At 65.8% G+C, this 56,780-nt stretch carries 51 protein-coding genes and 1 tRNA gene; 24 read left to right on the forward strand and 28 right to left on the reverse strand.

All coding sequences use genetic code 11. From position 1 onward, the window contains the following. On the forward strand, window positions 1-1,725 hold a 1,725-nt coding region (locus tag U5A52_RS26740; RefSeq protein WP_321936797.1), incomplete at its 5' end, for an ABC transporter permease subunit. Window positions 1,726-1,765: 40 nt separating this feature from the next. Next, complete coding sequence (locus U5A52_RS26745) at window positions 1,766-3,115, forward strand: nitrate/sulfonate/bicarbonate ABC transporter ATP-binding protein (RefSeq protein WP_321914778.1); 1,350 nt, start codon at window positions 1,766-1,768, stop codon at window positions 3,113-3,115. Window positions 3,116-3,198: 83 nt separating this feature from the next. On the opposite strand, the gene U5A52_RS26750 is transcribed toward U5A52_RS26745, so the two are convergent. The 3 genes from U5A52_RS26750 to U5A52_RS26760 all read right to left on the reverse strand — a co-directional run bounded on the left by U5A52_RS26750 (window position 3,199) and on the right by U5A52_RS26760 (window position 5,718). Next, window positions 3,199-3,756 carry a hypothetical protein gene (locus U5A52_RS26750; protein WP_321936871.1) on the reverse strand — a complete coding sequence of 186 codons (558 nt, stop codon included), beginning with the start codon at window positions 3,754-3,756 and terminating at the stop codon, window positions 3,199-3,201. A 5-nt stretch (window positions 3,757-3,761) separates the two neighbouring features. Next, window positions 3,762-4,274 carry a hypothetical protein gene (locus tag U5A52_RS26755; protein ID WP_321914768.1) on the reverse strand — a complete coding sequence of 171 codons (513 nt, stop codon included), beginning with the start codon at window positions 4,272-4,274 and terminating at the stop codon, window positions 3,762-3,764. Between the two features lie 352 nt (window positions 4,275-4,626). Then, a complete protein-coding gene (locus tag U5A52_RS26760; RefSeq protein WP_321914767.1) occupies window positions 4,627-5,718 on the reverse strand; it encodes a sigma-54 dependent transcriptional regulator in 1,092 nt (363 codons plus the stop codon). 464 nt (window positions 5,719-6,182) lie between these two features. Between U5A52_RS26760 and U5A52_RS26765 the strand changes: the two genes are divergently transcribed. The 4 genes from U5A52_RS26765 (at window position 6,183) to otsA (ending at window position 10,534) form a co-directional block, all read left to right on the forward strand. Next, complete coding sequence (locus U5A52_RS26765; RefSeq protein ID WP_321936798.1) at window positions 6,183-6,455, forward strand: hypothetical protein; 273 nt, start codon at window positions 6,183-6,185, stop codon at window positions 6,453-6,455. Window positions 6,456-6,761: 306 nt separating this feature from the next. Beyond that, the gene (locus tag U5A52_RS26770; protein ID WP_321914765.1) at window positions 6,762-8,147 is read left to right on the forward strand and encodes a sigma-54 dependent transcriptional regulator; all 1,386 of its coding nucleotides are present in this window, start codon (window positions 6,762-6,764) and stop codon (window positions 8,145-8,147) included. Window positions 8,148-8,628: 481 nt separating this feature from the next. Beyond that, on the forward strand, window positions 8,629-8,850 hold the full coding sequence (locus tag U5A52_RS26775) for a hypothetical protein (RefSeq protein ID WP_321914764.1): 222 nt from the start codon (window positions 8,629-8,631) through the stop codon (window positions 8,848-8,850). 223 nt (window positions 8,851-9,073) lie between these two features. Next, window positions 9,074-10,534: an alpha,alpha-trehalose-phosphate synthase (UDP-forming) gene (gene otsA, locus U5A52_RS26780; protein WP_321914763.1), complete on the forward strand. Its 1,461-nt coding sequence runs from the start codon at window positions 9,074-9,076 to the stop codon at window positions 10,532-10,534. Window positions 10,535-10,669: 135 nt separating this feature from the next. On the opposite strand, the gene U5A52_RS26785 is transcribed toward otsA, so the two are convergent. The 9 genes from U5A52_RS26785 to U5A52_RS26825 all read right to left on the reverse strand — a co-directional run bounded on the left by U5A52_RS26785 (window position 10,670) and on the right by U5A52_RS26825 (window position 16,779). Next, window positions 10,670-11,266 carry a hypothetical protein gene (locus tag U5A52_RS26785; RefSeq protein ID WP_321914762.1) on the reverse strand — a complete coding sequence of 199 codons (597 nt, stop codon included), beginning with the start codon at window positions 11,264-11,266 and terminating at the stop codon, window positions 10,670-10,672. A gap of 110 nt (window positions 11,267-11,376) precedes the next feature. Then, on the reverse strand, window positions 11,377-12,783 hold the full coding sequence (locus tag U5A52_RS26790; RefSeq protein ID WP_321936799.1) for an MFS transporter: 1,407 nt from the start codon (window positions 12,781-12,783) through the stop codon (window positions 11,377-11,379). 71 nt (window positions 12,784-12,854) lie between these two features. After that, window positions 12,855-13,358, reverse strand: a complete 504-nt coding sequence (locus U5A52_RS26795) for a YbhB/YbcL family Raf kinase inhibitor-like protein (protein ID WP_321914760.1) — start codon at window positions 13,356-13,358, stop codon at window positions 12,855-12,857. Window positions 13,359-13,539: 181 nt separating this feature from the next. Next, entirely contained in the window at window positions 13,540-13,989 is a 450-nt protein-coding gene (locus tag U5A52_RS26800) for a very short patch repair endonuclease (protein ID WP_321914759.1), read from the reverse strand. Window positions 13,990-14,039: 50 nt separating this feature from the next. After that, window positions 14,040-15,383, reverse strand: coding sequence for a DNA (cytosine-5-)-methyltransferase (gene dcm / locus U5A52_RS26805; RefSeq protein ID WP_321936800.1), 1,344 nt, complete (start codon window positions 15,381-15,383; stop codon window positions 14,040-14,042). A gap of 138 nt (window positions 15,384-15,521) precedes the next feature. Continuing rightward, window positions 15,522-15,830: a hypothetical protein gene (locus U5A52_RS26810; protein WP_415765518.1), complete on the reverse strand. Its 309-nt coding sequence runs from the start codon at window positions 15,828-15,830 to the stop codon at window positions 15,522-15,524. A gap of 84 nt (window positions 15,831-15,914) precedes the next feature. Continuing rightward, the gene (locus U5A52_RS26815) at window positions 15,915-16,187 is read right to left on the reverse strand and encodes a hypothetical protein (RefSeq protein WP_321914756.1); all 273 of its coding nucleotides are present in this window, start codon (window positions 16,185-16,187) and stop codon (window positions 15,915-15,917) included. 100 nt (window positions 16,188-16,287) lie between these two features. Continuing rightward, window positions 16,288-16,362, reverse strand: a tRNA-Arg gene (locus tag U5A52_RS26820). Window positions 16,363-16,596: 234 nt separating this feature from the next. Beyond that, window positions 16,597-16,779 (reverse strand): rubredoxin, encoded by a 183-nt coding sequence (locus tag U5A52_RS26825; protein WP_158757294.1) that lies wholly within the window; start codon window positions 16,777-16,779, stop codon window positions 16,597-16,599. 240 nt (window positions 16,780-17,019) lie between these two features. On the opposite strand from U5A52_RS26825, the gene U5A52_RS26830 reads away from it, so the two are divergent. The 4 genes from U5A52_RS26830 (at window position 17,020) to U5A52_RS26845 (ending at window position 24,204) form a co-directional block, all read left to right on the forward strand. Beyond that, complete coding sequence (locus tag U5A52_RS26830) at window positions 17,020-18,948, forward strand: ATP-binding cassette domain-containing protein (RefSeq protein ID WP_321914755.1); 1,929 nt, start codon at window positions 17,020-17,022, stop codon at window positions 18,946-18,948. Between the two features lie 302 nt (window positions 18,949-19,250). Further along, complete coding sequence (locus tag U5A52_RS26835; protein WP_321936801.1) at window positions 19,251-21,242, forward strand: DNA topoisomerase IV subunit B; 1,992 nt, start codon at window positions 19,251-19,253, stop codon at window positions 21,240-21,242. Window positions 21,243-21,320: 78 nt separating this feature from the next. Then, on the forward strand, window positions 21,321-23,636 hold the full coding sequence (parC, locus tag U5A52_RS26840; RefSeq protein ID WP_321936802.1) for a DNA topoisomerase IV subunit A: 2,316 nt from the start codon (window positions 21,321-21,323) through the stop codon (window positions 23,634-23,636). A 109-nt stretch (window positions 23,637-23,745) separates the two neighbouring features. Beyond that, complete coding sequence (locus U5A52_RS26845) at window positions 23,746-24,204, forward strand: CopD family protein (protein ID WP_201693629.1); 459 nt, start codon at window positions 23,746-23,748, stop codon at window positions 24,202-24,204. 65 nt (window positions 24,205-24,269) lie between these two features. Here U5A52_RS26845 and U5A52_RS26850 read toward each other — a convergent pair whose 3' ends face one another. Continuing rightward, window positions 24,270-25,220, reverse strand: coding sequence for a LysR family transcriptional regulator (locus U5A52_RS26850; protein ID WP_321914752.1), 951 nt, complete (start codon window positions 25,218-25,220; stop codon window positions 24,270-24,272). Window positions 25,221-25,371: 151 nt separating this feature from the next. Here U5A52_RS26850 and U5A52_RS26855 point away from each other — a divergent pair, with 151 nt between their 5' ends. The 3 genes from U5A52_RS26855 to U5A52_RS26865 are packed head-to-tail and all read left to right on the forward strand — an operon-like array spanning window position 25,372 to window position 29,042. Continuing rightward, entirely contained in the window at window positions 25,372-26,691 is a 1,320-nt protein-coding gene (locus U5A52_RS26855) for an MFS transporter (protein ID WP_321936803.1), read from the forward strand. 45 nt (window positions 26,692-26,736) lie between these two features. Beyond that, entirely contained in the window at window positions 26,737-27,996 is a 1,260-nt protein-coding gene (locus tag U5A52_RS26860; RefSeq protein WP_321936804.1) for a Zn-dependent hydrolase, read from the forward strand. Between the two features lie 23 nt (window positions 27,997-28,019). Next, complete coding sequence (locus tag U5A52_RS26865) at window positions 28,020-29,042, forward strand: histone deacetylase family protein (protein WP_321936805.1); 1,023 nt, start codon at window positions 28,020-28,022, stop codon at window positions 29,040-29,042. Between the two features lie 20 nt (window positions 29,043-29,062). Here the strand turns inward: U5A52_RS26865 and U5A52_RS26870 are convergent, their stop codons facing one another. The 7 genes from U5A52_RS26870 to U5A52_RS26900 form a co-directional block, all read right to left on the reverse strand. Beyond that, the gene (locus U5A52_RS26870) at window positions 29,063-30,280 is read right to left on the reverse strand and encodes a chromate transporter (RefSeq protein WP_321936806.1); all 1,218 of its coding nucleotides are present in this window, start codon (window positions 30,278-30,280) and stop codon (window positions 29,063-29,065) included. A gap of 112 nt (window positions 30,281-30,392) precedes the next feature. Continuing rightward, the gene (locus tag U5A52_RS26875) at window positions 30,393-32,765 is read right to left on the reverse strand and encodes an EAL domain-containing protein (RefSeq protein WP_321914747.1); all 2,373 of its coding nucleotides are present in this window, start codon (window positions 32,763-32,765) and stop codon (window positions 30,393-30,395) included. Window positions 32,766-33,079: 314 nt separating this feature from the next. Continuing rightward, window positions 33,080-33,958 carry a PhzF family phenazine biosynthesis protein gene (locus tag U5A52_RS26880; RefSeq protein WP_321936807.1) on the reverse strand — a complete coding sequence of 293 codons (879 nt, stop codon included), beginning with the start codon at window positions 33,956-33,958 and terminating at the stop codon, window positions 33,080-33,082. A 127-nt stretch (window positions 33,959-34,085) separates the two neighbouring features. Further along, window positions 34,086-34,550, reverse strand: coding sequence for a RidA family protein (locus U5A52_RS26885; RefSeq protein WP_321914745.1), 465 nt, complete (start codon window positions 34,548-34,550; stop codon window positions 34,086-34,088). A 51-nt stretch (window positions 34,551-34,601) separates the two neighbouring features. Then, a complete protein-coding gene (locus U5A52_RS26890; RefSeq protein WP_321914744.1) occupies window positions 34,602-35,810 on the reverse strand; it encodes a PLP-dependent aminotransferase family protein in 1,209 nt (402 codons plus the stop codon). A gap of 109 nt (window positions 35,811-35,919) precedes the next feature. Next, entirely contained in the window at window positions 35,920-36,825 is a 906-nt protein-coding gene (locus U5A52_RS26895; protein WP_321936808.1) for a DMT family transporter, read from the reverse strand. A 22-nt stretch (window positions 36,826-36,847) separates the two neighbouring features. Beyond that, a complete protein-coding gene (locus tag U5A52_RS26900) occupies window positions 36,848-37,537 on the reverse strand; it encodes a VOC family protein (RefSeq protein WP_321936809.1) in 690 nt (229 codons plus the stop codon). A gap of 191 nt (window positions 37,538-37,728) precedes the next feature. Between U5A52_RS26900 and U5A52_RS26905 the strand changes: the two genes are divergently transcribed. The 9 genes from U5A52_RS26905 (at window position 37,729) to U5A52_RS26945 (ending at window position 47,935) form a co-directional block, all read left to right on the forward strand. After that, window positions 37,729-39,234 carry a PLP-dependent aminotransferase family protein gene (locus U5A52_RS26905; RefSeq protein ID WP_321914740.1) on the forward strand — a complete coding sequence of 502 codons (1,506 nt, stop codon included), beginning with the start codon at window positions 37,729-37,731 and terminating at the stop codon, window positions 39,232-39,234. 124 nt (window positions 39,235-39,358) lie between these two features. Next, on the forward strand, window positions 39,359-41,272 hold the full coding sequence (htpG, locus tag U5A52_RS26910; protein WP_321914739.1) for a molecular chaperone HtpG: 1,914 nt from the start codon (window positions 39,359-39,361) through the stop codon (window positions 41,270-41,272). Window positions 41,273-41,395: 123 nt separating this feature from the next. Continuing rightward, entirely contained in the window at window positions 41,396-42,046 is a 651-nt protein-coding gene (locus tag U5A52_RS26915) for a chorismate--pyruvate lyase family protein (protein WP_321936810.1), read from the forward strand. Between the two features lie 18 nt (window positions 42,047-42,064). Further along, on the forward strand, window positions 42,065-42,559 hold the full coding sequence (locus tag U5A52_RS26920) for a DNA-deoxyinosine glycosylase (protein ID WP_321936811.1): 495 nt from the start codon (window positions 42,065-42,067) through the stop codon (window positions 42,557-42,559). Between the two features lie 113 nt (window positions 42,560-42,672). Further along, a complete protein-coding gene (locus U5A52_RS26925; protein WP_321936812.1) occupies window positions 42,673-43,293 on the forward strand; it encodes a hypothetical protein in 621 nt (206 codons plus the stop codon). Window positions 43,294-43,552: 259 nt separating this feature from the next. Further along, complete coding sequence (locus U5A52_RS26930) at window positions 43,553-44,488, forward strand: spermidine synthase (protein WP_321914735.1); 936 nt, start codon at window positions 43,553-43,555, stop codon at window positions 44,486-44,488. A 312-nt stretch (window positions 44,489-44,800) separates the two neighbouring features. Further along, on the forward strand, window positions 44,801-45,037 hold the full coding sequence (locus U5A52_RS26935; RefSeq protein WP_321914734.1) for a DUF3311 domain-containing protein: 237 nt from the start codon (window positions 44,801-44,803) through the stop codon (window positions 45,035-45,037). Next, window positions 45,034-46,584, forward strand: a complete 1,551-nt coding sequence (gene mctP / locus U5A52_RS26940) for a monocarboxylate uptake permease MctP (RefSeq protein WP_321936813.1) — start codon at window positions 45,034-45,036, stop codon at window positions 46,582-46,584. Before U5A52_RS26935 ends, mctP begins: the two co-directional genes overlap by 4 nt. A 226-nt stretch (window positions 46,585-46,810) precedes the next feature. Beyond that, window positions 46,811-47,935, forward strand: a complete 1,125-nt coding sequence (locus tag U5A52_RS26945; protein ID WP_321936875.1) for an FUSC family protein — start codon at window positions 46,811-46,813, stop codon at window positions 47,933-47,935. Between the two features lie 33 nt (window positions 47,936-47,968). On the opposite strand, the gene U5A52_RS26950 is transcribed toward U5A52_RS26945, so the two are convergent. From U5A52_RS26950 to U5A52_RS26970, 5 genes are all read right to left on the reverse strand, one after another. Then, entirely contained in the window at window positions 47,969-48,394 is a 426-nt protein-coding gene (locus U5A52_RS26950) for a VOC family protein (RefSeq protein ID WP_321936814.1), read from the reverse strand. 265 nt (window positions 48,395-48,659) lie between these two features. Further along, a complete protein-coding gene (gene tal / locus U5A52_RS26955; RefSeq protein WP_321936815.1) occupies window positions 48,660-49,619 on the reverse strand; it encodes a transaldolase in 960 nt (319 codons plus the stop codon). Between the two features lie 232 nt (window positions 49,620-49,851). Beyond that, window positions 49,852-51,078: a benzoate/H(+) symporter BenE family transporter gene (locus U5A52_RS26960; protein ID WP_321936816.1), complete on the reverse strand. Its 1,227-nt coding sequence runs from the start codon at window positions 51,076-51,078 to the stop codon at window positions 49,852-49,854. Between the two features lie 112 nt (window positions 51,079-51,190). Further along, window positions 51,191-52,363, reverse strand: a complete 1,173-nt coding sequence (locus tag U5A52_RS26965) for a VWA domain-containing protein (RefSeq protein WP_321914728.1) — start codon at window positions 52,361-52,363, stop codon at window positions 51,191-51,193. A 34-nt stretch (window positions 52,364-52,397) separates the two neighbouring features. Beyond that, a complete protein-coding gene (locus tag U5A52_RS26970; protein WP_158757322.1) occupies window positions 52,398-53,249 on the reverse strand; it encodes an AAA family ATPase in 852 nt (283 codons plus the stop codon). Between the two features lie 430 nt (window positions 53,250-53,679). On the opposite strand from U5A52_RS26970, the gene U5A52_RS26975 reads away from it, so the two are divergent. Together U5A52_RS26975 and U5A52_RS26980 are read left to right on the forward strand one after the other, a co-directional pair. Next, a complete protein-coding gene (locus U5A52_RS26975) occupies window positions 53,680-54,045 on the forward strand; it encodes a c-type cytochrome (RefSeq protein WP_321936817.1) in 366 nt (121 codons plus the stop codon). A gap of 18 nt (window positions 54,046-54,063) precedes the next feature. After that, window positions 54,064-54,459 (forward strand): cytochrome c, encoded by a 396-nt coding sequence (locus U5A52_RS26980; protein WP_321914726.1) that lies wholly within the window; start codon window positions 54,064-54,066, stop codon window positions 54,457-54,459. Between the two features lie 130 nt (window positions 54,460-54,589). On the opposite strand, the gene U5A52_RS26985 is transcribed toward U5A52_RS26980, so the two are convergent. The 3 genes from U5A52_RS26985 to rsxB form a co-directional block, all read right to left on the reverse strand. Then, window positions 54,590-55,024 (reverse strand): DUF1841 family protein, encoded by a 435-nt coding sequence (locus U5A52_RS26985; protein WP_158757325.1) that lies wholly within the window; start codon window positions 55,022-55,024, stop codon window positions 54,590-54,592. A gap of 78 nt (window positions 55,025-55,102) precedes the next feature. Then, window positions 55,103-55,747 carry an endonuclease III gene (nth, locus tag U5A52_RS26990; protein ID WP_321936818.1) on the reverse strand — a complete coding sequence of 215 codons (645 nt, stop codon included), beginning with the start codon at window positions 55,745-55,747 and terminating at the stop codon, window positions 55,103-55,105. Between the two features lie 36 nt (window positions 55,748-55,783). Then, window positions 55,784-56,629, reverse strand: coding sequence for an electron transport complex subunit RsxB (gene rsxB, locus U5A52_RS26995; protein WP_321914724.1), 846 nt, complete (start codon window positions 56,627-56,629; stop codon window positions 55,784-55,786). Window positions 56,630-56,780 lie beyond the last annotated feature (151 nt).

Below are 56,780 nucleotides of genomic sequence, written 5' to 3' on the forward strand. Positions count from 1 at the left end.
TCGGCGTGGCGCGTGCTGCCGAACCGCTGGGACTTCGTGGCGTTCCCGCTGATGATCGGCCTGATCGCGATGGCGGCCGTGGGCTTTCACGAGACGATGGCGCCCATCGCCACGCTCAAGACCCAGGTCATCTCGCTCGACCCGGCCAACCTGCCCGAGTACGCCATGCGCACCACGCTGCGCATGCTCGCGGCGATGGTCGCCTCGCTCACCTTCACGCTCGTGTACGGCACGCTCGCGGCGAAGAGCCGCCGCGCGGGCCTGCTGCTCGTGCCGATTCTCGACATCCTGCAGTCGGTGCCGGTGCTCGGATACATCTCGTTCACGGTCACGTTTTTCCTCGCGCTCTTTCCCTCGCGCGTGCTCGGCGCCGAACTCGCGGCGATCTTCGCGATCTTCACGAGCCAGGCCTGGAACATGACGTTCAGTTTCTACCAGTCGCTGCGCACGGTGCCGCGTGATCTCGATGAAGTCTCACGCGGCTTTCACCTGACCGCGTGGCAGCGTTTCTGGAAGCTCGAAGTGCCGTTCTCGATGCCGGGCCTCATCTGGAACATGATGATGTCGATGTCGGGCGGCTGGTTCTTCGTGGTGGCTTCCGAAGCGATCACGGTGGGCAACAACACGATCACGCTGCCGGGCATCGGCGCGTATCTGGCCCAGGCGATCGCGGAAAAGAACCTGCACGCGGTGGGCTGGGTGATCCTCACGATGATCGTCGTGATCCTCGCGTACGACCAGTTCCTGTTCCGCCCGCTGGTGGCGTGGGCCGACAAGTTCCGCATGGAGAACACGAGCTCGGGCGATGCGCCGGAGTCGTGGCTGCTCGACCTCATTCGCCGCACGCACCTCATTCATCAACTGCTCGTGCCGCTCGGCTGGCTCTTCGCCAAGGCCGCGCGCATGCCGATCCAGCTGCCGTCGTTTCCGAACGTGACGTTCGCCGCGCCCGTGGCGCGCGGACGCGGCGGCTTGCGCGCTCGCATTGGCGACGCCGTGTGGGCCGTGCTCGTGATCGCGCTGACCGTGTTCGTGGTGTGGCGCGTGGCGGCGTATGTGCGCACGGGCGTGACGCTCGACGACGTGTGGCACGTGGTCGGTCTCGGCTTCATCACGCTCTTTCGCGTGCTGCTGCTGATCGCCATCGCCTCGGTGATCTGGGTGCCGCTCGGCGTGCTGATCGGCTTGCGCCCCGCGCTCGCCGAGAAGGTCCAGCCGCTCGCGCAGTTTCTCGCGGCGTTCCCGGCGAACCTTCTGTTTCCGGTGTTCGTGATCGTGATCGTGCGCTTTCACCTCAATCCTGACATCTGGCTGTCACCGCTCATCGTGCTCGGCACCCAGTGGTATATCCTGTTCAACGTAGTTGCAGGGGCCAGCGCCTATCCCAACGATTACAAGGAAGCCGCGAAGAACTTCCATATCCGCGGATGGCAATGGTGGCGCCAGGCCATGCTCCCGGGCATTTTCCCGTACTACATCACGGGCGCCATCACGGCCTCGGGCGGCGCGTGGAACGCGAGTATCGTCGCGGAGTTCGTGCAGTGGGGCGACACGAAGGTCGTCGCGCACGGCCTTGGCGCCTACATCGCGCAGACGACGGCGGCCGGCGACTACCCGAAGATCATTCTCGGCATTGCCGTGATGTCGCTCTTCGTCACGCTGTTCAACCGCCTCTTGTGGCGCCCGCTGTACACGTATGCCGAGTCCCGTCTGCGGCTCGACTGATCGACGACTGATCGAACAACGAATGATCGAAGGTAACGCGATGCAAAACCCCAAGACGCTGAGCGCCGCGCACGGCGATGTGCAGACGGCTCCGAATCCGCCGCGCCTCGGCGCAGAAATTCTGAACGTGAAGGACGTGTGCCGGGGCTTCAACAAGTCCCAGGGCGAACTGCTCGTGCTCGACGACGCCAACCTTCAGCTGCGCGAGGGCGAGATCGTCGGGCTGCTAGGGCGCTCGGGCTCGGGCAAGTCCACGTTGCTGCGCATTATCGCGGGCCTGATTTCGCCGACCTCCGGCGACGTCACCTGGCGCGGCAAGCCGCTCGAAGGGCCGGCCGAAGGCGTGGCGATGGTGTTCCAGACCTTCGCGCTGTTCCCGTGGCTCACCGTGCTGCAGAACGTGGAAGCGGGCCTCGAAGCGCAGGGCGTCGGCGCGCGCGAGCGCCGTGAACGGGCGCTGGCGGCCATCGACCTGATCGGTCTGGACGGCTTTGAAAACGCCTACCCGCGTGAGCTTTCGGGCGGCATGCGTCAGCGCGTGGGTTTCGCGCGCGCGCTCGTGGTCGATCCGATGCTGATGCTCATGGACGAGCCGTTCTCCGCGCTCGACGTGCTGACGGCCGAAACGCTGCGTACCGACCTGCTCGACCTGTGGACGCAAGGCCGCTTGCCGATCAAGTCGGTGCTGATCGTCACGCACAACATCGAGGAAGCGGTGTTCATGTGCGACCGCATTCTGGTGCTGTCGTCGAATCCGGGCCGCGTGGTGGCCGAGATCAAGGTGCCGTTCAAGCATCCGCGCAACCGCCTCGACCCGGTGTTCCGCAAGCTTGTGGACGACATCTACGCGAAGATGACCGCGCGTCAGACCGGCGAAACCACGAAGAAGGGGCTCGAACTCGGCAGCTGGCTGCCGCGCGTGTCGACCAACCTGATGGCCGGTCTGATCGAAACGCTCGCGGCCGCGCCGTACCACGGCCGCGCCGACATGCCGGAAATCGCGCGCTCGCTGCATCTGGAAGTGGACGACCTGTTCCCGATCGCGGAAGTGCTGCAGAACCTCGGTTTCGCCGACGTGCGCGAAGGCGACGTGCTGCTCACGCCACCCGCGCGCGTGTTCGCGGAATTCGGCACGCAGGAGCGCAAGATGATGTTCGCCGAGCATCTGTTGCGCCATGTGCCGCTCGCGGCGCGCATCAAGAAGGTGCTCAACGAACGCCCGGGCCATCGCGCGCCGCGCGTGCGTTTCGAGCAGGAGCTGGAGGACTTTCTCTCCGACGGCGCGGCGGAAGAGACGCTCGACACCGTGATCGACTGGGGCCGCTATGGCGAGATCTTCTCGTACAACGACCAGTCGGAAATCTTCAGTCTCGAAGACGTGGAGTCCTGAGCGCTGCGCAGGTCGCGAGCATAAAAAAACGGTCGCAAGGCGAGTTAGCCCTGCGACCGTTTTTCGTTTGCGGATAAAAACGGCTATTGCAGCGTGCCCCAGCGCTCCACCGCAGGTTCGGCCGTGGCCCACTTCCAGCCCGACTGGTCCTGACACGCGCTCGCGGTGAACCACTGCTCGGGCGAGTCGCCCTTGTCGCCGTCCTGCACCGAGAACACGAAGTCCTTGCAGAGCGTGAGCGCGTTGGAGAACGCGCGCGTTACGCGCACCTGGCCGTGGCCGTTCTCCACGGGCAGCTGGTGCTTGATGCGCCAGAGGTCCATGCCGCCCACGGGCAGGCGGCCGGCGGTTTCGGCGATCAATTCCTGCTGGTCTGCGTGCATGCTCTTCATGAAGCGGCCGACGGCTTCGTCGGTGGCCGCTTGCACGGCGATGCCCACGCCGATGCCCACGGCGGGATTCGCCGTGACGATGCCAGTGGCCGCTGCCGCTGCGGCGCCGCTCGCTGCGCCAATCGACGAGCAGCCGCTCGAGACGAGTGCGATGCCCGCGCAGAGCGTGGCCAGCGCGATGAGCTTCACGGGGCGAGACGTCGGCGAATCCGTTTCCACGTGGCGTACGCGACGCGCGCGCGCGTTCATGCCGTTCATTGCAGCGCACCCCAGCGGGCGGTGGCGGGTTCGGCCGAGGCCCACTTCCAGTTGTCGCCGTCGCGGCACACCGAAGCGACGAAGAAGGCGCTCGAAGCAGCCTTGTCCTTCGTGGCCTCGTGGTCGACGGAGAAGACGATTTCCTTGCAATCGAGCGCGCCGCTGCTGATCGTGCGGCTCACCGTGACGCGGCCATGCTCGTCGTCCTCGATCGGGAACGAGTGCACGATCGACCAGGGCGCGACCGCGCCGACGTCGAGCGGGCCCGCGGCCTTCGCAATGCTGTTCTGGGTGTTGGTGTGGACGACGCGCTCGGAGTACTGCACGCCGGCCTTGGCCGCGGCCACGGCGCCCAGGCCGATGCCAGTCGCGACGGCGGCGTTGCTCGTCACTTTCGAGGCGACCGCGGCGCCGGCAATGCCTGCGCCCGTTTGCGCGCCTTCGGAGTAGAGCGAACTGCAGGCCGAGCATGCGAGGCTCGCCACCGTGGCGAGCAGCGTGAGCGACATGACGCGTCGCCAGGGGGCGCGGGAGAGCGGGGGCACACCGGCAATCGTTCCCGCGACTGCCGCTGACATGGACGGCGCAACGCGCGCCCGGGCACTTCGTTCTTGCATGATGATTCCCTGCCGCTTGCCGGATAGCGTCACGTTGCGTGCACATCCAGCATGTTTTGCTTACTTAACGTGCTGCGGATTGTGCAACAGGCGATTGTTAACCGGGATAGGTAAAGTGCAAGAAATTGCAAAAGGGCGTGCGCGGCAGACCGATCTTTGATCGGCCTGCCGCTCGGCTTGAGCCCCGGCGCGCAACGATCGTGCCGCGAGAGCGGCGCAACGCGCGAGGCGTGGGGAAGGGCAATCAGGCTTCGTTCGTGTCCGGGTCGGCGCCCGCTTCGGCTTCGCCGTCGTCGGCGCCGTAGCTGCCTAGCCGGTTGTAGAGCGTCTTGAGGCTCACGCCGAGCGTGCGTGCCGCGAGACGTTTATCGCCGCCGCAATATTTGAGCGTGCCGAGAATGATCTGCTTTTGCGCATCGGCGAGCGGCGTGCCGATCCATACGCTCATCGCATCGCCCTGGGTGACGGGCTTCTTCACGCGCGGCACCAGTTGGGGGTGCGCGATCTCAACAACCTTTTCCGCAAGGATAAACGCGCGGTACACGGCGTTCTTCAGTTCGCGCACGTTGCCGGGCCACGACCAGTTGCGCACTGTCTCGAGCGCCCGCTTGCTGAAGGTCTTTTGCGTGCCTTCCTGGTCGTTCAGTTCGGTGAGGAAATGCTGCGCGAGCAGTTCGCGGTCGCGCTCGCGTTCGCGCAGCGGCGGGGCGCGCAAGGGAAACACCGCGAGCCGGTACATCAGGTCTTCGCGCAGGCAGTTTTCCTTCACGGCTGTGATTGGGTCGCGGTTGGTGGCGGCGATGATGCGCACGTCGCCGCGAATCGCTTCGTTGCCGCCCACCGGAAAGTACTCGCCGGTTTCGAGCGCGCGCAGCAGCTTCACCTGGTGCAGCAGCGACATTTCGGTGATTTCGTCGAGGAACAGCGTGCCGCCGCGCGCGTGTTCGAAGTGACCGTCGCGCGCTTGCACGGCGCCCGTGAAGCTGCCTTTTTCGTGGCCGAACAGTTCGGCCTCGATCAGTTCGTCGGGAATCGCACCGCAGTTGACCGCGATGAACGGGCCGTCGCGGCGTTCGCTGTTCGCGTGGATCGTGCGGGCGATCAGTTCCTTGCCCGTGCCCGATTCGCCGACGATGAGCGCCGTGGCCTCGGTCACGGCCACGCGTTCGATCTGCGCGTAAAGTTCCAGCATGACCGCCGACGAGCCGTACAGCAGACCGTACGACTGCAGTCCCGCGACGCGCGTGTCGGCGTCCGGTCCGGTGTTTCCTGGGTTTGCGCGGGTTCCACTGGTTCGTTTCGTGGCGGCGGGCGAGCCCGGCTCGATTGACGCCATAGGGATGTTCGTCCTGCAAAGGTAGTGCGGGGCGTTCGCTTCTGCGCGCATCTGCATGCTTTTGCGCGCATCGGGAACAGGCCCTGCGATCCGGGGCTGGCCGTCCAGGACAGGTGCGGAACTTGCCGCTCCGACGGCCGCGAGGTTTGCATCTCCGAGATTGGCTCGGGGGTTGCCCGGCTTTTGCTCGGCTTTTGCTCGTTAACGCGTAAACATTTAACCACTGCCGCGCCTGACAGGGCAATGGACCTGCCCAGGCATCCGCGAGCGAGGCGTGGCACGCATCCTGCTCCGGAACTTGCACAAGTGCGCGTCGTCTGCGTTGTAGGGGCGGCGCATTGGCCGCGCCCCCGGCGATGCCGCTTGAGCCAACTCGGAGTCAACTCGCGCGTCTTCCGTCTTTGACGAGGCGTATCTGGGAGAGCGATATGTCGAAGAACCGCAGCGGTTTGGTAGGAACCTTGGTGACCGTCGGTGCCCTTGGCGCCATGGCGGGCATGCTGGCCTGGCGTTTCTCGCAGCGTCACCGCCTGCAACGGCAAACTTTTTATCGCGACTTGAGCCGCTGGGAAGGCGAAGGCGGCTCGCTTGCGGATAGCGTGGGCAACGACGACCAGGCTCCGGAAATGGCGATGGCCGCAGGTGCTCCGGACTCGCCGGAACACGGTATGAAGGGCCGCGTGACCCATGGCGTGAACGGCTCGAACGGTATGCCGTGGCCGTTTCCGCATAGCTAGGCGGGCGGGGCCGGCGCCATGCGAGAGCCGTGCCCGCTTGTCTCGAATGTGTCTATAATGGTCATATCAACAACAATCGAGGTTCGGGCGGCCCACGGCTGACGGTATTGTTGCTCAGTTGTAGCAAAACCGCGAATTTCAGGCTTTTGCCGTCTGGGGCGTACGTCCGACCGTTTCGTACTCCACTGCAGCGCAATCACGTGCGTCGCGACTTCCGCCGCGCCGGGCAACCCTGCCTGGCGCGCTTGCGAAGGGCGCGGCGCTCGCGCTTTGGAGCCACTCACCTACCAGGGCTGACGAGACGCGATGCCACATGTATTGATTGTCGATGACGATGCGCAAACCCGCGAGGCGCTGGCGGCCGTGGTGAGCGAAGATGGGCTCACCACCGCGCAGGCAGGCGACCTGCGCGAGGCGCGCATCCAGCTCGTGCGGCAGACGCCGGACGTGGTCTTCACCGACCTGAAGCTGCCCGACGGCAGTGGCACCGACCTTTTCGAGGATCTCGACCCGCGCTCGGGCGTGGAGTTCGTGATCATCACCGGGCACGCGAGCGTCGAGACGGCGGTCGATGCGCTCAAGTCCGGCGCGATCGACTACCTGGTCAAGCCGATCAATCTCCAGCGCGTGAAGGCGATCCTGAACCGCCTGCCGCGCGCGGGCGACCTCAAGGCGGAAATCGGCACGCTGCGCGGCGAGTTGCGCCGCATGGGGCGCTTTGGCCTGATGCTCGGCAATTCGCCGGCCATGCAGGAGGTCTACGATCAGATCAGCCGTGTGGCGGTCACGCCCGCTTCGGTCATGCTGGTGGGCGAGTCGGGCACCGGCAAGGAAGTGGCCGCGCAGACCATCCACCAGTTGAGCCTGCGCCGCAAGCACGAATTCCTCGCCGTGAACTGCGGGGCGATCTCGCCGAACCTGATCGAGTCCGAAATGTTCGGTCACGAGCGCGGATCGTTCACGGGAGCGGACCGGCAGCACAAGGGCTATTTCGAGCGCGCGAACGGCGGCACGCTGTTCCTCGACGAAATCACCGAAATGCCGATCGAGCTGCAGGTGAAGCTGCTGCGCGTGCTCGAAACCGGCATGTTCATGCGCGTGGGCACGACCAAGGAAATCGAGACCGATGTGCGCCTGATCGCGGCGACCAACCGCGACCCGGAGCAGGCCGTGGCCGAAGGCAAGCTGCGTCTGGACCTGTATCACCGCCTGAATGTGTTTCCGATCAGCCTGCCGCCGCTGCGCGAGCGGGGCAAGGACGTCGAACTGCTCGCCCAGGCGTTCCTCGACGAACTGAACGAGCGCCACGGCACGAAAAAGCAGTTTCCGGCGGCTGTGCGCGACATGCTGGCGGCCTACCCGTGGCCCGGCAACGTGCGCGAGCTGAAGAACTACGTGCAGCGCGCGCACATCATGTCGGGCAACGAAGGCGACTTCACAGCCACGGTACCGTTGCAGATCTCGCTCTCGAAGCCGATTGCGGGCACCGCGGTCACGATTCCGTTCGGCACCTCGCTTGCCGACGCCGATCGGCAACTCATTCTCGCGACGCTCGAGCAGTGCGGCGGCGTGAAGACGCGCGCGGCGGAAATTCTCGGCATCAGCCTGAAGACGCTCTATAACCGTCTTGTGGAGTACGGCAACGAAAGCGCCGGCAAGGGCGATGCGCCGGCGCGCGTAGCGGGCGCCTGAGCAGCGCTCGCGTGTGCGCCCGCGCGGGCGCGCACGCACGGTACGACGCTTGCAGTGTGAGTTTCGCGTCCATCATGAGGAGCGAAAGATGCCGAGCTGCCAATCCAGTGATGCCGTTCGCGTGAAGCCCTGGCTCGCGCATACCCCGCAGCCCGACGAACCGCCGCCGGATCAGCCCGGCGAGCCCGACGTGCCGCCCATCGGCGATCCGCCAACGCAACCGGACGAAGCGCCGCATTCGGTGCATTCGGCACATTCATTCGACCCTTCGGTCTCCTTTCGAATTGATCGCTCGCCTGGCGCGTCGCGCGCAACGCCGGCCGCTGCTCGCTCGGCCTGCCGAGGTCATCGGACGACCCCGATGGCTTTTATGTATTAGTTACAAAAGCCCGACCATTTTTACCGGCGAATTCACGCGGCGAACCCTAGACTATAAAAAAACGCCACCACCGCGTGGCCGCCTGCCGCTGGAGGCATTGACATGAGACATCCTGCCTTGCGCCGCTCCGCACGTTACACGGGCAAGCGTGGCCCGCGCGATTCGCAAGAGAAAAGCAATCCTCCGCCGTCAGTCACGCCGGACCCCGCAGGCCAGAACCGCGCGGCGCCGGGCGTGCCGCCCGATGGCGAGCACAACCAAGGCGGGGCGCGGGCGGAGGGCATCGAGTACCAGCGCGATCTCGGCTCGGAGCAGGACGCCTGATTCGCTTCGAACCGCCGCTCGCCACGCGCTGTTTGCAGGCCGGTTTCCTGGCCTGATGAATCACCGGGGTATTGCGCACTTGCGTGCTTGCCGCGCGGATTTCGCTCGTCTGGTCAGCGGCAAGAAAAGGTTTTTGCTCCAGACCCTGCCGAACCGGCACGCGTCTTGCGTACATACCTGAAGCATCGTCTTCGGACCCAACGAAACAGGAGGTAGAGCCGCAATGGGCAGACTGATCGTGGTATCGAATCGCGTTGCGCCGACCCAGGAGGGCCGTCCCGCAGCGGGCGGGCTCGCAGTCGGCGTGTTGGACGCGCTCAAGGAAACCGGTGGTGTGTGGTTCGGGTGGAGTGGCGAAACGGTCGCCGAGCCGTCCGCACCGGTCATCGAGCAGCAGGGCAGCGTCACCTACGCGACGGTGGGTCTTACCCGGCGTGATTATGACCAGTACTACAAGGGCTTCTCGAACACGACGCTCTGGCCGACGTTCCATTACCGCAACGACCTCGCGCGCTACGAGCGCCAGGAGTACGGCGGCTACCTGCGCGTGAACGTCTCGCTTGCGCGTCAGTTGCAGCCGCTCATCGAGCCCGACGACATCATCTGGGTGCACGACTATCACCTGATTCCATTCGCGCGCTGCCTGCGCGACCTCGGGGTGAAGAACCCGATCGGCTTCTTCCTGCACATTCCGCTGCCGGTGCCTGAAGTCATGCGCTCGGTGCCGCCGCACGAAGAGCTCATGAAGTTCATGTGCCACTACGACGTGGTCGGCTTCCAGACCGACGCCGACCGCCAGGCCTTCCTCGACTACATCGAGCGCGGCGGCCATGGCACGGCGAGCGATGACGGCATGGTCCACGCGTGGGACCGTTTCCTGAAGGTCGGGGCGTACCCGATCGGCATCTATCCGGATGCCATCGCCAAGGCCTCCTCGCAGTTCGCCGACCGCAAGGCTGTGCGCAGCCTGCGAGAAGCCATGCGCGGGCGCAAGCTGATCATGAGCGTGGACCGGCTCGATTATTCCAAGGGGCTCGCCGAGCGCTTCCAGGCGTTCGAGCGCCTGCTGCAGAACGGGCCGGGCTGGCATGGCCGCGTCTCGCTCCTGCAGATTGCGCCGCCGACGCGCTCCGACGTGCAGACCTACCAGACGATCCGCCGCAATCTCGAAGGCGAGGCCGGGCGCATCAACGGGCGTTTCGCGCAGCTCGACTGGACGCCGATCCAGTACCTGAACCGCAAGTACGAGCGCAACCTGCTGATGGCGCTGTTCCGCGAGGCGCAGGTGGGCTATGTGGCGCCGCTGCGCGACGGCATGAATCTCGTGGCGAAGGAGTACGTGGCTTCGCAGAATCCCGACGATCCCGGTGTGCTGGTGCTTTCGCAGTTCGCGGGCGCGGCCGAGCAGATGCCGGGCGCGCTGGTCGTGAATCCGTATGACCTGAATCAGACGGCCGAGGCGCTGGAGCGCGCGCTCTCCATGCCGCACGCCGAGCGCGTGTCGCGCTACAACGACATGATGGCGTCGCTGCGCGAGAACAATCTATCGGTTTGGCGCGATACGTTCCTCGCCGACCTACGCAGCGTCGCGACGGCGGCTTCGGTCACGGCGAGAGCGCGTAATGCCGCGCCGGCCGGGAAAGCTCCCGCGCCCGAACAGGCGCAGCGCGCAGCGCGCGCGTAGCCATGCCGAGGCGGTGTGCGCGCCGCCTTCGAGTGTCTAACGTTCTCTCGACGCAAACGCAGTCACGCGGCGGCCTTCGGGCCGCCGCGTTTTTTTACGTCCGCCTCACAGGGTCATAGACGAGGCGGCGGGCGCTCAGATCCGCTGGCCGCCTGGCGCCGCGAACGGCATCGGCGCGCGGGTCGGATCGAAGTCGGCCCAGTGGCCGTCGTGCCATTGGCCCGAGGCGCACTCGATATCGACGGCGCCACCTTCGCGCAGCAACTGCGCGGCCAGATCCTGATTCTCGTAGCACACGTGCACGGAGAGCAGGACGCCGTCGATGCGCGTTTCGCGGTGCACCCGCTCATGGTGCGCCGACATCTGCTGCGCGGTGGCTTTCGCGCCCACGCTCGCGCCGATGCGCGCCCCGAGCCAGGCGCCCACGCCGGCGGCGATCACGACCGAGGGCAGCGCAGCCGAGAACGCGCTGAAGAGCACCACGCCCACCACGGCGCCCGCCACCGCGCCCGCAGTGATATTGCGCGTGTGATGCGGCGGCACGCCGACGGCCGTGGGCGGCGCGCCTGCGGCGGAGCGCGTGTCCGGCATCGCATGGCGCGCATGCTGGCCGCGTGGATTGACGAAGAACAGGTTGACGTCTTCTTCGAGGAAGCCGCCCGCGTACAGCTTTTCAGCTGCTGCTTCGGCAGCGGGGAAGGTCGTGAACCGACCGGCGACGATCAGTGACATGGGAAGCCCCCTTTGCCTGGTTCGGCAGGTTGACTCGCCGGGCGCGGCCGCGAATATGGCTCGCCCTAGACCCATGTTAGTGCCTGCGCGCGCGCAGGGTTAGGCCGTGCTTAGCCTGGTGTCTGCGCCGCGGCGCCCGGCATCAGGCGCAGCAGGCTCACCACCGCCGCGACGGCGGCGAAGGCCGTCGCCACGTAGAGTGCGACGGTCGGTCCGTGTTGCGGCGCAATGCCAAAGATGAGCGCGACGAGCGCCGCGCCAAGCGTCTGGCCGGTGAGGCGCGCGGTGCCGAGCATGCCGCTTGCGCCGCCGCTGCGCTCGCGCGGCGCGGAGGAGAGAATCTGCCGGTTATTGGGCGACTGGAACACGCCGAACCCCACGCCGCACAAGGCCATGCGCCAGCAGATGTCGAACACCGTCGGATGCGCGCCGAGCGTGGCGAGCGAGAGCAAGCCCAGCGCGAACAGCGCGAGGCCGATGCCGCCGAGCATGCCCGCCGGATAGCGGTCGGAGAGCGCGCCCGAAAGCGGCGCGGCGCCGATGATGACGAGTGGCCACGGCGTCATGAGAAGGCCTGTGTCGACCTGCGAGAAGCCGAGGGTTTCCTGCAGCATGAACGGCAGCGCGACAAACGCGAGCATTTGCGCGCAGAACGAACAGACCGAGGTGCTGATCGACAGCGCGAACACGGGGTTGGCGAGCAGGTCGACGGGCAAGAGCGGCGCGGGCTGCGTGAGCTGGCGGCGCACGAAGAACCAGCCGATCACGATCGCGAGCGCGAACTCGACCGCAACGAGGCGATTGCTCTCGCCGTGGCCGAGGCCGTCGACGGCAAAGATCAGGAGACCGAACACGATGGCATTGAGCACGGCGCTCAAATAGTCGTAGGGCGCGGGATGCCGCTCGTTCACGGGCAGCGCGCGCAGACCCAGTGCGAGCGCAGCGATGCCGATCGGCACGTTGATCGCGAAGAGCCAGGGCCATGTCGCGATGGCGAGCACGCCCGAGGCGAGCGTCGGTCCGACCGCCGAGGCGATCGCCACGACCATGGCATTGATGGCGACACCGCGGCCCAGTTGCGCGCGCGGATAGATCATGCGCACGAGCGCGGTGTTCACACTCATGATCCCCGCGCCGCCGAAGCCTTGCACCATGCGCGCGAACGCGAGTTGGGGCAGCGTGGTCGCCAGCGCGCAGCCGAGCGACGCGATGGTGAAAAGCACCATGCCGGCCAGGTACACGCGCTTGTAGCCGATGCGGTCGCCGAGCGAGGCGAGCGGCAAGAGCGAGATGGTCACCGATAGCTGATACGCGTTGACGATCCAGATCGAACTGGCCGCGCTCGCATGAAGGTGGCGCGCGATGGTCGGCAACGCGACATTGGCGATCGCGCCGTCGAGCACGGCGAGCGTGATGCCGAGCGCGACCACGAGGATCGCATAGTAACGCTGTGGGAAGGGCAGGCCGGATTCGATGTCGGCGGAGGACGGGGCGGAGCGTTCGGAAAGCGTGGGCATCGATGGGCAAGGCGGCGCGCGACGGTCGTGCGCCGCCGGCTGGCGGTTGTTTTGTGGTGTTGTCTGTCGGCTTATTTCAGCTCGTAGAGCCCGACGTAGGTGGTCGAGTCGACCTCGTTCAAGTGCGTCATGAAGCGCGCCACCGCGTTGGTCGTTTCCGGCGTGACGGGCAGTTGCGCCGCCTTGAGCGCGTGCACGCGGAAGATGTAGCGATGGGGCTTGTCGCCGCGCGGGGGCGCCGCGCCGCCGAAGCCCACCGTGCCGTAGTCGTTGCGCATCTGCACCGCGCCCTGCGGGAGCAGGCTGCCGTCGGGCTTGCCGGCGTTGCGGGCGAGCGAGCGCACGTCGGGCGCAATGTTTACCACGACCCAGTGCCAGAAGCCGCTGCCGGTTGGCGCGTCCGGATCGTAGACGGTGAGCGCGAAGCTTTGCGTGTCGGCGGGTGGATCGTCCCACTGCAGCGCGGGCGAGACGTTGTCGCCGTCGACACCGAAGGCCCGGTCGTCGAACTCCTGCGCCTTCGGCATGAAACCGTTGCTGGGAAAGTCATCGGACCAAAGTCGGAAATCAGCCATCGGTTGTCTCCTTCACTTCGCGTTGTGGGACGGCGGCGCTTGCGCGCGTGACGCGTCATTTGTGCGCAGCCGATCGATTGAGTTTAGCACTGCAGGCTGTTCAGCCAGGGCCAGCTTTGCAGCGTGACATGCACGGCGCATCGGCGGGATATCGTCGCGCTTGAGATTAGTCGAGCCGCGATCACGAGCGCGCCTCGAACCATGCGGACGACTCGTCTTCGAGCCACGCGGCAAGCCGCTCGACGACCGCCTGCGGATCGTGCTGCGCGCCACGTAACGCGCATTCCCAGATCACCGCCACACGCCAGCCTTGCGCGGCGAGCGCGGCGAGCGCTTTGGCGTCGTTCAGACGGTTGCGTGCGATCTTCTCGCGCCAGAACTCGGGGCGCGTTTGTGGCCACTTGAAAAGCGCGCAGTTGTGGCCGTGCCAGAAGCAGCCGTGGACGAACACCACAGCGCGCCGGCGCGGCAGCACGATGTCGGGCCGGCCCGGCAGGTCGCGCACGTTCAGGCGAAAGCGAAAGCCGCGCCGGTGCAGCAGACTGCGGATCAGCTTTTCGGGCTTCGTGTTGCGCCCGCGTATGCCGGACATCATCCGGCTGCGGGTCGCGGTATCGACGACGTCCACCATCGTCTGTCGCCTCGCTGCGGTGGGCTGCGGTTGGCCGTGGCGCGCGCCGGTCAGCGGCCTCCCGCCGTGGCGCTCGCCGGGGCGGCGCGCGTGGTGCGCGCGGCCTTGTTCGTACGCGTTGTGCGTGCAACGGCGGGAACCGGCAACGCGTGTGCAGGGAGCGCCTCCGGCTGCGCGGCCAGCACCGCATCGAGATGCGGCATCATCGTGCGCGCGACTTCGCGCATCACCGGCATCACCACGCTGTTGCCGAACTGGCGGTACGCCTGGGTGTCGCTCACCGGAATGCGGAAGGTGTCGGGCAAACCCATGAGCCGCGCGCACTCGCGCGGCGTGAGGCGGCGCGGGCGCAATCCTTCGCCTTGATAGACGAGGATTTCCGAGCCGTCCTTGTGATAGCGCGCCGAAAGCGTGCGCGTGACGCTGTCGGGAAATGCGAGGCCGAAGCCGAAGCCGTTGCCGGCCGCGCGGTGCTTCTCGGCGTATTGCTGCAGATAAGCCCAGAGCCCCGGCGTGAGCGTGTACTTCGGCTGCACGCGGCGCGCGCCGTGATCGAAGAAGCGCTCGCCGTCCCAGGGCAGCAGCGGCTCGCACCCGTCGATGCGATGCAGGATCGAGGCGAGCCGCGGGCCGTCTTCCGGCAGCGCGAGCGCGTCCCACGAAAACGGCGTTGGCTCGCGAAAACCGACGATGATGATGCGCTCGCGATGCTGCGGCGTGAAATGGCGTCCATCGATCACGCGGTAGTGCACGTCATAGCCGAGTTCGTCGCGCAGCACCTGGAGGATCACGTCGAAGGTGCGGCCGCGGTCGTGCGAGACGAGGTTCTTCACGTTCTCGAGCAGAAATGCGGCGGGCCGTTTCTCGGCGATGATGCGCGCGACGTCGAAGAACAGGGTGCCCTGCGTGGTGCAGGCAAAGCCGTGCGGACGGCCAAGCGCGTTCTTCTTGCTCACCCCCGCGATCGAGAACGGCTGGCAGGGAAAGCCCGCGAGCAGGACGTCGTGATCGGGCACGTCGGCGGCGTCCACGGCCGTGATGTCGCCGATGAACGGATGGTCTTCGCCGTAGTTTTCCAGGTAGGTCTTGCGCGAAAACGGATTCCATTCGCTCGTGAAAACGCACTCGCCGCCGTGCGCTTCGAAACCCTTGCGGATGCCGCCGATGCCGGCGAACAGGTCGATGAAGCGAAAGCGCGCCGCACTGCCGCTCGCGTGAGCGCCGCTGTGCAGCAGCTCGCGCAGGGCGGCTTCGAGCATCGCGGGGCAGGGCGTTTCGCCCTTTTCCCAACGTCGCACGGTCTTCACGTCGCGGCCGACGTGTGTGGCGATTTGCTGTTGGGTGAAACGCTTGCGTGCCTGCTGGAGCAGGTCTCTCGGTTCGGCCGTGTGCACGGAGTCCTCGTTAGGGTATTTTTGCGGACATTATGACCGATGGTCGACCCGCGGCACCAGGAATTCCCGATGCGCGTGCACAGATGCGCGCCGCGCAGGCGAAAGCCTGCTCGTGCGTGCGTCGAATTCAGGGAAAAGTCAGGAGTGTTGCGGGGCGGCGTTCGCCTGCTTCGGGAGCGCCGCGGAGGCCGAGGCGACGTTCAGCTCGTGCAGGTCGAGGATCAGCAGCAGGCTGTCGATTTCGCACAGCTGCCCCTTGTTCACATGACCGGTGTCGAGCAGGCGGTGCAGCCGCTGGCGCCAGTAGTTCGCGGGGAGAATCGGCCCACCGAAGTCGCCGGCGAGCGACAAGGGCATCACGCGACGAATGTGCGTGATATCCTGGTCGATAAGGTTCGACATCATATAACCAGCGGGAAGGGGACGCGGGGTGTCCATGAAGGCCATTACGGCACTATTTTTTTCTTCTTTAGGGAAAATATCTCAGTACTTACCCTGAATTCGCCGGTTATCCGCGGTTCGCTTTGCCGTTTATTCGGCAGCCGGCGGCGTCGCGCCTTGCACCTGAGCCGCGCTTTCGAAGAAACGCCGCGTCGCTTCGAACGCGTTCAGCATCTGCTCGGGCCACGGTGTTTGCAGCATCACGGCCTGATGGTTTTCGAACGCCGCGCCCAACTGGCGCGCGAGTTCAGGCGAATTGAGATGGCGCAGCAGCACGCTCACGGCGATGGCGGTGGCCTGACTGGCTCCTGCCGTCTGCAGTTCGGAGGCAGTGAGGGCGGCGACTTGCTTGTTGATGTCCATGGAAAACCTGCTGGGGATAGAGGGGCGCGAATGCGAGAAAGAGAAGGGATGGGGCGCGCGAACCGGTTGCGGTCTTCGCGGCCCGACATGCTCGGGTAGGTGGTCCCCCTGGCAGGAATCGAACCTGCATCTAGCGCTTAGGAGGCACTTGTTCTATCCATTGAACTACAGGGAGCGCGGTCGAGCATGGCTCCGTTCGATCGCCATGTTTCCCAAGTGACCCGTCATGGCGCGGAGCGGCGCGCGAAGCGGTCCGGCCTTGCGGGCCCGAGCCATATCGCGGCGTAGGGCCAAGAGTATAGCAAACGTGTTCGGGCGCGAAAATGACGCCACTTAGCCCCAGCGCCGCATTTTGGGTCTCGCGTCGATCGCTCCCCGCGAGCCGCCGCAGCAGGGCAAGTCGTCGCGATCAGAACTCGACGACGGCGAATTCCGGCTTGCCCACGTCGCACAGCGGGCAGCGCCAGTCGTCAGGAATGTCGTCAAAGCGCGTGCCGGCGGCGATCCCCTCGTCGGGCAGACCTTCTTCTTCGTTGTAGATCCAGCCGCAAATCAGGCAGACCCAGCTCTTGTACTCGATTACTTCACTCACAGCGTGTCCTTCGTTCAGTCGATTCGATGCATCACCCGTCATGCGGCCCTTTATCTAATGCTGGGCGGAGCGGGCAACCCGCGATAGTACAGGAAAACGGATCGCGTGCCGCTGCGCTAAAGGGTCGCTGTATTCCGCGACCTGCGCGGCCCGACCTACGCGGCCCGACCTGCGCGGCCCGACCTACGCGGCCCGGTACAATGCCCGCTTCAGGTCCAACGCACGCATCGCTTTCCATCCATGTCGCTTTACACCATCACAGGCGCGCAACTGGCTTTCGGCCACGTCGCGCTGCTCGATCACGCGGACTTTTCGCTCGAAGCCGGCGAGCGCGTCGGGCTGATCGGCCGCAACGGCGCGGGCAAGTCGTCGCTGCTGACCATCGTCGCCGATCTCGCGAAGCCCGACGACGGCCTCGTCACGCGCCAGCAGGATCTCTCGACCGTCTACGTGCCGCAGGAGCCCGACTTCGACGCCGACGCCACGGTGTTCGACACCGTCGCCTCGGGCCTCGCCGACGTGCGTGCGCTGCTCGACGAATACGACACCGTCGCGCACCGGCTCGCAGACACGCCCGAAGGCGCGGAACACGACGCGCTGCTCGCGCGCATGAACACGCTGCAGTCGTCGCTCGATCACGCCGACGCCTGGAGCTGGCGCACGCGTGTATCCACGACGCTCGCGCAGATCGGCCTGGAAGGCGAAGCGCGCGTGGGCGCGCTCTCGGGCGGTATGCAAAAGCGCGTGGCGCTTGCGCGCGCGCTCGTCGTGCAGCCCGACATCCTGCTGCTCGACGAACCGACCAACCACCTCGACTTCGACGGCATCCGCTGGCTCGAAGAATTGCTCGTGGCGCAGCGCTCGAGCCTCTTGTTCATCACCCACGATCGCGCGTTTCTCGACCGCGTGGCGACACGTATCGTTGAACTCGATCGCGGCAAGCTGCTTTCGTATCCGGGCAACTTCACGCAGTACCAGGAGCGCAAGGCGCAGCAGCTCGAAGTCGAGCGCGTGGAGAACGAGAAGTTCGACAAACTGCTCGCGCAGGAAGAAGTGTGGATCCGCAAGGGCGTGGAAGCGCGCCGCACGCGCAGCGTGGGCCGCATCGCGCGCCTCGTGCAGATGCGCCATGAGCGCGAGGAACGCCGCAACGTGCAGGGCAACGTGAAGCTCGACGTCGCACAAGGCGAGAAGTCCGGCAAGATCGTCGCGGAACTCACGGATGTGACGAAGCGCTATGGCGGCCGCACGATCGTCGACAACTTCTCGTCGACGGTCATGCGCGGCGACAAGATCGGCTTCGTCGGTCCGAACGGTGCGGGCAAGACCACGCTGCTGAAGCTGATCCTCGGCGAGCTGAAGCCCGACGTTGGCACGGTGCGCGTGGGGACGAATCTGCAGGTCGCGTACTTCGACCAGATGCGCGCGCAGCTCGACATGGAAAAGAGTCTCGCCGATACGATCAGCCCCGGCAGCGACTGGGTCGAGATCAACGGCGCGAAGAAGCACGTGATGAGCTATCTGGGCGACTTCCTGTTTGCACCCGAACGCGCGCGTTCGCCCGTGAAGTCGCTTTCGGGCGGCGAGCGCAACCGTCTGCTGCTCGCGCGTTTGTTCGCGCGGCCGGCGAACGTGCTGGTGCTCGACGAACCGACCAACGATCTCGACATCCCCACGCTCGAGCTGCTCGAAGAACTGCTGACCGACTACGACGGCACCGTGCTGCTCGTGAGCCACGACCGCGCGTTCCTCGACAACGTGGTGACTTCGGTGATCGCGTCCGAGGGCGAGGGGCGCTGGCGCGAGTACGTGGGCGGCTTCACGGACTGGCAGACGCAGAGCGCACGCGCGCAGGAAATTGCCGAGGCGCGCGCGCCGAAGGAAGCGGCTGCAGCGGTGGCCGCGCCCAAGGACAGCGCGGCGGGACGCAATGCCCAGCGCAGCGTGAAGCTTTCGTTCAAGGAGCAGCGCGAACTCGAAGAACTGCCCAAGCGTATCGAGGCGCTCGAAACGGAGCAGAAGACCATCGGCGCGAAGATCGAGGACGGGTCGATCTTCGCGAAGGACGCGCAGGAGGGCGCTCGCCTCACCGAGCGCTACGCGCAGATCGACGAGGAATTGCTCGTGGCGCTGGAGCGGTGGGAAGAGTTGGAGAGCAAGCGCAAGTGAATGCGAGAGAGAGCGGCCTGATGAAGGCCGCTTTTTTTTACGGCGCATGAGGACGACGTACTCATCCGGTCGGCCAGCCAACCCTCGCGCAAATTGCCGTGCGAGCCCAAATCAGTACAATACCTCGCGAATTCGAACAACTGAGCGAACCACCTCGCCGCCGCGAGCGCATCTGCCACCGCGGCGCGCAGCCGGTTCACCTCGTTGTTTCGTATCGGTTTTTTTGAACGCTCAACGCGTTTTCCCCGCAGATGTCCACAGGACCTGTGGACAAGCGCGCGGACAACCCCCTGTGGATCACCATGTCAACGAAGAAGTCCAACGCTGGAAACACTGGCTATAGCGAAGCGTCGATCAAGGTGCTCAAGGGCCTCGAGCCCGTCCGGCAGCGGCCGGGCATGTATACGCGCACCGAGAATCCGCTGCACATCGTCCAGGAAGTCATCGACAACGCCTCGGACGAAGCGCTCGGCGGCTACGGCCGTCGCATCACCGTCACGCTGCATGCCGACCATTCCGTCTCCGTCGAGGACGACGGCCGCGGCATTCCGTTCGGCCTGCACCCCGACGAAAAAGTCCCGGTCGTCGAGATCGTCTTCACGCGACTGCACGCGGGCGGCAAATTCGACAAGGCCGCCGGCGGCGCCTATACCTTTTCGGGCGGCCTGCACGGCGTGGGCGTCTCGGTCACCAATGCGCTCTCCACGCGTCTGGACGTCACTGTCTGGCGCGACGGCAAGGTCGCCGAAATCGGCTTCTCGGACGGCAACGTCACGCGCCCGCTCACCACGCGCAACGCCGCGCGCGACGAAAAGAAAACCGGCACGCGCGTGACCGCGTGGGCCGATCCCAAGTATTTCGATTCGCCCAATCTGCCGCTCGGCGAGCTGCAACGTCTGTTGCGCTCGAAGGCCGTGCTGCTGCCGGGCGTCGAAGTCGAACTGATCGTCGAGAAGACCGGTGAGCGCCAAAGCTGGAAGTACGAAGACGGCCTGCGCGGCTACCTGCTCGAAGGCATGGGCGGCGCCGACTTGCTGATCCCGCTCTTCGAAGGCGAGCGCTACGCCGACGCGCGCACCACCGACGACACCTTCGCCGAAGGCGAGGGCGCAGCGTGGGTCGTGGCGTGGAGCGAGGAAGGCTCGCTCACGCGCGAGTCGTACGTGAACCTGATTCCGACGCCCGCGGGCGGCACGCATGAAAGCGGTCTGCGCGATGGTCTCTTTCAGGCCGTGAAGAGTTTCGTCGAGTTGCACAATCTTCAGCCCAAAGGCGTGAAGCTCCTGCCCGAAGACGTCTTTGCGCGCGTCTCGTTCGTGCTCTCGGCCAAGGTGCTCGACCCGCAGTTCCAGGGGCAGATCAAGGAGCGCCTGAACAGCCGCGACGCCGTGAAGCTCGTTTCGTCGTTCTCGCGTCCGGCTCTGGAGCTTTGGCTCAACCAGCACGTCGAGCACGGCAAGAAACTCGCCGATCTCGTCATCAAGCAGGCACAGGCGCGCACGCGCGCGGGCCAGAAGGTCGAGAAGCGCAAGAGCTCGGGCGTGGCCGTGCTGCCGGGCAAGCTCACCGACTGCGAATCGACCGATATCGCGCGCAACGAACTCTTCCTCGTTGAGGGCGATTCCGCTGGCGGCTCCGCGAAGATGGGGCGCGACAAGGAATACCAGGCCATCCTGCCGCTGCGCGGCAAGGTGCTCAACACGTGGGAGACCGAGCGCGACCGGCTCTTCGCGAACAACGAAGTGCACGATATTTCGGTGGCGATCGGCGTCGATCCGCACAGCCCCGACGAGACCGTCGATCTGTCGAACCTGCGCTACGGCAAGATCTGCATTCTTTCCGATGCCGACGTGGATGGCTCGCACATCCAGGTGCTGCTGCTCACGCTCTTCTTCAAGCATTTCCCGCAGCTGATCGAGCGCGGCCACGTGTGCGTGGCGCGCCCGCCGCTGTTCCGCGTGGATGCGCCAGCGCGTGGCAAGAAGCCTGCGCAGAAGCTCTATGCGCTCGACGAAGGCGAACTCGAAGCAATTCTCGACAAGCTGCGCAAGGACGGCGTGCGCGACACGCAATGGACCATCAGCCGCTTCAAGGGCCTTGGCGAAATGAGCGCCGAGCAGCTCTGGGACACGACGATGAATCCCGACACGCGGCGCCTCTCGCCCATCGCGCTCGGCGACCTCGACTACGAGGCTACCGTTGCGCGCATGACGATGCTGATGGGCAAGGGCGAAGCCGCCTCGCGCCGCTCGTGGCTCGAAGAGAAGGGCAACGAAGTCGAAGCGGACATCTAAGCGGATAACTGAGCAGATAACTGAGCAGATAACCAGGCACACGTCTGAACGCGTACACGATTACGGATTGATTGAAACATGGACGATCTCTTTGCTGAAGTGACGGACGCCCCGAACGGCGACACGCTCACGCTCGGCCACTACGCGGAACGCGCCTATCTCGACTACGCGGTGAGCGTGGTGAAGGGCCGCGCGCTGCCCGACGTCTGCGACGGCCAGAAGCCGGTGCAGCGGCGCATTCTCTTCGCGATGAACGAAATGGGGCTCGGCGACAACGCCAAGCCCGTGAAGTCGGCGCGCGTGGTGGGCGACGTGCTCGGTAAGTACCATCCGCACGGCGACCAGTCGGCCTACGACGCGCTCGTGCGTCTGGCGCAGGACTTCTCGATGCGCTATCCGCTCATCGACGGCCAGGGCAATTTCGGCTCGCGCGACGGCGACGGCGCGGCGGCCATGCGCTACACCGAAGCGCGCTTGACGCCCATCGCCAAGCTGCTGCTCGACGAAATCGACATGGGCACCGTCGATTTCATGCCGAACTACGACGGCTCGTTCCAGGAGCCGAAGACGCTGCCCGCGCGCCTGCCCATGCTGCTGCTCAACGGCGCGTCGGGTATCGCGGTGGGCCTCGCGACCGAAATTCCCTCGCATAATCTGCGCGAAGTCGCGTCGGCAGCCGTCGCGATGATCCGGAATCCGAAGCTCTCGCATGCGGAGATCATGGAGAAGCTGCCGGGGCCCGATTTCCCGGGCGGCGGCCAGATCATTTCGAGCGACGCCGAAATCGCGGCGGCCTATGAGTCGGGGCGCGGCAGCCTCAAGGTGCGCGCGCGCTGGAAGATCGAGGAACTTGCGCGCGGCCAGTGGCAACTGGTCGTGACCGAGCTGCCGCCGAACACCTCGGGCCAGAAGGTGCTCGAAGAGATCGAGGAGCTGACGAACCCGAAGCTCAAGCTCGGCAAGAAGACGCTCACGCCCGAGCAGTTGCAGAGCAAGCAGACCATGCTCGCGCTGCTCGACGCCGTGCGCGACGAGTCGGGCAAGGACGCGCCCGTGCGCCTCGTGTTCGAGCCGAAGACGAGCAAGATCGACCAGTCGGAGTTCGTCAATTCGCTGCTCGCGAACACGAGCCTCGAATCGAACGCGTCGCTGAACCTCGTCATGATCGGCGCCGATGGCCGTCCGCGTCAGAAGGGCATCAGCGAGATTCTGGGCGAGTGGATCGGTTTCCGCTTCGCGACGGTCACGCGCCGCACGCAACACCGCCTGACCAAGGTCGACGACCGCATCCATATCCTCGAAGGTCGGATGATCGTCTTCCTCAATATCGACGAAGTCATCCGCATCATCCGCGAGTCGGACGAGCCCAAGAGCGCGCTGATGAGCGCGTTCGGGCTGTCCGAGCGCCAGGCCGAGGACATTCTTGAAATCCGTCTGCGCCAGTTGGCGCGGCTCGAGAAGATCAAGATCGAGAAGGAACTCGCGGAACTGCGCGAAGAGAAGGCGAAGCTCGAAGAGCTGCTCGCGAACGACGCGTCGATGAAGCGGCTCATCGTGAAGGAAATCGAAAGCGATGCGAAGCAGTACGGCGACGATCGCCGCACGCTGATCCAGCAGGAAAAGCGCGCGAGCTTCGAAGCGCGCGTGGTGGACGAGCCGGTCACGGTCGTCGTCTCGCAGAAGGGCTGGGTGCGTGCGCTCAAGGGCCACGGGCTCGATACGCAAGGCTTCACGTTCAAGGCCGGCGACGGTCTGTATGCGGCGTTCCAGTGCCGCACGCCCGACACGCTCATCGCGTGGGGCAGCAATGGCCGCGTGTATTCGGTGTCGATTGCGAACCTGCCGGGCGGGCGTGGCGACGGCGTGCCGGTCACGTCGCTCATCGAACTCGAAGCGGGCACGCATCTGCTGCATTACTTCGCGGCGAATGCGGAACAGCCATTGCTGCTGGCGTCGAGCAACGGCTTCGGCTTCATCGCGAAGATCGGCGACATGGTGAGCCGCGTGAAGGCGGGCAAGGCGTTCATGACGATCGACGAGGGCTGCGTGCCGCTCGCGCCGATGCCGATGCTGCCGGGCGCGCTGCAGGTGGCGTGTCTTTCGTCGGGCGGCCGTTTGCTGGTGTTCGGCCTCGACGAGATGAAGACGCTTTCTGGCGGCGGCCGCGGCGTCACGCTCATGCAACTCGACGACAACGAGAAGCTCGTGCAGGCGCTCGCGATCAACGCGGCGGGCGTCGTGCTCGTGGGCACGGGCCGTGGCGGCAAGGCGGGCGAGGACCTGATGGTGGGGGCCGTGCTGGCTCCGCAGATCGGCAAGCGCGCACGCAAGGGCCGCGCGCCGGACTCGAAGCTCAAGGTCGTGACGGGCATGCGTCCGGTGTTGCCGCAGTAAAAGTACTGCAGTAAGCGTACATATCCGGCGCGAATCGCTGCGCGGCATGGAATAATGCCGCGCACAACGGCTCGCGCCGCATAATTACACGTTACGAGGAAATACAAGCATGGGCCACGCGATCGCAGTCGCGCTCTTTCTGCATCTGCTGGGCGTCGCCGTCTGGGTGGGCGGCATGATCTTCGCGCACTTCTGTCTGCGCCCGGCGCTCGAGGACCTCTCGCCGCAACTGCGCCTGCCGCTCATTGAATCGGTGTTCGGCCGCTTCTTCAACTGGGTGGGCGTCTCGGTCATCGTGATCCTGCTTTCCGGCGGCTTCCTGCTCATGCAACTCGGCGGCGAGCACGCCACCTGGCAACTGCATGCCATGGCGGGTCTCGGCGTGCTGATGATGCTGATCTTCGGCCACATCCGCTTCGCCGTGTTTCCGCGCATTCGCCGCGCCGTGCAGGCGCAGAAGTGGCCCGACGGTGCGCGCGCCGTGGGCACCGTGCGCCGGCTCGTTGTCATCAATCTCGTGCTAGGCATCGTGACGATCGGCGTTGCCGTGCTCGCGCGCGGGTTCTGATCCGCGCTTCATTTCCGCGCTAGTTTTCGTTCCACCCGCAACGTTCGCGGCCCGCGCCTGAGGATCTACAGGCGCTCCGCGAGCGCATGGCGCTGCATGCAGCGCTCCATCGCATCGAAGAACGCTTCTTCGGCCGCATTGCGCTTGCGCTCGCGATGCCACAGCAAGTGGATGTCGACGTCCACGAGCCCTTCCTCCGGCGGCAGCCGCCACAGGCGCTGCCGCGCCAGATCGTCCCGCACCGTATGCTCGGGCAGGCAGCCAATGCCATAGCCCGCGAAGATCAGCCGCCGCACTTCATCGAGACTCGGTGACGACGCCACGATGCGCCCCGTGAAGCCGCGCTGATCGCGAAACACCGTGAGCGGCGAGAGGCTGTCGCCGATCTGGTCGCTCGTGAAGGAGACAAAGTTCTCCGCGAGCAGATCGTCCATCGTCAGTTGCGAAAGCCCGAAGAGCCGGTGATGCCGGCCGCAGAACATCGCATAGCGCTGGCGCAGGAAGCAGCGCATGTCGAGCTTGTCGATGGGCGTGCGGCACAGGCTCAAGCCCGCGGTCGCGGTTTTCTGCAGCAGCGACGAGATGATGTCCGACGAGCGCATGACCTCGATCTGCAGGTCGACGCGCGGGTAGGCCGTGTGGAATTCGGCGAGAAATTCGTCGTACACGCGCGACTCGATGCGGCTCACCGTGAGCAGGCGGATCGAGCCGGTGATGTCGGCGGTGCGCTCGTCGAGCCCGGTTTCGAGCTGGGAAATCGTGCCGTAGATGTCGCTCGCAATGCGATAGACCTCTTCGCCCGCTTCGGTCGGCACGAACTGCGCGCCGCGCCGCTCGATGAGCTTGCGCCCGAGCGCGTCTTCGAGGCGCTTGAGCGCCTGGCTCACGGCCGGCTGGGTGACGTACAGGCGCGCGGCCGCGCGGCTCAGGCTGCGCTCCTGCATGATCGCGAGATAGGTGCGCAGCAGGTTCCAGTCGAGACGGTCGTTGAGAAAGCGGGTGGTGTCGGCGCGCATGGGCGATCTCCCGGCGCGGGGCTGCGCCACGGGTATTAGCTAAATTTATGCACTGAATAATAACGCGAAATTTGACTAATGATTTGTGGCTGGCGATAAAGCGTGCATGCAACACGAATTCATCTCAAACGCGCCTGAAGGAGACCGACGCATGCCTAACCCACAACCCGGCACCCGCCAGCCGGTGCGCGCCGCCGCCGCGGCGTTCATCGGCACGATGATCGAGTGGTACGACTTCTACATCTACGCCACGGCCGCCGCGCTCGTGTTCGGCGAGCTGTATTTCCCTTCCGAAGACCGCTTCGTGAGCACGATGGCGTCGTTCGCGACTTTCGCCGTCGGCTTTTTCGCGCGCCCGCTGGGCGGCCTGATCTTCGGCCACCTCGGCGACCGCATTGGCCGCAAGAAGGCGCTCATGACCACGCTGATGATGATGGGCGTCGCCACCGTGTGTGTCGGCCTGCTGCCTTCGTACGCGAGCGTCGGCATGCTCGCGCCCGTGCTGCTCGTGCTGCTGCGCGTGGTGCAGGGCATCGCCGTGGGCGGCGAGTGGGGCGGCGCCGTGCTGATGGCGGGCGAGCACGCGCCCGAAGGCCGCCGCACGTTCTTCGCTTCGTTTGCGCAGCTGGGTTCGCCCGCGGGGCTCATTCTCTCGCTGCTGGCGTTCCGCTCGGTCACCTCGCTCGAGAAGGCCGACTTTCTTTCGTGGGGCTGGCGTCTGCCGTTTCTCGTTTCGGCGGTGCTGCTCGTGGTCGGCATCTTGATCCGACTCGGCGTGAACGAGTCGCCCGAGTTCGAGAAGCTCAAGGATCAGCGCCGCACGCTCAAGCTGCCCGTCGCCGAAGTGTTCCGCTCGGCGTGGGGCCTCGTGCTGCTGTGCATCGGCGCGAATACCATCGGCATTGCGGGCGTGTACTTCACCAACACGTTCATGATCGCGTACACCACCCAGTACGTCGGCATCACGCGCTCGCTCATTCTCGATTGCCTGTTCGCGGTCGCGATTATCCAGTTCCTCGTGCAGCCGCTCGCCGCCTGGCTCGCGGAACGCATGGGCGGGGCGCGTTTCCTCAAGTGCGCCGCTATCGCCGCGATGTTCTCGCCATATCCGATGTTCGTGCTCGTGCAAAGCGGCAAGGTCGTGCCGATGGTGATCGGCATCGCGATCGCGGTGGTCTGCATGGCGAGCTTCTATTCGGTGATCGCGGGCTTCGTTTCGGGTGTGTTCGCAACGCGCGTGCGCTACTCCGCGATCTCGCTCTCTTACCAGGTGTGCGGCGCGATCGCGGGCGGCCTCACGCCGCTCGTCGGCACGTGGCTCGCGCATCGCTATGTGGGGCAGTGGTGGCCGCTCGCCGTGTTCTATACGTGCCTCGCGGGCGTCTCGCTGCTGTGCATCGTCGCGCTCGACGCGCGCCGCCACGCCCATGCGCATGACGAAGCAGCAGCCGAAGCGCTGAGCGCGCACTGATGCTGCGCAGGTGTACTGATTAGTTCGACTGAAATGGATGGACCGATGAAAGACCTTTTGCAGATCGACGGCCCGCGCCTGTGGGCGAGCCTCATGGAGATGGCGCGCATTGGCGCGACGGCGGGCGGCGGCGTGCGCCGTCTCGCGCTCACGGAAGAAGACCGGCGCGGACGCGACCTGTTCGCGCGCTGGTGCCGCGAGGCGGGCATGACGGTGTGGACCGACGAAGTGGGGAACCTGTTCGCGCGGCGCGAGGGCGATGACGCGCAGGCCGCGCCCGTGCTGATGGGCAGCCACCTCGACACGCAGCCCGAAGGTGGCCGCTTCGACGGGGTGTACGGCGTGCTCGCCGCGCTCGAAGTCGTGCGCGCGCTCAACGACGCGGGTGCGCGCACCGTGAAGCCCATCGAGATTTGCTCGTGGACCAACGAGGAGGGCGCGCGCTTCACGCCGGCGATGCTGGGCTCGGCCGTGTTCGCGGGCGCGATAACGCTGGCGGACGCACTGGCGCGCAAGGACGCCGACGGCGTAACGCTCGGCGCTGCGCTCGATGCATGCGGCGCGCGCGGCACGCGAGCCGTGCAAGGCGTGGCCGTCGACGCCTACTTCGAGGCGCATATCGAGCAGGGCCCGATACTGGAGGCGAACGGCACGACCATCGGCGTCGTGACGGGTGGCCAGGCGATCCGCTGGTTCGACGTGAGCGTGACGGGCGTGGCCGCGCACGCGGGCACGACGCCCATGCGCTATCGCAAGGACGCGTGGTTCGGCGCGGCGCACATGTCGCTCGAGATCGAGCGCGTGATGGCGCGCTACGCGCCGCTTGGTCTCGTGACGATCGGCCAGGCGCAGATCGCGAACTCGTCGCGCAACACGATCGCGGCGAATCTGACCTTCACGGTCGATCTGCGCCATCCCGACGACGCGCAGCTCGACGCGATGGAGCGCGACTTGCGCGCGCTATGCGAACAGGTGGCCACGGCGCGTGGCCTGGGCGTGCAGATCGCGCATTGCTGGACGAGCCCGGCGACGCCGTTCGACGCGCAGTGCGTCGCACTGGTGGCCGAAGCGACGCAGCGCTTTGGCTATCCGCACGAGCGTATCGTGAGCGGTGCGGGCCACGACGCGATCCACCTCGCGCGTTACTGTCCAACCGCGATGGTGTTCATCCCCTGCGTAGGCGGCTTGTCGCACAACGAAGCCGAAGACGCCCTGCCGGAAGACGTCACGGCTGGCGCGAACGTGCTGCTCAACGCCGTTGCGGCGCGTGCGGGCGTGCGCGTCGCTGTCGCCGCCACCGCGTGAAACAAATAGAAGGAGAACTGAACATGAAAACCTGGTTCCACCCCGATCAGCTGCTGCACCGTCCGCGCGCCTATTTTTCGCGCGGCCAGCTGCGTGAGCCGCAGGAAGTGCCGCAGCGCGCCGAGCATCTCGTTGCCGCGGCGCGCTCGCTCGGCTTCGACGTAGCGGCGCCCGCCGACTTCGGCACGGCGCCCATCGCCGCCGTGCACGACATGAACTATCTGCGCTTTCTCGAAGAAGCGCACACCGAATGGAAGCGCGTGCCCGAAGACTGGGGCGAAGAAGTGATGTCGAACATCTACGTGCGCGAGCCGAATCCGCTGCGCGGCGTACTCGCGCAGGCGGCGCGCTATCTCGCGGACGGCAGTTGCCCCGTGGGGGCGAACACGTGGCGCGCGGCCTACTGGTCGGCGCAAAGTGCGTTGGCGGCAGCGGCGTGCGTGAACGAAGGCGCGCGCGAGTCGTATGCGCTGTCACGTCCGCCCGGCCATCATGCACGCGCGGACGCGGCGGGCGGCTTCTGCTATCTGAACAACGCGGCTATCGCTGCGCAGTCGCTGCGCAGCCGCTTCAAGCGCGTGGCGATCCTCGACACCGACATGCACCACGGCCAGGGCGTGCAGGAAATCTTCTATGGCCGCAGCGACGTGCTCTACATCTCGATACATGGCGACCCGACCAACTTCTATCCGGTGGTCGCGGGCTACGAGGACGAGCGCGGCCATGGCGCGGGCGAGGGCTACAACGTCAATCTGCCGATGCCGCACGGCGCATCCGAGGCGGTGTTCTTCGAGCGCGTGGAGGCGGCGCTGCGCGCGCTCAAGCGCTTCGAGCCGGACGCGCTCGTGCTTGCGCTCGGCTTCGACATCTACAAGGACGATCCGCAGTCGAAGGTTGCCGTGAGCACCGAAGGCTTCGGGCGGCTCGGCACGGCGATCGGCGCGCTCGGCCTGCCTTCGGTCATCGTGCAGGAAGGCGGCTACCACCTCGAAAGCCTCGAAGACAACGCGCGCGCGTTCTTTGGCGGCTTGATGGGAGCACGCTGATCAGCGCGTGATGCCGCGTTTCAGGCCCAAAGCAGCCACGCCCCGCACGCGAGCCCGACCGTCGCGTAGACCGCGTAAGCGGGGAGCTTGAGCTTGCCAAAGCACATCGCCGAGAACACGGCCGTCAGCAGATACGACGGATGCGGCGGCACGTGCCGCGCGATATGCCAGACGGCGATGGCGAGAAACGCGGTAGTCGCCGCGCGCAGCACGCGCATGGCGTGCTCGAAGCGCGGGTTCGCCTTCATGCGATGCAGGTGCCGCCGCGCGAGCACGACGAGGCAGCCCGAAGGCACGAAGAGCGCGAGCGTGGCGACGAGCGCGCCGACCCAGCCATCCACGAGATAGCCGAAGAAGGGCACCACGTTCAAGAGCGGCCCCGGCGAAAGCGGCGAGAGCGTGAACGCCAGCGTGAAGTCGTCGTTGGTGATGCCCACCGCCGGCGTGACGAACAGCGTTTTCAATACGGGCAGCGCGGAAAAGCCGCCCCCGAACAACGTCATGCCCGCGCCCGCGAGACGCGGCCAGAGCAGCGCTGCGTCGAGTGGGTGTGGCAGCGGCAGCGCGAACACGACGATCAGCGCCGCAAGCGCGGCGAGCAACTGCACGTCGCGCCGCGTCACGCGCAATTCGAGCCGCTGCGAAGGCACCGGGCTCGCGAGCCAGCCCGCGGCAAACGCGACAAGCAGAATCGCCACGTAGGCCGCGGCGCTTGCGGCGAGCGCGAGCGTCGCACAAGCCGCGAGCGCCACGCCCCATTCGAGCGGGCCGCGTACGAGCGCGCGGGTTTGACGGTACCAGGTTACGCCAATCAGCATGGCGAGCACGACGCTGAAATGGTCGAGCAGCGTGCGTGAGGCAATCGAGTGCACGAGCGGCGTGCGATAGAAGACGGCGAACGCCGTCATCAGCGCGAAGAACGGCAGCACGCTTGCCACGCCCGCGATCCAGGCACCCGCGCGCCCGCGCAGCGCGTGGCCGAGTTGCACCGCGACGTTGCAGCCCACCGGCCCCGGCACCATCCAGGCGAGCGCCACCAGATCCGAGAACGCGGTTGGCGTGAGCCGCGCTTCGCGCTCCACGTAGTGCTGCTCCAGTTGCGCCATCAGCGCGAGGCCGCCCCACGAGACCGCGGAAACGGTCAGCACAACGCGAAAGAGCGTCAGGAGCGGTTCATCGTTGTCGCGGAATGTGCCTGTACCAGGGGCCGCGATCGCTTCGTCGGTGCGAGTTTGCATGGCTGCATCATGCGTGCGAGGGGGCGTGGGCGTCTGTGCGCGAAAGCACGCGGCTCGCGGAAGTCACCAGAAAGTGCGCAGAAAATGGGCCCAACCTGCGCAATGACACACGTCAGCGCGATTGCGGTGCGTCGCTCAGGCGCTCGTTGCGGTGATCTTCGCGAGCGGCTTGTGCGCCAGGCTGCGTTGCGCTGCACACGCCGAAGCGCTCGATCAGCGCGGCCACGCCTTCGACCGGCACGGGGCGCGAGAACAGGAAGCCCTGCGCCTCGATCGGCCCGAGCGCGGAGAGCCATGCGATCTGCTCTTCGGTTTCGGTGCCCTCTACGACCACCGTGAGCCCGAGCGAGCGCGCAAGGTTGACGATCGCGGAGACCATCACGCACACGCTGCGGTCCGCGGGAATGGCTTGCACGAACGAGCGGTCGACCTTGAGCGTGTCGACGGCGAAGCGGTTCAGGTAGGAGAGCGACGAATAACCGGTGCCGAAGTCGTCGAGCGCGACGCGCACGCCAAGACGCTTCAACGCGAAGATCTTCTCCGACACCAGCTCCGGGTACTCCATCATCGCGGTTTCGGTGATCTCGAGTTCGAGCCGGTGCGCGGCGATGCCGGTTTCTTCGATGGCGTGCGCCACGGTCTCGTAGAGGTCGCCTCGCCAGAATTGCACCGCCGAAATGTTGATGGCGAGCGTGAGCGACTCATAGCCTTGCTGCTGCCACTGAGCGAGCTGGGCGCAGGCGGTGCGGATCACGAAATCGCCCACAGGCACGATGAGGCCCGTGGATTCGGCCACCGGAATGAATTCGCCCGCGGGAATGAGCCCGTATTGCGGATGGTTCCAGCGCACGAGCGCCTCGAAGCCCGTGATGCAGCGCCGGCGCAAATCGATCTTCGGCTGGTAGGCGAGAAAGAGCTGGTCCTCGGCGAGCGCAACGCGCAACTGCTGCTCCCACTTCATCAGGTGGTCGGCGCGGTGTGCGAGCTGCGGCGAGTAGAAGCGGAAACAGTTGCGTCCGGCCTCCTTCGCGGCGTACATCGCAAGGTCGGCCTTCTTGAGCAGATCGATTTCGCTCTCGTGCGCGACGGCGAAGAGCGCGATGCCGGTGCTCGCATGCAGCACGAACGCACTGCCGCGCACGTCGAACGGATGAGTGAACGCGGCATTGGTCGCTTCGGCGAGCGCGATGGCGCGCTTTTCGATGTCGTCGCCCTTCACGATCACCACGAACTCGTCGCCGCCGATGCGCGCGAGCGTGCCCGCGCCGCCCACGGCGTCGGCAAGGCGCGCGGCGCTCATCTGCAGCACGATGTCGCCGGCGTTGTGGCCGAGCGTGTCGTTGACGGTCTTGAAGTTGTCGAGGTCGATGAAGAGAATGGCGAGACGCCCGAGGTTGCCTGGCTGCGAGACTTCGTGACGCAGACGTTGCAGCGTGGCGTAGCGGTTGGGCAGGCCCGTGAGCAGGTCGTACTGCACGAGTTGCGACATTTCGCGCTCGCGCCCGAGCAGCTTGCCGATCAACCCCGTGGCCACGGCGAAGAACGACAGCATGGCGAGCGAGATGAACGTCGCCATCATCAGGTAGACGTCGCGCGTGTGGTTGTAGTCGGCGAACTCCTCGGCTTGCGAGAGACCGACCAGCACGGCGAGCGGATAACCGTCGATATGGCGATACGAGACAATGCGCGTGACGTGATCGATCGGGTCGACATAGGTGCCCGATACGTGCTCCGAGATCGGATACACGCCGCTCGCCGAGAACGTGCCGTTCGCACGTTCGGCGCTGCCAGTGCGGCGCGCGAGCACGGCGCCGCTGTCCGAGATCACGGCGATCACGCCGTCACGGCCGATCGCCGCGTTGTTGTAGAAGTCGCTCGTGAAATAGCTCGGGTCTTCCGACACGACCACGACGCCCGCGAACGAGCCGTCCGGGTGATTGAGGCGGCGCGTCATCTGCAGGGTCCAGTGGCCGGACACGCGGCCGAGCACCGGCTTGCTGATAAAGAGCTGATCGTCGTTCTCGTGCTCGTGCACCCTGAAGTGCTCGCGGTCCGAGAGATCGATGGGCTTGGGGTTCGGGTCGGCCGTATTGGCAACGAGCTTGCCGTGCTCGTCGATGATCGACACCTGCACGAGCGAGTCGCTCTGCACCACGCCCTTCTCGACCGTGCTCGCGAGATCGAAGCGGCCCGGCGACTTCTCGAACTCGTACTTCACGAAGCGCGTGATCTGGTCGACCTGGTGGATCGCCTTGACGGTGTGCTGTTCGAGCGCCGCCGAGAGGATCGCCGCCGAGGCCGTGGCCTCGCGCAGGGTCGCTTCCTTCTCGACCGAGAGGCGCGTGAAGATCACCGCCCAAAGCAGCAAGAGCACCAGCACGCCGAGCAGCGGAATGGCAAGCAACGCGCGCGGGCGCGTGTATGCCGGGCCAGGCGCGTTGCGCAGGCTCGAATCGCGCGAGAACGGACCCCGCGTGGCGCTCATCTCGGCCGCCGTAGGCGCGTGAGTTCGCACCGCGGATGCGGTGGGCAGAACGGCAACGATGCGCTCAGTTGAGTCGGCGGCATGAATAACGGGTGGCTGGGGAATACGCGCATTGCGCGTGAGCAATGAACGCCGGACGCGTCATGCGTCCGATGTTTCGATATTAATGGTTGGGGAATGATTAAGGAAGCTGTGGTCCCCCGGGTATACGCGAGGGTTACCTCAACACGCGCGCGATGCCCATGTGCGGTGCATAGATGCGCAGCGGCGCATGGTGGGCCATGCACCATGCATGAGAAGGGCGCTGCTGGCGCTTAGCCGAGCTGGCAGGTTCCGTCGACGACGGTTAATGAATGACCGCCAATCCAGATCTTGTTCGCCGCATCGTCATATTCGACGTGCACGCGCCCGTCGCGCCCGAGCGCCGTGCCCTGGCGCACCGTATAGCGGGCGCCCGGACGCCGGTTCTGCTGTGCGAGCAGCATGGCGATGGCAGCGTTCGCGCTGCCGGTCACGGGGTCTTCGCCCTTGCCGAGGCCCGTCATCAGGCAGCGCACTTCGAAGGTGGCGGGGCCGCCGGCCTCATGCGGGCCATAGGCGGCCACGCCGTGCGCGCCCACGCTCGCGGCCACGGCTTCGATCGCCGCATAGTCCACGTCGAGCGCGAGCACCGCTTGCGCCGATGCGAGGCGCACGACGAACCACGGCGCGCCGTTATCGACGCCGCAAGGCGTCGCCGTGAAGTCGATGGCTTGCGAGCGAAGCGCAGTGCGCAACGCATCGAACTGCGCGGCGGCGAGCGGCGTGATCCGCGCGGGCGGCGCGGCGAAAGCCCATGCGCCGTTCTCGCCTGCTGCCAGGTCGATGAGACCGGCGCCGCATTCCTGCACGAGGCGGCCCGGCGTTTTCGGCGTGCGGCCGCTTTCGAGGAACGCGTGCGCAGTGCCGAGCGTCGGGTGGCCCGCGAAGGGCAGCTCGCCCTTGGTCGTGAAGATGCGCACGCGATAGTCGGCGCGCACGTCGGTCGGGGCGAGCAGGAAGCTGGTTTCCGAGAGATTCGTCCAGCGCGCGATGGCCTGCATTGCGTCGCCGCTCAAGCCATCGGCGTCGAACACCACGGCGAGCGGGTTGCCTTTGAAGGGTACCGACGTGAAGACGTCGACCTGTTTGAAGCGGACGCTGTGCAGGGTCATGGCGGGACGATCGTAGAGGGGGAGGGGTGGCGCGAGAAGATGCGCCCGATTGCGCGAACGCGCAACAGAAGACTGCGTGAAAGTGCGCGGACCTTGATGCAGGCCCGCGCACGTTACCAAAGCTTGCTTACTCGACTTCGGCGATCAGCTCGATCTCGACGCACGCGCCAAGCGGAATCTGCGCGACGCCGAACGCCGAACGTGCATGCTTGCCCTTCTCGCCGAATACGTCGGCGATCAGCTCCGAAGCGCCGTTCGTGACGATGTGCTGCTCGGTGAACGTGAGTGTCGAGTTCACGAGGCTCATGAGCTTGACCACGCGCTTGACCTTGTTGAGGTCGCCCGTGTGGGCATGCAGCGTGGCGATCAGGTCGATCGCGATCGAGCGTGCGGCAGCCTTGCCTTCTTCGGTCGTGAGCGACTCGCCGAGTTTGCCGGCCCACACCTTGCCGTCCTTCTTCGCGATGTGACCCGACAGGTACACCGTGTTGCCGCTCTGGGCGCTCATCACGTAAGCCGCGGCGGGTGCGCCTGCCTGGGGCAGGGTGATGCCGAGCTGTTCGAGACGGTCGTAGATGTTGATGTCAGCCATGATCAGGATTCCTCGTTCGGGTATTGAGTCGGAAAAAACCTGCCGTGCCTATCAGGCGTGCGAGGCGTGCGCGCGGATCAGGGCCGCGAGCTTCGCGACGCCTTCTTCGATCTTCGCGGGCGGCACCGTGACGAACGACAGGCGCAGCTTGTTGTGTTGCGGCTCGTCGGCGAAGAACGGCGCGCCGGGCACGAAGGCCACGTTCTGCGCGACGGCTTCGGCGAGGAGCTTCATGCTGTCGATGTTCGAGGGCAGCGTCACCCAGATGAACATGCCGCCTTCGGGGCGGTTCCAGCTCACGCCTTCGGGCATGTTGCGCTTGAGCGAGTCGAGCATCGCCTCGCACTGGTTGCGATAGAGCGCGCGCACCTTCGGGATGTGCGTGTCGAGGAAGCCGTCCTTCACCACCTCGTAGACGATGCGCTGCGTGAAGGTCGGCGTGTGGAGGTCGGTGGCCTGCTTGGCCTGCACGAGCTTGAAGTGCAGATCTTCGGGCGCAATGATGTAGCCGAGGCGCAGGCCCGGCGCCAGGATCTTCGAGAACGAGCCGAGATGCACGACATGCTCGGGCGCGAGCGAGTGGACCGTGGGCAGCGGTTCGCCCGCGTAGAGCAGCGCGCCGTAGGGATCGTCTTCGATCACGGGGAAGGGCGCGCGCTTCGCGAACTCCGCGAGCGCCTGGCGGCGCTCGAGCGGCAGGCGGCGGCCCGTGGGGTTCTGGAAGTTCGGGATCGCGTAGAGCAGGCGCGCGCCAGCCGTCAGCTCGGGCGTGAGGCCTTCGGGCACGAGGCCCTTTTCGTCGGTCGGGACCTGGACGTACTTCGGCTCGTAAAGCGAGAACGACTGCAGCGCGCCGAGGTAGGTGGGCGTTTCCACGAGCACGGGGCTATCGGTCGAAATCAGCACCTTGCCGAGCAGGTCGAGCGCCTGCTGCGAGCCCGTGGTGATGAGCACCTGAGAGGGGCGAACCTTCACGCCGCCCACCGAGTGGCGCGCGGCGATCCATTCGCGCAGCGGCATATAGCCTTCGGTCGCGCTGTACTGGAGCGCGGCTGCGGGGTCGTCGCGCAGGATGCGGTCGGCGGCGGCGCGCATTTCCTCGGCCGGGAAGCTGGCCGGCGCGGGCAGGCCGCCTGCGAACGAAATGACTTCGGGACGCTCGGTGACCTTCAGGATTTCGCGAATCGCCGAGCTGGTCAGCTTGATTGCACGCTCGGACAGTTGCCACGCGGGCGCGGCCTTGAGATCGCTCTGGTCCATGGGGTCTCCTTGTTGGGGTGGGGCGAGTGACGGATTCAGTGGCGGCATGGGGCGCGATCACGCGCCGCCGGATGCCGCCGAAAACCTTCGATTATGACGCGAAACCGGCTCATGCGCGCGCGGGCGCCGGGGCCGTGCGGATCGCCGCACGCCGGCCCAGCACCACGGTGGCGATCACGGCGGCCGCGTAGAGCCAGGCCGAGGGCGCAACCTGCTCGCCGAAAAAGAGCGCCGAGAACGCCATCGTGAAGAAAATCTGCAGCAGCTGCACCTGGCCCACGCGCGCCGTGCCGCCCATGGCGAGCCCCGCGTACCACGCGAAAAAGCCGATGAACTGCGAGAACACCGTGACGTAGCCGAAAGCGAGCCAGGTTTTCATCGCAACGGGGCCGGGATGCGCCACATGCTGCGCCCAGGCGAGCCAGCCGACCGGCAGCGCGAGGAATGGCGCCGAGACCACGAGCGCCCAGCAGATTACCTGCCAGCCGCCGAGCTGGCGTGCGAGGCGCGCGCCTTCGGCGTAGCCGAGCGCGCCGATGCCCACGGCGATGAGCATCCACGCATCGCCCGCGTGCAGTGCGCCGCCGCCGGCCTGGAGCGCGAACGCGACCACGAGCGCGCTGCCGATCAGCGCGCTGACCCAGAACGCCTTCGAGGGCCGTTCGTGCGAGAGCCACGCGGCGTAGATCGCCACGGCGAGCGGTTGGAGCCCATTGACGATGGCTCCATGCGAGGCCGGCACGGTCTTCATCGCAATGGCGGAAAACACCGGAAACGCGACGATTACGCCAAGCGACACCACGCCAAGGCTCTTGACCTGCGGCCAGGTGGGCCGTTTCTCGCGGCGGATGGCGAGCAGCAGCGCGGCCGGCACGGCGGCGGCGAGCGCGCGGCCCAGGCCGTTCAGGAGCGGATTGAATTCGGCGACGACGATGCGCGTCATCGGCAGGGTCAGGCTGAAGATCATGACGCCGATGAGGCCGAGCAGCATGCCTTGGGTTTCGCGTGCTTTCATGCGGGACTTTGCGCTCGACGGATCAACGTGCCGGCGCGCCGAGCGTGCGCGGACCGGACGGGGTTTCGAACTGCGCGACGAGCGCGGGCGAGAGGGCTTCCTCCACGGCGATCAAGTGCGTCGCGCCGAGCCACTGAAGCTGCTCGCGCACCGCTTGCGCTTGAGGGTGAAAGCCGGAGAGCGACGTGAGCGCGATGCCGGTGTCGGCCAGCACCTGCGACGGGTGATGGGCCGGATCCCACTGGATCAGCGAGGGCAGAATGCCGTCGCCCGCGCCTTGCCAGGCCGGGAACGCGCCGTCCCGCGGCACCGTGAGCTGCCACGAAAAATCGCCGCGCGTCATCGGCACGAGTTCGGGAATGCGCTGCGGATACTGTTCGCGCCAGCGCGCCAGGTTTTTCGGCGGATCGACGCGGGCGACCCAATGCGACAGATACGGCCCCTGTTCAAGGCGTGCCTGCACGGCGGGATCGTCGAGCGCGAACAGGCGTGCGCGGGCGTTCGCGTCGTTTTTCGCGGCGGGATCGATCGCGATGACTTCCAGGTAGACGCCGCCCCACAGCCCGAGCAGACGGTTGTGCGTGCGCATGAGCGGGTGCGCGCCGCCGCCCGCGGGCGCGACGCCGAGCGCGTCGCTCACGTACTGCACGCCTTCTTCCAGCGTGCGCGCGGCAACGACGAGGTGATCGAGGCGAAGCGGCGAGGCGTTCATGTCAGGACGGGGCGCGGAGTGATCTCGGGGCCGGAGCGAAGAGGGCGGAAGCGCGCGCCGCAACAGTGTGCCGACGCCTCCACCGAATCCTTACCGGTACGCATGCGATCAAATGTACCGGTATGGCTGCGGACAGTAACGGTACAATCGGCCCGATAGTGCTCTGTACAGTTCGAGTTCCGGGAGTCCTCATGTCCTCCGTCCCGCTAGACCAGATTCCCGCCCCGCACGACGCGGCCACGCTCACGCTCGTCGACCAGCTCGTGCAGTGGGGCCGCCGCCGCATCGAGGAGCGCGTGTTCCGCCCCGGCATGCGCATGCCGTCCATCCGCAAGCTCGCGCTCGACAAGGGCGTGTCGCGCTTCACGGTGGTCGAGGCGTACGAGCGTCTGGTCGCGCAGGGCTACCTCGACTCGCGGCGCGGTTCCGGTTTCTACGTGCGCGAGCGGCTGGCGCTCGTGGCGGGCGGCGAACGCGCGCCGGTGACGGCAGGCGCTGCGGTCCGTGCCGAGGGTGCGATGACCGCCGCCGCGCCCGCGCCGTCCACCATCGACGTGGTCTGGCTACTGCGCAACATGCTTCACACCTCCACGCGGCCGGAAAAAGGGCCGGGTCTGGGCTATCTGCCTGCTCGCTGGCTGGACGGTGAACTGCTGACCGGCGCAATGCGCTCGCTGGGCCGGCAGAGCGGCACGCAACTGCTCGGCTTCGGCTCGCCGCAAGGCTTTCTGCCGCTGCGCCAGCAGCTCCAGACGCGCATGGCGGAACTCGAGATCGGCGCGACGCCCGACCAGATCGTGCTCGTCTCGGGTATCACCCAGGCGATCGACCTGCTTGCGCGCATCTACGTGCAGCCCGGCGACACGGTGATCGTGGGCGACCCCGCGTGGTTCCAGATGTTCGGGCGCTTCGCCTCGCAGGGCGCGCGGCTCGTGGGCATGCCGTACACGCCCGACGGGCCGGACCTTGACGCGCTCGAAGCGCTGGTCGAAACCTGGCGGCCCAGGATGCTCGTGATCAACTCGGTGCTGCAAAACCCCACCGGCACGTCGCTCACGGCCGCACAAGCGTTCCGCATTCTGCGGCTGGCGGAACAGTACGACTTCATCGTCGTCGAAGACGATATCTACGGCGACCTCTGCCCGGCGGGCTATCCGGCCACGCGCCTCGCGAGCCTCGACCAGTTGCGCCGCGTGATCTATCTCGGCAGCTTTTCGAAGACGCTCGCCCCGAACCTGCGCGTGGGCTATATCGCGAGCGCGCTCGACGTGGCCCAAGCGGTGGCGGACCAGAAGATGCTCGTCGGCATGACGAGCCCGGAGCTCAACGAGCGCGTGCTCTACCGCGTGCTCACAGAGGGCCACTACCGGCGCCACGTGGAGCGCTTGCGCGGGCGGCTGGACGGCGTGCGCGACAAAGCGGCGCGCATGCTGGAGCGCGCCGGCTTGCGCCTTTTCGCGGCGCCCGGCGCAGGGATGTTCCTGTGGGCCGATACCGGCGTCGACGCGGACGCGCTCACCGCGGCGGGCCACGAAACGGGCTTCCTGCTCGCGCCGGGGAGCCTTTTTTCGCCGCATCAGTCGCCCACCACGTGGATGCGCTTCAACATCGCCAACTGCGGCGATCCGGCGCTGCCTGCATTCCTCGCCGACTATCTCGAAGGCGTGGCCCGGCGCGGCGGCGGCGCACAAGCGTGATTTCGCGGCCGGCGGCTCTTGAAACCGGCGCCGTCTGTCCCCAACTGCGCGTGCGGCGCGCCGCTGAGCACTTGCGGCCATCAATTTGTCAGACCAGAACTGCAACGAAAGAGGACTCTCGACCATGGCACAAGAAACCATGAGCTTCCAGGCAGAAGTGAAACAGCTTCTGCACCTGATGATCCATTCGCTGTACAGCAACAAGGAAATCTTCCTGCGCGAGCTGATCTCGAACGCATCGGACGCGGCGGACAAGCTGCGCTTCGAGGCGATCGCGAACAGCGCGCTCTATGAAAACGATCCGAACCTGCGCATTCGCGTGGGCTTTGACAAGGACGCGCGCACCATCACGATCGACGACAACGGCATCGGCATGAGCCATGACGAAGCCGTGTCGAACCTCGGTACGATCGCGCGCTCGGGCACGAAGGAATTCTTCGGCAAGCTCTCGGGCGACCAGCAGAAGGACGCGGCGCTCATCGGCCAGTTCGGCGTGGGCTTCTATTCGGGCTTCATCGTCGCGGACAAGATCACGGTGGAAAGCCGCCGCGCGGGCCTGACGGCTGCCGAAGGCGTGCGCTGGACGAGCGCGGGCGAGGGCGAATTCGCCGTCGAGACGATCGAGCGCGCGCAGCGCGGCACGACGATCACGCTGCATCTGCGCGAAGGCGAGGACGAGCTGCTTTCCGCCTGGAAGATCAAGTCGATCATCCAGAAGTATTCGGACCACGTCGGCCTGCCCATCGAGATGAAGAAGGAAGAATGGGACGCCGAGAAGAGCGAGATGGTCACGAAGGACGAGTACGAGACCATCAACCAGGCGAGCGCGCTGTGGACCCGTTCGAAGAGTGAGATCAGCGACGAGCAGTATCAGCAGTTCTATCAGCACCTCGCGCACGACCATCAGAATCCGCTCGCGTGGACGCATAACCGGGTGGAAGGCCGCAGCGAATACACGCAGCTGCTCTACGTGCCGTCGCATGCGCCGTTCGACATGTGGAACCGCGACCACAAGAGCGGCCTGAAGCTGTATGTGAAGCGCGTCTTCATCATGGACGACGCCGAGCAACTGCTGCCGAACTATCTGCGCTTCGTGAAGGGCGTGGTCGATTCGAGCGATCTGCCGCTCAACGTCTCGCGCGAAATCCTGCAGGAAAGCCGCGACGTGAAGGCGATTCGCGACGGCGTGACCAAGCGCGTGCTCTCGATGCTCGAAGAAATGGCGGGCGCTGTTACGGACGCCGAAGCAAGCGAAGAGGACAAGGCGAAGTACACGACGTTCTGGACCGAGTTCGGCCAGGTGCTCAAGGAAGGCATTGGCGAGGATCACGCCAATCGCGAGCGTGTGGCGAAGCTGGCGCGCTTTGCGTCCACGCACAACGACACGAACGAGCAGACCGTCGCGCTTGCCGATTACGTTGCGCGCATGAAGCCCGAGCAGACGAAGATCTACTACGTCACCGCCGACACGTGGCAGGCCGCGAAGAACAGCCCGCATCTCGAAGTGTTCCGCAAGAAGGGCGTGGAAGTGCTGCTGCTCACGGACCGCGTGGACGAGTGGATGCTCTCGTTCCTGAACGAATTCGACGGCAAGCCGCTCGCGAGCGTGGCGCGTGGCGACCTCGACCTCGGCGCGCTCAACGACGAGGAAAAGCAGCAGCAGGAGAAGGTGAGCGAGGAACTCAAGCCGCTCGTGGAGCACATGAAGGAAGCGCTCAAGGACAAGGCCAAGGACGTGCGCCTCACGTTCCGCCTGACCGATTCGCCCTCGTGCCTCGTGGCCGACGAAGGCGACATGAGCGGTTATCTGCAGCGCATGTTGAAGGCGGCGGGGCAGCAGGCTCCGCAGATGCAGCCGATTCTCGAAGTGAACCCGGAGCATCCGCTCGTGAAGGCGCTGCGCACCGATAGCGCGGACTTTGGCGACTGGTGCAATCTGCTGTTCGATCAGGCGCTGCTGGCGGAAGGCGGCGCGCTGGAGGATCCGGCGAGTTTCGTGAAGCGCACAAATGCTCTGCTGATGGGGCGTGCTGGCTAAGGCCGAAGCCGCAACAGCAGCGGTGCATGACGAGACCCCTTGTGGCTGCCCGCCGCAAGGGGTTTTTCTTTTGTCCGCCCCGCTCGCAGCGAACTGAAATCCTCGCGGCCTATAATGCGCGCCATGCCTCTCCGATTCGATGCCGCTAACGCGCACTGGCGCGTCACGCCCTTGCCCGCCTTGAGCGCCGACCAGAAGGACTGGCTCACGCGCGGCGGTTCGCTCACGGCGCATTTGCGCACGCTCGGACGCGTGGTCGTGCGCGTGACGCGCGAAGCCGTCGATATGCCGTGGTCCGACGAATGCGCCGCGCTCGGCCTCGCGCCCCGCGAGCGCGCGTGGGTGCGCGAGATCGTGCTCGAAGTCGACGGCGTGCCGTTCGTCGCCGCGCACAGCGTGACGCCGCTCGCCGCGAGTCATGGCGTGTGGCAGGCCATGCGGCGCCTGCGCACGCGGCCGCTCGCGGAGCTGCTCTATAGCGATAGCGGCGTGGCTCGCTCGGCGCTCGTGAGCCGGCGCGTGAGCGCGCGGCATCCGCTTTACGCGCTCGCGGCGCGTGAGATCGCGGCCGAGCCGGCGCACGCGCGGTTCGTCGCGCGCCGCTCGGTGTTCGAGCGCGCAGGCGCGCCGCTACTCGTGACCGAATGTATGCTGCCCGCGCTATGGTCGCGTCTCGCGAGCGCTCCGCTCACCCAGGAAACCGGCGTGCATCTCGGCCGCGAGCGCGGCCCGCTCGATCACACGGCCTCGCGCGCGCATCACGCGCCGCGTTGAACGTCGCGCCCTGTTGCCATGACCTTCAAGACCTGCTTCGATCCCGTCGTCGATGCGCATACGCGCGTGCTCATTCTCGGCAGTCTGCCGGGCGAGGCGTCGCTTGCACATCAGCAGTACTACGCGCATAAGCAGAACAAGTTCTGGCATCTGGTGGGCGAGGTGATCGGTCGTAATCTGGTCGACATGGACTATGCGGCGCGTCTCGATACGTTGCTCGAAAACCGCTTTGGGTTATGGGATGTGGTCGCTCAGGCTCGTCGCGCTGGAAGCCTCGATAGCCAGATACGAGACCATGCAGCCAATGATTTGATTGCGCTTATCGAGGCGTTGCCGAATCTGACGACCATTGCCTTCAATGGCGGGACGGCAGCGAAGATTGGCGTGAAGGCACTTGGCGAGTGTGGCGATCGATATCGGCTGCTTCGCCTGCCGTCGAGCAGCCCGGCCCATGCCTCCGTTCCGTACGCGGAAAAGCTCGCCGTTTGGCGACAACTACGACAGTCGATTTGAACGGGCATTGATCGCGATCGAAGCGCCATGACGAGGCCCAGTTTTGCAAGGCTTAAGGTTTTATGTCCTATGCCGATATTGCACTGGAGACGTCATTCATTTAAGGAGGAGTGGTGCTTCGTTTCGTCTTTGCATTTTTGCTCGCCGGCCTGCTTGCAGGTTGCAATACGACGCTGCATGTCGAGAAACCGGACCCAGCTTCGGGCTTGTATTCCACCCACACCGAACTGAAGCCCGCCGATATTCGTGTAGCGGAGAAGTTTGATCCGGCTTACACGCAGATGGTCTATCTGAAGATCAACGCGGAAAATCCGAATCCACGATTTGTCGATTTTTTTGTGGCGGCCCTTAAGGATATGCATGTCTTCAAGCAGGTCGTGACGAAGGATGACTTGCAGGCGATCGTTATTGAACGCAACCTGGGCGGCAAGGTTCCGAGTGTGTCCGATCTCGTTGGACTCAATAACCTCAGCAAGGAGATCGGTCCGTTCCTTATCGTCGAGCCCAATGCGGTGTTCAAGGGCGGCTACAACTTCGAGGGAACGCTGAAGGCGATCGACGCCAGCACCGGAAAGACCGTTCTGCTGATCGATATGACCGCTTTCAACATGGCAGGACTGGATGATCCGTTGTTTCACCCGATGCTGAATGGATTCATCAACTGGACGCGCAATCAGCCGGTCGCGCCGGACGCGTCAAAAACCGCACAGCAGCCAAACGCTGCGAAGCTTTAACGGCTTGGGCGAACGTCGGTGTCTGCCGCAGAACCGACGTTCGAATGTCAGCGCGAAAGCGACGGTCGAAACGGCGCCCTGCGCGCCTATGAGCGCTGGCACATACAGGTGTAAGCGCGCAGCCACTTAGCCGCGCTAGTGTCTGGTCCCGCGCGCGAAGTGGCCGCCAAATCAGGCCCGAAGCGCCACGAATGCTATGCTCTCGGTCGCCCGGGCAGATGCCCCTGAATTTGCGACCCCACAGCAAGCGATTTTCCACATGACGACTCTCATCAAGCGCGCCTCCGCCGAGGCCCGCGCATTCAAGCAATCCGGCAACGCGACGCAATCGGGCGAGCCCGCGGGCAAGACCGCGAAGGTCACGAAGCGCCCGCGCCGCGCAGCCGCTGCAGCCGCCGACGATCTCGACAACGCTCCGGTCATCGAAGCGCCGCGCAAGCCGCGTTTCGCGCCGGTCACGTTCTCGGAAGAGAGCGGTGTGCGCTATCTCCACTTCGGCACGGAGTGGGTGCAAGGCGCGATGCGTCTTTCGAAGCCGCTGCACATCGAACTCGAATACGCGCAGCAAATGATGGCGTGGCTGCTCTTTATCGCCACGCCCGAGCGCATCGTGCAACTGGGTCTGGGCGCGGCTGCGCTCACCAAGTTCGCGCATCGCTATCTGCGTCCGGCCAAGGTCGAGGCGATCGAGCTGAATCCGGCGGTCGTCGTGGCCGCGCGCACGATGTTCGAGCTGCCGTACGACGACGCGCGTCTCACCGTGCGCGAACTCGACGCGTGGGACTTCGTGCAGGACCGCGCCAATCACGGCACGATCGGCGCGCTGCAGATCGACGTGTACGACGCGACCGCGCGCGGCCCGGTGCTCGACAGCGTGGCGTTCTACCGCGCCGTGCGCGCGTGCCTGACCGATGCCGGCGTCGCGACGATCAACCTGTTCGGCGACCACCCGAGCTTCGTGCGCAACATGAAGCGCCTGAATGAAGCCTTCGACGGCCGCGTGATCGCGCTGCCCGAAGTGCACGAAGGCAATCGCGTGGCGCTCGCATTTTCGGGCCCGGCGCTCGAAGTCACGTACGAGGCCCTCGAAAAGCGTGCGCGCCTGCTCGAGAGCAAGCTCGGCCTGCCGGCGCACCAGTGGGTGAAGGCGCTGCGCGAATCGAGCGGCCAGAACGGCGCGACGTTCTCGATCTGATCCGCGCGAACGGCGGCAACGCCGTTTCAGCACAGAAAACCGGCCTCAGGGCCGGTTTTTTTTCGCCCGCACCAGGCATCCGCGGACGATTTCCTGGACCTGGCGCAAGCCGTTGGCTCTTGACAACGTCCTCGAAATTCGGGTCCGCCCTGCTTGACCGTGCGGCGTGGCCTCGATACTCTTTTCAGCGCTTTCGGGGACCTTGCGGGCTATCCGTCTGTGAGGCCATCGGCCGCTATACGCCAGACGGGCCGGACGGCGGACCGCGAACAGAGCAACGCCGCATAACTACATAAGCAACGAGGAGACGTCATGGCTCACGACGCCGACGCCGGAAAATCAAGCAAGCATTGGCTGTGGCTTCTGCTGCTGCCCTGGATCGCGATGGTCTGGGTGCCGTCGTACAACAAGATCGAACCCACTCTGTGGGACTTCCCGTTTTTCTACTGGTATCAGCTTCTCTGGGTGCTGATTAGCGCTGCCATTACCGCGCTCGTCTACTTCAAGACGAAGACTCGCCGCAAGGGCGATGCAGGGGGCGCGCAATGAACGTTACAGCAACGATTGTCTTTATCCTGTTCTTCCTTGGCGTCACGGTTCTCGGCTTCGTGGCCGCGCACTGGCGCAAGGGCGACCTCGCCCACCTCGAAGAGTGGGGCCTCGGCGGCCGCCGCTTCGGCACGATCGTCACATGGTTCCTGCTCGGCGGCGACCTCTACACCGCATACACGTTCATTGCCGTGCCGGCGCTCGTATTTGGTGCGGGCGCAACGGGTTTCTTCGCGCTGCCGTACACGATCCTGATCTATCCGTTCGCGTTCGTCGTGTTCCCGAAGCTCTGGGCCGTCGCGAAGCGCCATCAATACGTCACCTCGGCCGACTTCGTAAGCGCGCGCTATGGCAGCCGCATGCTCGCGCTCGCCATCGCCGTGACGGGTATCGTCGCGACCATGCCGTATATCGCGCTGCAGCTGGTGGGTATCGAAGTGGTGATCGGCGCGCTTGGCTTCGACACGACGGGTTTCGTCGGCGACCTGCCGCTCATCATCGCATTCGCGATTCTCGCCGCGTACACGTACACGTCGGGCCTGCGCGCGCCGGCCATGATCGCGGTGGTGAAGGACATCCTCATCTACATCACGATCATCGTCGCGATCATCGTGATTCCCGCGCAGATGGGCGGCTTCGGCCACATCTTCGGCGCGGTGCCGCCGGCCAAGCTGCTGCTCAAGTCGCCGGATGCCGCGAGTTTGAACGGATATAGCGCCTACGCGACGCTCGCGGTGGGGTCGGCGCTCGCGCTGTTCCTGTACCCGCACTCGGTCACGGCGATCCTGTCGTCGTCGTCGGGCAACACCATCCGCCGCAACATGGCGATGCTGCCCGCGTACTCGCTCGTGCTCGGTCTGCTCGCGCTGCTCGGCTACATGGCGCTCGCCGCGGGCGTGAAGGACATGCCGGAATTCGCGCCGTACTTCAAGGCCTTCGGTCCGAACTTCGCGGTGCCGGCGCTGTTCCTGCACTTCTTCCCGTCGTGGTTCGTGGGCGTGGCGTTCGCCGCTATCGGTATCGGCGCGCTGGTGCCCGCCGCGATCATGTCGATTGCAGCGGCCAACCTGTACACGCGTAACATCCACAAGGAGTTCATCAACCGCAACATGAATCACGAGCAGGAGACCAACATCGCCAAGCTGGTCTCGCTGATCGTGAAGGTCGGCGCGGTGGCGTTCATCCTGGGCCTGCCGCTCACGTACGCGATCCAGCTGCAGCTGCTCGGCGGTATCTGGATCATCCAGACGCTGCCCGCCATCGTGCTCGGTCTCTACACGCGCATGCTCGACTACCGCGGCCTGCTGGTGGGCTGGGCGGTCGGCATCGGCACCGGCACGTGGATGGCCATTTCGCTCAAGCTCGCAGGCTCGATCTTCACGATCCACCTGTTCGGCATGGCGATTCCGGGTTACGCCGCGGTGTGGTCGCTGATCGTGAACCTCGTGGTCTCGGTTGTCGTGTCGGCGCTCGTGCATCTGGTTGGCATGCAGAAGAGCCAGGACCGCACGCGTCCGGAAGACTATCTCGACGTCGTCGAGGGCTGATCCGCTCGGTACACTTCGGCCCGGCGCGCACCGCCGGTCCGGACTTGCCGACAATGCCCGCAACACTTAGTTGCGGGCATTTGTTTTTCTGGTGCACGATGGCGGCTGATTTGGCTCACGTCCAGCCCGCGCCATGGCCCCATCCGAAACCGAATCCCGCTCCCGGTCCGCGCACAGCGGCGCGCGACGCGTGCGCACGCCGCGCCGCCGCTCGCGCCTCGCGCGCATGTGGCGTGCGCTGACGTCGCCGTACTACCGCTACCGCAATGCCAAGGTGATACACAGCGTGCGCGTGGGCCTCGCCATGCTCGCCTCGATTCTCGCGACCTCGGGCATCGATATTCCGCATGGCATCTGGGCGTCGGTCACGCTGCTCGTCGTGATCGGCGGGCTGCAGCACCAAGGCAACATCCGCAAGAAGGCCGCCGAGCGTGCGCTCGGCACGATGCTGGGCGCAGTGATCGGGCTCGTGCTGATCGTCGTGCAGGCCATCACGGGCTCCGTGCCGCTTACCTACGTGCTGATGTCGCTCGTGGCGGCCGTGTGCGGGTACTACGCCATTGGCAAGCCGGGCTACGTCGCCCTCCTTGCCGCCATCACCATGTGCATCGTCGCGGGGCATGGCGACAACCTCATCGATACGGGCCTCTGGCGCACGCTCAACGTGATTCTCGGCATCGTCATCGCGCTCGTGTTTTCGTTCGCCTTGCCGCTGCACGCCACGTATTCGTGGCGCTACAGCCTCGCCGACAATCTGCGCGAATGCGCGCGCGTGTACGCGCAGGTGGCGAGCGGCGTGCACGTCGATTCGGACGACCAGGTGCAGACCTTCATGCGCCTGAACGCACGGCTCGTGCAGCTGCGCGCGCTGATGCCTTCGGTGGCCAAGGAGATCGATGTGCCGCTCGCGCAGCTCGAACAGGTGCAGCGTTTGCATCGCTCGCTCCTGAGCGCGCTGGAGATGCTCTGCACCGGCACGGGCAGCTACGAGCAGTCGCTCGTGCGCGAGGCGTTCGCCGAGCGCAGCGAGACCGTGCGCCGTGCGCTGCTCGCCACGGCACGGGCGCTGCGATTTGGCGGCGGGCGCCACCCCGAGGCGGCGCAGCAGGCGCTGCGCCCGGTTGCGGCATGGGTGGACGGCGGGGCAGAGGACGATACGGCGGCCGAGGCGGGCGCGGGCGTCCATGAAGGCATGCCGGAGGCGCCGCAGGGCTGCCAGGAGCCGCAGATGCAGGGGCCGTACTGGCTCAGCCTGCGTGTGGAGGAGCAGGTGGAGCGCCTGCGCGCGCTCCTGCTTGAAACCGAACCGCGCTGGAACATCGAGCGCGCCGCGACGCACCGCATGGTGTGACGCCGGGCGCGCAACGCCGGCTGCGGCGCGGGGTCAGGCGGCCTGGTCGTGCGGCGCCGTGACCATCCACGGCACGCCGAACTTGTCGGTCAGCATGCCGAAGCCAGGCGACCAGAAGGTCTTCGCAAACGGCATCGTGACCGTGCCGCCTTCGGCCAGCGCGTTGAAGTAACGCTCGGCCGTGGCGACGTCGGGCCCGGTGAGCGAGACGCCGAAGCCGAGGAACTTGTCGTTCTGCGTCATGCAGCCGCCGTCGGACACCATGATCTGCGCGTCGCCGATCTGGAGCGTCGCGTGCATGATCTTTTCGGCGAGTTCGGGCGGCATGGGGCGGGCGGGGTCCGGCGGCGCTTCCTTGAAGCGCATCTTGATCACTTCCTTCGCGCCGAGCGCTTCGCCATAGAAGGCGATCGCTTCGTCGCAATTGCCGGGGTAAAAGAGGTAGGGCTGGATTTGCATCGTCGGTTTCCTTGCGGACGGGACGTTGGCCGGCCGGTTATCGTGCGCGGGTAGGCACGGGGCCGGATCATGCGGCGGGTTGCACCGCTGCCCTGATTCTAGGCGCGCGCCTGGGCATTACCGAGCGATGTGTCGTCAGGGTTTGCGAGAGCGCAGACGGGAACGGACGTTGCTCGCCCGCACGCAACAGAAAGGGCCGCACATGCGGCATGTGCGGCCCTCGGTCATCGATGGTTCGATGCGCTCTGCATGGAGCGCCGGCGCGTTACTTCGCGCGCAGCTCTTCGATCATCTTTTCGAGCTTGATCGCGTCGGCGGCGAACGCGCGGATGCCTTCCGCGAGCTTCTCGGTCGCCATGGCGTCTTCGTTGAGCTGGAAGCGGAACGACGGCTCGTCCACGGCCACGCGCTCGATCTTCGCGTCCTTGAACGCTTCCGGCGAAAGCTTGCGCTCGACCTTCTCGGTGCTGTCCTGGAGCTTTTGCAGCAGGTCCGGGCTGATGGTGAGCAGGTCGCAGCCGGCCAGCTCGACGATCTGGCTCGTGTTGCGGAAGCTTGCACCCATCACTTCGGTCTTGTGGCCGAACTTCTTGTAGTACGCGTAGATCTTGCGCACCGACTGCACGCCCGGGTCGTTCGCGCCGCCGTCCTTCGCGTCGTCCCAGTCGGCGCCCTTGGCCTTCTTGTACCAGTCGTAGATGCGGCCCACGAACGGCGAGATCAGCTGCGCGCCCGCTTCGGCGCACGCGGCGGCTTGCGCGAGCGAGAAGAGCAGCGTCATGTTGCAGTGAATGCCGTCCTTTTGCAGCGCTTCGGCGGCGCGAATGCCTTCCCAGGTGGAGGCGAGCTTGATCAGCACGCGCTCGCGGCCGATGCCGGCCTGCTTGTACAGGTCGATGATGTGGTGGGCCTTGTCGATCGACTTTTTCGTGTCGAACGAGAGGCGGGCGTCGACTTCGGTCGAGACGCGGCCCGGAATGATCTTGAGGATTTCGGTGCCGAACGCGATCAGCAGATGGTCGATGATCGACTCGAGCGATTCGCTCGCGTGATCGCGTACGGTTTTTTCGAGCAGCGGACGGTACTCAGCTTTCTGGACCGCCTTGAGGATCAGCGACGGGTTGGTCGTCGCGTCCTGCGGCTTGTACTGCACGAATTGCTGGAAGTCGCCCGTGTCGGCGACGACGGTGGTGTACTGCTTGAGCTGGTCGAGTGCGGTAGTCATGTCAGGCCTTGTGGGCGCGTGCGCGCCTGCATCGGTGAGAGTTGAACGGCCGGTGCGCTTCAGGCGTGAACCTGAGGCGCGCCGGGCGGAACGCGAAATGGCGCTGCGCCGTTGCGGCCCGGCACGCGCGGATGGACGGCAGACGCGCGTGCAGCCGGATCTGGCGCATTTGCCGCGCGTTTGGGCGCGGCTGACTTCATTATTTTATGGCGGAATCGCCTGGTGTTGCGTTTCACGCGCGCCGCGCATTCAGCACGAACTGCGTGATCACGCCCGCCACGAGCCCCCAGAACGCCGCGCCGATGGAAAGCAGCGTGAGCCCGGAGGCCGTCACCATGAAGGTGATGAGCGCGGCTTCGCGCTCCCTCGGGTTCTGCATGGCGTTGGTGAGGCCGCTCATGATCGAGCCGAACAGCGCGAGCGCCGCGATCGAGACCACGAGCGCCTGCGGGAACGCCGCGAACAGCGCCGCGATGGTCGCGCCGAAGGTCCCGGCGATCAGATAGAAAATGCCGCACCACACGGCCGCCATATAGCGCTTCGTGCGGTCTTCGTGGGCGTGCGGGCCGGTGCAGATCGCCGCGGTGATGGCGGCAAGATTCACGCCGTGCGAGCCGAACGGCGCGAGCACGAGCGAGGCCAGGCCCGTGGTCGCGATGAGCGGCGACGAGGGCGCGGCCGTGTGGTCGTAGCCGTCGGCGCGCAGCACGGCGATGCCGGGCACGTTCTGCGAGGCCATCGCCACGACGAAAAGCGGAATGCCGATGCTCACCACCGCCGTGAGCGAGAACGCCGGCATCGTGAACACGGGCTTGGCCACCGCCACGCGGAAATGGCTGAAGTCGAGCAGACCGAGCACGGCAGCGGCGGCGATGCCGATCACGAGCGTCGCGACGATCGCGTAGCGCGGCACGGCGCGCTTCACGATCAGGTAGCCGAAGAACATCGTCAGCACGAGCGGGGTTTGCACCTGCGCGGCGTGGAAGATCTCGATGCCGATCTCGAACAGGATGCCCGCGAGCAGCGCCGCCGCAATGCCCGCGGGAATGCGCTTCATGAGCGTGTCGAACCAGCCGGTGAGGCCCACGGCCGTGAGCAGCACGGCGCACACGATATAGGCGCCGATCGCCTCGGCATAGGGCACATGCGGCAGCGAGCTGATGAGGAGCGCCGCGCCCGGCGTGGACCACGCGACCACGATGGGCGCGCGAAACCACAGCGACAGTCCGATGGTCGTCAACGCCATGCCGATGGAAAGCGCCCAGATCCACGAGGAAATCTGCGCGTCGGAAAGATGCGCCGCCTGGCCGGCCTGGAACATCAGCACGAGCGAGCTGGTGTAGCCGGTCATCATCGCGACGAAGCCGGCCACGATCGTGGCGACCGAGGTATCGGCGAAGGGCCGCAGCGGTCCTGGCCTGAACGTCGTGGGCAGGTCAGGGGAGGAGGGGGCGGTCATGCAGGTGGTCTCCAGATTTTGCGTAGGTATGGCGACATCGGGCGGCGCGGCCTGGTCACACTCAGGCAACGCGCCGCCTCGAAAGAGCGGAAAGGGGCGGGAGTGCGGGCGCCTATTTGCTCAGCACGCGCATGGCCGTTTCGAGCCCGGCGACGGTGAGCGGATACATGCGGTGGCCGAGAATCTCGCGGATGATCGACACCGACTGGCGGTATTCCCATAGTCGCTCGGGTTCGGGGTTGAGCCAGGCGAAATGGGGGAACTGGTCGGCGAGACGGCGCAGCCACACGGCGCCCGCTTCGGGGTTGTTGTATTCGACCGAGCCGCCCGGCTGCAGCACCTCATACGGGCTCATGGTGGCGTCGCCGACGAAGATCAGCTTGTAGTCGGGCGTGAACTTGTGCAGCAGGTCCCACGTGGGCGTGCGCTCGGCGTGGCGGCGGCGATTGTTCTTCCACAGGTAGTCGTACACGCAGTTGTGGAAGTAGTAGAACTCGAGGTGCTTGAATTCGGCTTTGGCCGCCGAGAACAGTTCTTCCGTGCGCTTGATGTGATCGTCCATCGAGCCGCCCACGTCGAGCAGCATCAGCACTTTCACGTTGTTGTGGCGCTCCGGCACCATCTTGAGGTCGAGCCAGCCCGCGTTCGCGGCGGTGCTGCGGATCGTGTCGCCGAGATCGAGTTCTTCGGCGGCGCCTTCGCGCGCGAAACGGCGCAGACGGCGCAACGCGACCTTGATGTTGCGCGTGCCGATTTCGACCTGGTCGTCGTAGTCGCGATACGCGCGCGCGTCCCACACTTTCACGGCGCTGCGCTGGCCGCCTTCGCCGCCAATGCGGATGCCCTCGGGGTTATAGCCGCCATGGCCGAAGGGCGAGGTGCCGCCCGTGCCGATCCATTTGCTACCGCCTTCGTGGCGCTCCTTCTGTTCCTCGAAAAGCTCCTTCAGGCGCTCCATGAGCTTGTCGAGCCCGCCCATGGCTTCGATCTGCGCGCGCTGCTCGGGCGTGAAGTCGCGCTCCAGACGCTTCTTGAGCCAGTCTTCGGGTATCTCGAAGGCGAGTTCGGACTTCTTCTCGATGCCGCGAAAATACGCACCGAACGCCTGATCGAAGCGGTCGAAGTATTGCTCGTCTTTCACGAGCGTCATGCGTGCGAGGTAGTAGAAGTCGTCGAGCGAGGGCGCGATCACGCGCGCCTTGAGCGCTTCGACGAGCGTGAGGTACTCCTTCACGGAAACCGGCAGCTTCGCGTCGCGCAGCGTGTAGAAGAAGTCGATCAGCATGCGGTGTCTCCGGCTTTCGCGCGCGGGGTCCTGGTCAACGGTTGTGGCGGTTCATGTAGATGAGGCGCTCGAACAGCGTCATGTCCTGCTCGTTCTTGAGCAGTGCGCCCGCGAGCGGCGGCATGGACTTCGAGCCGTCGGCCGCGCGCAGCGCCGAGGGCGGAATCTCTTCCGCGAGCAGGAGCTTGAGCCAGTCGAGCAGTTCGGACGTAGACGGCTTTTTCTTCAGGCCCGCGACGTTGCGCAGTTCGAAGAAGCTTTCCATCGCCGCGTTGAGCAGTTCCTTGCGGATGCCCGGATAGTGCACCTCGACGATGCGCTGCATCGTGGCCGGATCGGGAAAGCTGATGTAGTGGAAGAAGCAGCGGCGCAGGAAAGCGTCGGGCAGCTCCTTCTCGTTGTTCGACGTGATGATCACGAGCGGACGCTGCTTCGCCTTGATGAGCTGGCGCGTCTCGTACACGTAGAACTCCATGCGGTCGAGTTCGCGCAACAGGTCGTTCGGGAACTCGATGTCGGCCTTGTCGATCTCGTCGATCAGCAGCACGCTTTGCTCTTCCGACTCGAACGCCTGCCACAGCACGCCTTTCACGATGTAGTTGGCGATGTCCTTCACGCGCTCGTCACCGAGCTGCGAGTCGCGCAGGCGCGAGACCGCGTCGTACTCGTAGAGCCCTTGCTGCGCCTTCGTGGTGGACTTGATGTGCCACTGCATGAGCGGCATGCCCAGCGCCGCGGCCACTTCTTCGGCCAGCATGGTCTTGCCCGTGCCGGGCTCGCCCTTGATGAGCAGGGGGCGCTTCAACGTGATCGCGGCGTTGACCGCAAGCTTGAGATCGTCGGTGGCGACGTACTGCGATGAGCCTTCGAAACGCGTGGCGCGCATGGTGAATCCGCTCGCTGGGAAAAAAATCCCAGTATAAGTCAGATGGGGTGTTGCGTCGGCGCGCCACCGCGTATCGTTGGGTCCGCTCTTTGGGGCACGGTCACGCAGGCTCAGAGGCGTCTGCGGCGAGCGCGCGGCGAGTCCGTTGTGTGTGCCAGGGTTCCTCCGGGTTGCTTGCCAGCGAGCCTGCGCGACACGGCGCTGCGTGGCCGCCCGGTGGGCCCCGCCGGCCTGCCGCAGGGCCCCGTCAGGCGCTCCGAGGCCCGCCAGGCGTGGCGCGGCCGGTGGACGGCCGCTGCGGCGTCGCGGTATACTCGGACCGATTTTTTTCGGCCTGCACGGCGACCCCAAAAGTAAAACAGCAGTAATGCGGCGCAGGCCGTGGCCTGCGGTTCGGGCGTTCGAATCCCCTCAAGCCAGGTTGGATGCTATGAAAAAAATTGTCGGCAAGCACGTCATCACGGGCGCAGTAACCATGCTGGCGTGCTTCGCGGTCACGGCTCACGCGGACGTCGTGGGCAACGCGAAGGCGGGTCAGGACAAGGTGGCGATGTGTATCGGCTGTCATGGTATTCCCGACTACCGCACCGCTTACCCCGAGGTCTACCACGTGCCCATTCTGGGCGGCCAGAACGCGCAGTACATCATGAACGCGTTGCTCGCCTACAAGAAGGGCGACCGGCATTTCGAGACGATGCACGCGATCGCGTCCTCGCTCACCGAACAGGACATCGCCGACATCGCGGCCTACTATGCGTCGCAAACGGCCGCGTCGAAAGACAATCCGAATAAATAACCGGCAGGTGGAGAACCCATGAACAAGCCCTACACGGCTATGCCTTCGTTTGCCGGTGCAACCATCAAGCTCGCGGGCACCGCTCTCGCGCTGGCCGCCGCGCTCGCGCTGAATCCCGCGCACGCGGCCGACGTCTCCAACGGCAAGGCCCTCGCCGACAGCCACAACTGCGCGGCCTGCCACGGCCCGGGCCTGAACAAGCCCGTGAGCCCCGAATATCCGAAGCTCGCCGGCCAGCATGCCGACTACATCTACTGGGCGCTGCGCCAGTACCAGATGGGCACAGGCAATCCGCACCTTGGCCGCAACAATCCGATCATGCAGGCGCAGGTGCAGAGCCTCTCGCAGAGCGACATGAAGGATATCGCCGCGTACATCGAGTCGCTCGGCGGCGACCTCGTCAACAAGAAGTAGGCGTGAGTGCGGCGCGCGTCATGCGTGCCGCATCATGTGAAACACCCCGCGTGGGCCTCGTTTTCGGCGAGGCGTTCGCGGGGTGTTTTTTTTGCGGCGTCGTTGGCTTCAGTCGCGCTTTCGTGCGTTCTCAGTCGCGTGAAGCGCGGCGCTCGATGCGCATGAGATAGGCGTCCGTGTCGGGGGGCGTGTTCGTGCGCTGCGCTTCCCAGATCGTTTCGCCGAGGCACTCCATGATCGCGTGCTGCGCGTCGTGCGTGGAGCCCATGCGTGCGGCGAGCCGGTCGTGTGCCGCGCGGATGCCGGGCGGCTGGTCGATCGACAACTGCTCGCTGATCGCGAGGTGCATCGACAGATGCAGGAACGGATTGCTCTGGCCGCGCTCGGGCGAGTAGTCCTGCGCGGCGGCCGCATCGGCGTCGGCGAGTTCGGCGTGATATTCCGGGTGCTCGACGATCCAGTCGGCGGCGATCGCCTCTAGCGGCGTGAGGATTTCGCCCGCACGCTGCTTGCGCCAGGTCTCGGTGAAAAAGCGGCGGACTTCGTCGCGGCTGGGATTGAACATCTTGAGTCGGTCGAATGGGGGATGCGGCGTCGTGCAACGCGTGAACTCGTTATTTTACGCCCGGGGGCTCGCGCTCGCTCAGAGCTCCGGCGGCGGCGTCTTCGGCTTGAACTCGCACAGCGGCTCGATTACGCAATGCCAGCATTCGGGGCGGCGCGCCTTGCACACATAGCGCCCGTGCAGGATGAGCCAGTGATGGGCGTCCTGGAGGAACTCCGGCGGCGTGAATTTTTCGAGCGCGGTTTCGACGGCGCGCACGTCCTTGCCGGGCGCGAGCCCCGTTCGGTTCGCAACCCGAAAGATATGCGTGTCGACGGCGATGGTCGGCTGGCCGAACGCCGTATTGAGCACGACGTTCGCGGTTTTGCGTCCCACGCCGGGCAGGCCTTCGAGCGCCTCACGCGTTGGCGGCACCTCGCTGCCGTACTGCTCGATGAGAATGCGGCAGGTCGCAATGACGTTTTTGGCCTTGGTGCGATACAGGCCGATCGTCTTGATGTAATCGGCAACGCCTTCTTCGCCGAGCGCAAGCACCGTCTCCGGCGTGTTGGCGACCGGAAACATCCTGCGCATGGCCTTGTTCACCGAAACGTCGGTGGCCTGCGCGGAGAGCATCACGGCAATCAGGAGTTCGAACGGCGTGCTGAACTCCAGCTCGGTCGTGGGGTGCGGATTGAGGCTTTGCAGCGTTTCGTAGATGGCGCGGCGCTTGGTGGCGTTCATGCTCGTTGTGCGTGGGGCCTTTGGCAGTGCGATGCGCTAGCGCGCGGGCTTGTCGTCGTCGGGCGCCGGGTTCGCTGCGTCCGATGCATTCGACTCGATACCGATACGCTTGCGGCGCGCCTCGGCGGCGTCGATCTGCGCTTGAACATCGGCGCTCACGTGCTCGACGTTGCGCGGTCCCACACCCTGTTCAGCCAGTTCCGCCTTCTTGCGGCGTGCACGTTCGAGCGCCGCCTGGATGATCGCTTTCTTCTTCGCTTCGGCGTCGTCGGCGGAGGGGCTTGCGGGCTGCATGGCGGTGTCTTGCGGTGCCGGGGCGGCAGGCGCGCTCGTGGCCGCGCGGCGTGCCGCGGCGCGCGCTTCGGCCGCATTGCGTTCGGCGGCCTGGCGCGCTGCGCGCCGGTCATGTCGCACGCGGGCTTCGTCGGCCTGCTGTTGTGTCCATGCGTCCCAGCCGGTTGCTTCGCCCGTAACAGGAATCATTGCGATGCAGTCGACCGGGCAGGGCGCGACGCACAGGTCGCAGCCCGTGCACTGATCCTCGACGATCGTGTGCATCTGCTTGGGCGCGCCCACGATCGCGTCGACGGGACATGCCTGCATGCACAGCGTGCAGCCGATGCACAGTTGTTCGTCGATGAACGCCACGGGACGCGGGCGTTCCACGCCGTTGTCCGGATTGATCGGGATGACGGGTTTGCCGAGCAGTTTCGCGAGGCGCTCAACGCCTTCGAGACCGCCGGGCGGACACTGGTTGTAATTGGCGGTGCTGGCTGCCACGGCTTCGGCATAGGGCCGGCAGCCGTCGTAGCCGCACTTCGTGCATTGGGTCTGGGGCAGCAGATCTTCGATGCGATCTGCGAGTGTTTTGGAATCGTTCACGTTCGCTACATCGGGGCGGGGCGGGCGGTGGCGCGACCTTGGGCGCACATGGCCATGCGCAGGGTTACGCGGCTGGCCTGACAGGGCGCACACGCACAGCGCCAAAGCTTGCATTATCGCCGATTTCCCGCATTGCCATCGGCGGGCCATG

The sequence above is a fragment of the Paraburkholderia sp. J8-2 genome (genome assembly GCF_905220195.1).
In the GTDB taxonomy this organism is placed as follows: Bacteria; Pseudomonadota; Gammaproteobacteria; order Burkholderiales; family Burkholderiaceae; genus Paraburkholderia.

What these genes read in the sequence shown, in the direction of transcription:
- U5A52_RS26745 (WP_321914778.1), top strand. Translation starts at nt 1,766, where the DNA reads ATGCAAAACCCCAAGACGCTGAGCGCCGCGCACGGCGATGTGCAGACG.
- U5A52_RS26750 (WP_321936871.1), bottom strand. Translation starts at nt 3,756, where the DNA reads ATGAACGCGCGCGCGCGTCGCGTACGCCACGTGGAAACGGATTCGCCG.
- U5A52_RS26755 (WP_321914768.1), bottom strand. Translation starts at nt 4,274, where the DNA reads ATGTCGCTCACGCTGCTCGCCACGGTGGCGAGCCTCGCATGCTCGGCC.
- U5A52_RS26760 (WP_321914767.1), bottom strand. Translation starts at nt 5,718, where the DNA reads ATGGCGTCAATCGAGCCGGGCTCGCCCGCCGCCACGAAACGAACCAGT.
- U5A52_RS26770 (WP_321914765.1), top strand. Translation starts at nt 6,762, where the DNA reads ATGCCACATGTATTGATTGTCGATGACGATGCGCAAACCCGCGAGGCG.
- U5A52_RS26775 (WP_321914764.1), top strand. Translation starts at nt 8,629, where the DNA reads ATGAGACATCCTGCCTTGCGCCGCTCCGCACGTTACACGGGCAAGCGT.
- otsA (WP_321914763.1), top strand. Translation starts at nt 9,074, where the DNA reads ATGGGCAGACTGATCGTGGTATCGAATCGCGTTGCGCCGACCCAGGAG.
- U5A52_RS26785 (WP_321914762.1), bottom strand. Translation starts at nt 11,266, where the DNA reads ATGTCACTGATCGTCGCCGGTCGGTTCACGACCTTCCCCGCTGCCGAA.
- U5A52_RS26790 (WP_321936799.1), bottom strand. Translation starts at nt 12,783, where the DNA reads ATGCCCACGCTTTCCGAACGCTCCGCCCCGTCCTCCGCCGACATCGAA.
- U5A52_RS26795 (WP_321914760.1), bottom strand. Translation starts at nt 13,358, where the DNA reads ATGGCTGATTTCCGACTTTGGTCCGATGACTTTCCCAGCAACGGTTTC.
- U5A52_RS26800 (WP_321914759.1), bottom strand. Translation starts at nt 13,989, where the DNA reads ATGGTGGACGTCGTCGATACCGCGACCCGCAGCCGGATGATGTCCGGC.
- U5A52_RS26810 (WP_415765518.1), bottom strand. Translation starts at nt 15,830, where the DNA reads ATGGCCTTCATGGACACCCCGCGTCCCCTTCCCGCTGGTTATATGATG.
- U5A52_RS26815 (WP_321914756.1), bottom strand. Translation starts at nt 16,187, where the DNA reads ATGGACATCAACAAGCAAGTCGCCGCCCTCACTGCCTCCGAACTGCAG.
- U5A52_RS26830 (WP_321914755.1), top strand. Translation starts at nt 17,020, where the DNA reads ATGTCGCTTTACACCATCACAGGCGCGCAACTGGCTTTCGGCCACGTC.
- U5A52_RS26835 (WP_321936801.1), top strand. Translation starts at nt 19,251, where the DNA reads ATGTCAACGAAGAAGTCCAACGCTGGAAACACTGGCTATAGCGAAGCG.
- parC (WP_321936802.1), top strand. Translation starts at nt 21,321, where the DNA reads ATGGACGATCTCTTTGCTGAAGTGACGGACGCCCCGAACGGCGACACG.
- U5A52_RS26845 (WP_201693629.1), top strand. Translation starts at nt 23,746, where the DNA reads ATGGGCCACGCGATCGCAGTCGCGCTCTTTCTGCATCTGCTGGGCGTC.
- U5A52_RS26850 (WP_321914752.1), bottom strand. Translation starts at nt 25,220, where the DNA reads ATGCGCGCCGACACCACCCGCTTTCTCAACGACCGTCTCGACTGGAAC.
- U5A52_RS26855 (WP_321936803.1), top strand. Translation starts at nt 25,372, where the DNA reads ATGCCTAACCCACAACCCGGCACCCGCCAGCCGGTGCGCGCCGCCGCC.
- U5A52_RS26860 (WP_321936804.1), top strand. Translation starts at nt 26,737, where the DNA reads ATGAAAGACCTTTTGCAGATCGACGGCCCGCGCCTGTGGGCGAGCCTC.
- U5A52_RS26865 (WP_321936805.1), top strand. Translation starts at nt 28,020, where the DNA reads ATGAAAACCTGGTTCCACCCCGATCAGCTGCTGCACCGTCCGCGCGCC.
- U5A52_RS26870 (WP_321936806.1), bottom strand. Translation starts at nt 30,280, where the DNA reads ATGCAAACTCGCACCGACGAAGCGATCGCGGCCCCTGGTACAGGCACA.
- U5A52_RS26875 (WP_321914747.1), bottom strand. Translation starts at nt 32,765, where the DNA reads ATGAGCGCCACGCGGGGTCCGTTCTCGCGCGATTCGAGCCTGCGCAAC.
- U5A52_RS26880 (WP_321936807.1), bottom strand. Translation starts at nt 33,958, where the DNA reads ATGACCCTGCACAGCGTCCGCTTCAAACAGGTCGACGTCTTCACGTCG.
- U5A52_RS26885 (WP_321914745.1), bottom strand. Translation starts at nt 34,550, where the DNA reads ATGGCTGACATCAACATCTACGACCGTCTCGAACAGCTCGGCATCACC.
- U5A52_RS26890 (WP_321914744.1), bottom strand. Translation starts at nt 35,810, where the DNA reads ATGGACCAGAGCGATCTCAAGGCCGCGCCCGCGTGGCAACTGTCCGAG.
- U5A52_RS26895 (WP_321936808.1), bottom strand. Translation starts at nt 36,825, where the DNA reads ATGAAAGCACGCGAAACCCAAGGCATGCTGCTCGGCCTCATCGGCGTC.
- U5A52_RS26900 (WP_321936809.1), bottom strand. Translation starts at nt 37,537, where the DNA reads ATGAACGCCTCGCCGCTTCGCCTCGATCACCTCGTCGTTGCCGCGCGC.
- U5A52_RS26905 (WP_321914740.1), top strand. Translation starts at nt 37,729, where the DNA reads ATGTCCTCCGTCCCGCTAGACCAGATTCCCGCCCCGCACGACGCGGCC.
- htpG (WP_321914739.1), top strand. Translation starts at nt 39,359, where the DNA reads ATGGCACAAGAAACCATGAGCTTCCAGGCAGAAGTGAAACAGCTTCTG.
- U5A52_RS26915 (WP_321936810.1), top strand. Translation starts at nt 41,396, where the DNA reads ATGCCTCTCCGATTCGATGCCGCTAACGCGCACTGGCGCGTCACGCCC.
- U5A52_RS26920 (WP_321936811.1), top strand. Translation starts at nt 42,065, where the DNA reads ATGACCTTCAAGACCTGCTTCGATCCCGTCGTCGATGCGCATACGCGC.
- U5A52_RS26930 (WP_321914735.1), top strand. Translation starts at nt 43,553, where the DNA reads ATGACGACTCTCATCAAGCGCGCCTCCGCCGAGGCCCGCGCATTCAAG.
- U5A52_RS26935 (WP_321914734.1), top strand. Translation starts at nt 44,801, where the DNA reads ATGGCTCACGACGCCGACGCCGGAAAATCAAGCAAGCATTGGCTGTGG.
- mctP (WP_321936813.1), top strand. Translation starts at nt 45,034, where the DNA reads ATGAACGTTACAGCAACGATTGTCTTTATCCTGTTCTTCCTTGGCGTC.
- U5A52_RS26945 (WP_321936875.1), top strand. Translation starts at nt 46,811, where the DNA reads ATGTGGCGTGCGCTGACGTCGCCGTACTACCGCTACCGCAATGCCAAG.
- U5A52_RS26950 (WP_321936814.1), bottom strand. Translation starts at nt 48,394, where the DNA reads ATGCAAATCCAGCCCTACCTCTTTTACCCCGGCAATTGCGACGAAGCG.
- tal (WP_321936815.1), bottom strand. Translation starts at nt 49,619, where the DNA reads ATGACTACCGCACTCGACCAGCTCAAGCAGTACACCACCGTCGTCGCC.
- U5A52_RS26960 (WP_321936816.1), bottom strand. Translation starts at nt 51,078, where the DNA reads ATGACCGCCCCCTCCTCCCCTGACCTGCCCACGACGTTCAGGCCAGGA.
- U5A52_RS26965 (WP_321914728.1), bottom strand. Translation starts at nt 52,363, where the DNA reads ATGCTGATCGACTTCTTCTACACGCTGCGCGACGCGAAGCTGCCGGTT.
- U5A52_RS26970 (WP_158757322.1), bottom strand. Translation starts at nt 53,249, where the DNA reads ATGCGCGCCACGCGTTTCGAAGGCTCATCGCAGTACGTCGCCACCGAC.
- U5A52_RS26975 (WP_321936817.1), top strand. Translation starts at nt 53,680, where the DNA reads ATGAAAAAAATTGTCGGCAAGCACGTCATCACGGGCGCAGTAACCATG.
- U5A52_RS26980 (WP_321914726.1), top strand. Translation starts at nt 54,064, where the DNA reads ATGAACAAGCCCTACACGGCTATGCCTTCGTTTGCCGGTGCAACCATC.
- U5A52_RS26985 (WP_158757325.1), bottom strand. Translation starts at nt 55,024, where the DNA reads ATGTTCAATCCCAGCCGCGACGAAGTCCGCCGCTTTTTCACCGAGACC.
- nth (WP_321936818.1), bottom strand. Translation starts at nt 55,747, where the DNA reads ATGAACGCCACCAAGCGCCGCGCCATCTACGAAACGCTGCAAAGCCTC.